Annotated in this window: 43 protein-coding genes and 1 tRNA gene (1 of these 44 running past the window's edge); 29 read left to right on the top strand and 15 right to left on the bottom strand. The window is 72.3% G+C overall.

The window, feature by feature from the left end:
* Positions 1–638, bottom strand: the 5' portion of a protein-coding gene (locus tag SMA5143A_RS26865) for a Crp/Fnr family transcriptional regulator (RefSeq protein ID WP_005476003.1). Its footprint begins 37 nt before the window's first position; the window shows 638 of its 675 coding nt (coding positions 1–638); the start codon lies at positions 636–638; its stop codon lies off the left edge, out of view.
* 275 nt (positions 639–913) lie between these two features.
* Here SMA5143A_RS26865 and nth point away from each other — a divergent pair, with 275 nt between their 5' ends.
* From nth to SMA5143A_RS26850, 3 genes are all read left to right on the top strand, one after another.
* Positions 914–1,954 (top strand): endonuclease III, encoded by a 1,041-nt coding sequence (gene nth / locus SMA5143A_RS26860; RefSeq protein WP_107465453.1) that lies wholly within the window; start codon positions 914–916, stop codon positions 1,952–1,954.
* A 178-nt stretch (positions 1,955–2,132) separates the two neighbouring features.
* Entirely contained in the window at positions 2,133–2,882 is a 750-nt protein-coding gene (locus tag SMA5143A_RS26855; protein ID WP_258193769.1) for an NUDIX hydrolase, read from the top strand.
* A 119-nt stretch (positions 2,883–3,001) separates the two neighbouring features.
* Positions 3,002–4,201: a MarP family serine protease gene (locus SMA5143A_RS26850; RefSeq protein ID WP_107465411.1), complete on the top strand. Its 1,200-nt coding sequence runs from the start codon at positions 3,002–3,004 to the stop codon at positions 4,199–4,201.
* Positions 4,202–4,241: 40 nt separating this feature from the next.
* On the opposite strand, the gene SMA5143A_RS44135 is transcribed toward SMA5143A_RS26850, so the two are convergent.
* The 6 genes from SMA5143A_RS44135 to SMA5143A_RS26820 form a co-directional block, all read right to left on the bottom strand.
* Positions 4,242–4,433, bottom strand: coding sequence for a hypothetical protein (locus tag SMA5143A_RS44135; protein WP_099966965.1), 192 nt, complete (start codon positions 4,431–4,433; stop codon positions 4,242–4,244).
* 133 nt (positions 4,434–4,566) lie between these two features.
* Entirely contained in the window at positions 4,567–5,523 is a 957-nt protein-coding gene (locus tag SMA5143A_RS26840) for an alpha/beta fold hydrolase (RefSeq protein WP_107465410.1), read from the bottom strand.
* Positions 5,520–5,999: a phage holin family protein gene (locus SMA5143A_RS26835; protein ID WP_107465409.1), complete on the bottom strand. Its 480-nt coding sequence runs from the start codon at positions 5,997–5,999 to the stop codon at positions 5,520–5,522. The genes SMA5143A_RS26840 and SMA5143A_RS26835 overlap by 4 nt, the downstream gene beginning before the upstream one ends.
* 112 nt (positions 6,000–6,111) lie before the next feature.
* Complete coding sequence (gene nhaA, locus SMA5143A_RS26830) at positions 6,112–7,515, bottom strand: Na+/H+ antiporter NhaA (RefSeq protein ID WP_107465408.1); 1,404 nt, start codon at positions 7,513–7,515, stop codon at positions 6,112–6,114.
* Between the two features lie 215 nt (positions 7,516–7,730).
* Positions 7,731–9,686: an acetate--CoA ligase gene (acs, locus tag SMA5143A_RS26825; protein WP_055521652.1), complete on the bottom strand. Its 1,956-nt coding sequence runs from the start codon at positions 9,684–9,686 to the stop codon at positions 7,731–7,733.
* A 170-nt stretch (positions 9,687–9,856) separates the two neighbouring features.
* Positions 9,857–12,229 (bottom strand): SulP family inorganic anion transporter, encoded by a 2,373-nt coding sequence (locus tag SMA5143A_RS26820; protein ID WP_107465407.1) that lies wholly within the window; start codon positions 12,227–12,229, stop codon positions 9,857–9,859.
* 292 nt (positions 12,230–12,521) lie between these two features.
* Between SMA5143A_RS26820 and SMA5143A_RS26815 the strand changes: the two genes are divergently transcribed.
* Positions 12,522–13,850, top strand: coding sequence for a hypothetical protein (locus SMA5143A_RS26815; protein ID WP_107465406.1), 1,329 nt, complete (start codon positions 12,522–12,524; stop codon positions 13,848–13,850).
* Between the two features lie 21 nt (positions 13,851–13,871).
* Here the strand turns inward: SMA5143A_RS26815 and SMA5143A_RS26810 are convergent, their stop codons facing one another.
* Positions 13,872–14,852 carry a nucleotide-binding protein gene (locus SMA5143A_RS26810; protein WP_107465452.1) on the bottom strand — a complete coding sequence of 327 codons (981 nt, stop codon included), beginning with the start codon at positions 14,850–14,852 and terminating at the stop codon, positions 13,872–13,874.
* Between the two features lie 99 nt (positions 14,853–14,951).
* Here SMA5143A_RS26810 and SMA5143A_RS26805 point away from each other — a divergent pair, with 99 nt between their 5' ends.
* Positions 14,952–15,785 (top strand): oxidoreductase, encoded by an 834-nt coding sequence (locus SMA5143A_RS26805; RefSeq protein WP_107465405.1) that lies wholly within the window; start codon positions 14,952–14,954, stop codon positions 15,783–15,785.
* Between the two features lie 344 nt (positions 15,786–16,129).
* Here the strand turns inward: SMA5143A_RS26805 and SMA5143A_RS26800 are convergent, their stop codons facing one another.
* The gene (locus SMA5143A_RS26800; RefSeq protein ID WP_107465404.1) at positions 16,130–16,966 is read right to left on the bottom strand and encodes an HAD family hydrolase; all 837 of its coding nucleotides are present in this window, start codon (positions 16,964–16,966) and stop codon (positions 16,130–16,132) included.
* A gap of 596 nt (positions 16,967–17,562) precedes the next feature.
* On the opposite strand from SMA5143A_RS26800, the gene ssd reads away from it, so the two are divergent.
* The 7 genes from ssd (at position 17,563) to SMA5143A_RS26765 (ending at position 22,704) form a co-directional block, all read left to right on the top strand.
* Complete coding sequence (gene ssd / locus SMA5143A_RS26795; protein WP_107465451.1) at positions 17,563–18,657, top strand: septum site-determining protein Ssd; 1,095 nt, start codon at positions 17,563–17,565, stop codon at positions 18,655–18,657.
* A 109-nt stretch (positions 18,658–18,766) separates the two neighbouring features.
* Positions 18,767–19,960 carry a TadA family conjugal transfer-associated ATPase gene (locus SMA5143A_RS26790; RefSeq protein ID WP_107465403.1) on the top strand — a complete coding sequence of 398 codons (1,194 nt, stop codon included), beginning with the start codon at positions 18,767–18,769 and terminating at the stop codon, positions 19,958–19,960.
* On the top strand, positions 19,944–20,798 hold the full coding sequence (locus SMA5143A_RS26785) for a type II secretion system F family protein (protein ID WP_107465402.1): 855 nt from the start codon (positions 19,944–19,946) through the stop codon (positions 20,796–20,798). The genes SMA5143A_RS26790 and SMA5143A_RS26785 overlap by 17 nt, the downstream gene beginning before the upstream one ends.
* Positions 20,795–21,589 carry a type II secretion system F family protein gene (locus SMA5143A_RS26780; protein WP_107465401.1) on the top strand — a complete coding sequence of 265 codons (795 nt, stop codon included), beginning with the start codon at positions 20,795–20,797 and terminating at the stop codon, positions 21,587–21,589. Before SMA5143A_RS26785 ends, SMA5143A_RS26780 begins: the two co-directional genes overlap by 4 nt.
* A gap of 158 nt (positions 21,590–21,747) precedes the next feature.
* Positions 21,748–21,972: a DUF4244 domain-containing protein gene (locus tag SMA5143A_RS26775; protein WP_107465400.1), complete on the top strand. Its 225-nt coding sequence runs from the start codon at positions 21,748–21,750 to the stop codon at positions 21,970–21,972.
* Complete coding sequence (locus tag SMA5143A_RS26770) at positions 21,959–22,348, top strand: TadE family type IV pilus minor pilin (protein ID WP_107465399.1); 390 nt, start codon at positions 21,959–21,961, stop codon at positions 22,346–22,348. The genes SMA5143A_RS26775 and SMA5143A_RS26770 overlap by 14 nt, the downstream gene beginning before the upstream one ends.
* A gap of 2 nt (positions 22,349–22,350) precedes the next feature.
* Positions 22,351–22,704: an Rv3654c family TadE-like protein gene (locus SMA5143A_RS26765; protein ID WP_107465398.1), complete on the top strand. Its 354-nt coding sequence runs from the start codon at positions 22,351–22,353 to the stop codon at positions 22,702–22,704.
* Between the two features lie 95 nt (positions 22,705–22,799).
* Here the strand turns inward: SMA5143A_RS26765 and SMA5143A_RS26760 are convergent, their stop codons facing one another.
* Positions 22,800–25,265, bottom strand: a complete 2,466-nt coding sequence (locus SMA5143A_RS26760; RefSeq protein WP_181362027.1) for a DEAD/DEAH box helicase — start codon at positions 25,263–25,265, stop codon at positions 22,800–22,802.
* 83 nt (positions 25,266–25,348) lie between these two features.
* Between SMA5143A_RS26760 and bldG the strand changes: the two genes are divergently transcribed.
* From bldG to SMA5143A_RS26700, 12 genes are all read left to right on the top strand, one after another.
* Complete coding sequence (bldG, locus tag SMA5143A_RS26755; RefSeq protein WP_005475923.1) at positions 25,349–25,690, top strand: anti-sigma factor antagonist BldG; 342 nt, start codon at positions 25,349–25,351, stop codon at positions 25,688–25,690.
* 110 nt (positions 25,691–25,800) lie between these two features.
* Positions 25,801–26,235 carry an ATP-binding protein gene (locus tag SMA5143A_RS26750; protein ID WP_099966977.1) on the top strand — a complete coding sequence of 145 codons (435 nt, stop codon included), beginning with the start codon at positions 25,801–25,803 and terminating at the stop codon, positions 26,233–26,235.
* Between the two features lie 303 nt (positions 26,236–26,538).
* A complete protein-coding gene (locus tag SMA5143A_RS26745) occupies positions 26,539–28,944 on the top strand; it encodes a sodium-translocating pyrophosphatase (protein ID WP_107465396.1) in 2,406 nt (801 codons plus the stop codon).
* Positions 28,945–29,168: 224 nt separating this feature from the next.
* Positions 29,169–29,756, top strand: coding sequence for a small secreted protein (locus SMA5143A_RS26740; protein WP_258193767.1), 588 nt, complete (start codon positions 29,169–29,171; stop codon positions 29,754–29,756).
* A gap of 253 nt (positions 29,757–30,009) precedes the next feature.
* Positions 30,010–31,542, top strand: coding sequence for a DUF7059 domain-containing protein (locus tag SMA5143A_RS26735; protein WP_107465394.1), 1,533 nt, complete (start codon positions 30,010–30,012; stop codon positions 31,540–31,542).
* Positions 31,543–31,816: 274 nt separating this feature from the next.
* Positions 31,817–34,204 (top strand): serine/threonine-protein kinase, encoded by a 2,388-nt coding sequence (locus SMA5143A_RS26730; protein WP_107465393.1) that lies wholly within the window; start codon positions 31,817–31,819, stop codon positions 34,202–34,204.
* A 97-nt stretch (positions 34,205–34,301) separates the two neighbouring features.
* Entirely contained in the window at positions 34,302–34,499 is a 198-nt protein-coding gene (locus SMA5143A_RS26725) for a hypothetical protein (RefSeq protein ID WP_107465392.1), read from the top strand.
* A gap of 313 nt (positions 34,500–34,812) precedes the next feature.
* On the top strand, positions 34,813–37,665 hold the full coding sequence (topA, locus tag SMA5143A_RS26720) for a type I DNA topoisomerase (RefSeq protein ID WP_107465391.1): 2,853 nt from the start codon (positions 34,813–34,815) through the stop codon (positions 37,663–37,665).
* A 289-nt stretch (positions 37,666–37,954) separates the two neighbouring features.
* Positions 37,955–41,395: a dTMP kinase gene (gene tmk, locus SMA5143A_RS26715; RefSeq protein WP_107465390.1), complete on the top strand. Its 3,441-nt coding sequence runs from the start codon at positions 37,955–37,957 to the stop codon at positions 41,393–41,395.
* Positions 41,396–41,862: 467 nt separating this feature from the next.
* On the top strand, positions 41,863–43,068 hold the full coding sequence (locus tag SMA5143A_RS26710) for a DNA polymerase III subunit delta' (protein WP_107465389.1): 1,206 nt from the start codon (positions 41,863–41,865) through the stop codon (positions 43,066–43,068).
* A gap of 196 nt (positions 43,069–43,264) precedes the next feature.
* Positions 43,265–44,851, top strand: a complete 1,587-nt coding sequence (locus SMA5143A_RS26705; protein ID WP_107465388.1) for an alpha/beta hydrolase — start codon at positions 43,265–43,267, stop codon at positions 44,849–44,851.
* Positions 44,852–45,008: 157 nt separating this feature from the next.
* Positions 45,009–45,085, top strand: a tRNA-Thr gene (locus tag SMA5143A_RS26700).
* 66 nt (positions 45,086–45,151) lie between these two features.
* Here SMA5143A_RS26700 and SMA5143A_RS26695 read toward each other — a convergent pair.
* The 3 genes from SMA5143A_RS26695 to SMA5143A_RS43135 are packed head-to-tail and all read right to left on the bottom strand — an operon-like array spanning position 45,152 to position 46,828.
* Positions 45,152–46,144, bottom strand: a complete 993-nt coding sequence (locus tag SMA5143A_RS26695; RefSeq protein WP_107465387.1) for an MBL fold metallo-hydrolase — start codon at positions 46,142–46,144, stop codon at positions 45,152–45,154.
* A 54-nt stretch (positions 46,145–46,198) separates the two neighbouring features.
* Complete coding sequence (locus SMA5143A_RS43140; RefSeq protein WP_181362026.1) at positions 46,199–46,546, bottom strand: hypothetical protein; 348 nt, start codon at positions 46,544–46,546, stop codon at positions 46,199–46,201.
* An 18-nt stretch (positions 46,547–46,564) separates the two neighbouring features.
* On the bottom strand, positions 46,565–46,828 hold the full coding sequence (locus SMA5143A_RS43135) for a hypothetical protein (protein WP_181362025.1): 264 nt from the start codon (positions 46,826–46,828) through the stop codon (positions 46,565–46,567).
* Between SMA5143A_RS43135 and SMA5143A_RS26685 the strand changes: the two genes are divergently transcribed.
* Positions 46,823–49,069 carry a WD40 repeat domain-containing protein gene (locus tag SMA5143A_RS26685; protein WP_181362024.1) on the top strand — a complete coding sequence of 749 codons (2,247 nt, stop codon included), beginning with the start codon at positions 46,823–46,825 and terminating at the stop codon, positions 49,067–49,069. The two genes, SMA5143A_RS43135 and SMA5143A_RS26685, sit on opposite strands and share 6 nt — an antisense overlap.
* Here SMA5143A_RS26685 and SMA5143A_RS26680 read toward each other — a convergent pair.
* Together SMA5143A_RS26680 and SMA5143A_RS26675 are read right to left on the bottom strand one after the other, a co-directional pair.
* Positions 49,021–49,740: a response regulator gene (locus SMA5143A_RS26680; RefSeq protein ID WP_107465384.1), complete on the bottom strand. Its 720-nt coding sequence runs from the start codon at positions 49,738–49,740 to the stop codon at positions 49,021–49,023. The two genes, SMA5143A_RS26685 and SMA5143A_RS26680, sit on opposite strands and share 49 nt — an antisense overlap.
* A complete protein-coding gene (locus SMA5143A_RS26675) occupies positions 49,737–51,122 on the bottom strand; it encodes a sensor histidine kinase (protein WP_258193766.1) in 1,386 nt (461 codons plus the stop codon). The genes SMA5143A_RS26680 and SMA5143A_RS26675 overlap by 4 nt, the downstream gene beginning before the upstream one ends.
* Positions 51,123–51,590: 468 nt before the next feature.
* Between SMA5143A_RS26675 and SMA5143A_RS26670 the strand changes: the two genes are divergently transcribed.
* The 4 genes from SMA5143A_RS26670 to SMA5143A_RS26655 all read left to right on the top strand — a co-directional run bounded on the left by SMA5143A_RS26670 (position 51,591) and on the right by SMA5143A_RS26655 (position 57,644).
* Positions 51,591–52,409 (top strand): ABC transporter ATP-binding protein, encoded by an 819-nt coding sequence (locus tag SMA5143A_RS26670; protein WP_107465383.1) that lies wholly within the window; start codon positions 51,591–51,593, stop codon positions 52,407–52,409.
* Complete coding sequence (locus SMA5143A_RS26665; RefSeq protein ID WP_107465382.1) at positions 52,406–54,868, top strand: FtsX-like permease family protein; 2,463 nt, start codon at positions 52,406–52,408, stop codon at positions 54,866–54,868. The genes SMA5143A_RS26670 and SMA5143A_RS26665 overlap by 4 nt, the downstream gene beginning before the upstream one ends.
* A 661-nt stretch (positions 54,869–55,529) precedes the next feature.
* Positions 55,530–56,939, top strand: a complete 1,410-nt coding sequence (locus SMA5143A_RS26660) for a Tat pathway signal sequence domain protein (RefSeq protein ID WP_107465381.1) — start codon at positions 55,530–55,532, stop codon at positions 56,937–56,939.
* Between the two features lie 159 nt (positions 56,940–57,098).
* Positions 57,099–57,644 (top strand): GNAT family N-acetyltransferase, encoded by a 546-nt coding sequence (locus SMA5143A_RS26655; protein WP_107465380.1) that lies wholly within the window; start codon positions 57,099–57,101, stop codon positions 57,642–57,644.
* Positions 57,645–57,671: the final 27 nt, after the last annotated feature.

Genomic DNA, 57,671 nt, shown 5'->3' with positions numbered 1-57,671 from the left:
AGGATCACCGCGCGGGCCTCCAGCCGCAGCCAGCCACGCTGCGCGAAGTCGGCGAGCGCCTTGTTGACGGTCTCGCGGGACGCCCCGACGAGCTGCGCCAGCTCCTCCTGCGTGAGGTCGTGCACCACGTGGATGCCTTCCTCGGACTGCACACCGAACCTCCGGGAGAGGTCCAGCAGCGCACGGGCGACACGGCCCGGGACGTCCGAGAACACCAGGTCGGACATCTGGTCGTTGGTCTTCCGCAGCCTCCGCGCGACGGCGCGCAGCAGCGCGGCCGCCACCTCGGGGCGCGCGTTCAGCCACGGCTGGAGGTCGCCGTGGCCGAGGCCGAGCAGCTTGACCTCGGTCAGCGCGGTGGCGGTGGCCGTCCGCGGTCCCGGGTCGAACAGCGACAGCTCGCCGATCAGTTCACCGGGTCCGAGCACGGCGAGCATGTTCTCGCGGCCGTCGGGCGACGCGCGGTGCAGCTTGACCTTGCCCTCGGTGACCACATAGAGGCGGTCCCCGGGGTCGCCCTCGTGGAAGAGAGCGTCACCGCGCGCGAGGGTCACCTCACTCATGGAGGCGCGGAGCTCCGCGGCCTGCTCGTCATCGAGCGCCGCGAAGAGCGGGGCGCGCCGCAGAACGTCGTCCACGAGTTCTCTCCTTGTCGACCTGCTCAGGGGATCTTGCTCCCCGTGGTACCAGGGGACCGTGTTCCCCGTTTAGCCGGACTTCCCAAACAGTGTGATCTGTCACAAGGATGCCGCACACATGTCCCGAGGTAAGCGTCAGGGGTCCAATTGGGGGCCGATCTTCAGGGCCCGGGGCAGATGTCGGTGCCGGGCTTTAGGCTGGCCGAGTGTCCAAATCGCCGGTGAGAGCACAGGCCAAGGGGGCTGGACGGGTGGTTGTACGTCGCGATTCCGCTGTGGGCGAACAGGGCCCCTCGGGAGCGAAGAAAACGGCAAAGAAGACGAACGCGTCGGCGTCCCGGGCGGCAGCGGAGCGCACGCCACCGGAGACGGAGCCCGCCACCGGGAGGTCTGCGTCGGCCGGCGGTAAGTCGACGCCCGCCACCCGGAAGCCGGCGCCCGCCCGGAAAGCGGCCGAGGCCGCCGCGTCCCCGAAGTCGCCCAAGCCCGCCGCATCCCCCAAGCCCGCCCAGCCTGCCAAGACAGCCAGGACCGCCAAGCCCGAGTCTCCGACCGCCCTGGTTCGCCGCGCCCGGCGGATCAACCGTGAGCTGGCCGAGGTGTACCCGTACGCCCACCCGGAACTGGACTTCGAGAACCCCTTCCAGCTGATCGTCGCCACGGTCCTGTCCGCCCAGACCACCGACCTGAGGGTCAACCAGACGACGCCGGCCCTCTTCGCGAAGTACCCCACCCCCGAGGACCTCGCCGCGGCCGACCCGGAGGAGGTCGAGGAGATCCTGCGGCCGTGCGGGTTCTTCCGGGCGAAGACGAAGTCGGTGACAGGCCTGTCGAAGGCCCTCGTGGAGAACCACAAGGGCGAGGTCCCCGGCCGCCTGGAGGACCTGGTCAAACTGCCCGGAGTCGGCCGCAAGACCGCCTTCGTCGTGCTGGGCAACGCCTTCGGCCGGCCCGGCATCACCGTCGACACGCACTTCCAGCGGCTCGTACGACGCTGGAAGTGGACCGAGGAGACCGACCCGGACAAGATCGAGGCGGCCGTCGGGTCGCTCTTCCCGAAGAGCGAGTGGACGATGCTGTCGCACCACGTGATCTTCCACGGCCGCCGTATCTGCCACGCCCGCAAGCCCGCCTGCGGCGCCTGCCCCATCGCTCCGCTCTGCCCGGCGTACGGCGAGGGCGAGACCGACCCGGAGAAGGCCAAGAAGCTGCTCAAGTACGAGAAGGGCGGCTTCCCCGGTCAGCGCCTGAAGCCCCCGCAGTCGTACCTGGACGCGGGCGGCATCCCGGCCCCGCCCCTGGGAGCCGCCGGATGACGTCCCTTCCGGAGGGCGCCGCGCCACCCCCTTCCCGCCCGGGCCCGAACCGCCCACCCGGAACGGCCGGTCTTCGCACGGGACGAGCTCCGAGCCACCCACAGGAGGGACTCTCGCCCGCAGCGGAACGATCGGTCGGCCTCCGGGCGTTGGCACGGGAAGAACGACGGGGGTGGCTATGACACGCGCGAGCCGGACGGACGGCGGTACACATACGGACACGGACCCGGGGCGTCACGCGGCGTCCGGGCACCGCGTGCCGCAGCCGCGCCTCGACAGGGCCGGCCTGCCCTCCTGGCTGGACCCGGTCGTCCGCGCCGTCGAGACCGTCCAGCCGCTCCAACTGAGCCGCTTCCTGCCACCGGAGAACGGCTCGGGCCGGCAGTCGGCGGTCCTCATCCTGTTCGGCGAGGGCGACCGCGGCCCCGAGCTGCTGCTGATGGAGCGCGCCGGTTCCCTCAGATCGCACGCCGGACAGCCGTCCTTCCCGGGCGGCGCCCTCGATCCCGAGGACGGCGACCCGCAGACCGACGGCCCGCTGCGGGCCGCGCTCCGCGAGGCCGAGGAGGAGACCGGCCTCGACCCGCGGGGCGTCCAGCTCTTCGGCGTGCTGCCGAAGCTGTACATCCCGGTGAGCGGCTTCGTCGTCACGCCCGTGCTGGGCTGGTGGCGGGAGCCGAGCCCGGTCCGCGTCGTCGATCCCAACGAGACGGCACGCGTCTTCACCGTTCCCGTGGCGGATCTCACGGATCCCGCCCATCGCGCCACCACCGTCCACCCCAGCGGCCACCGGGGTCCGGCATTTCTGGTCGAATCGGCACTCGTGTGGGGTTTCACGGCAGGTGTGATCGACCGCCTGCTGCACTACTCGGGCTGGGAGCGCCCCTGGGACCGGGGGAAGCAGGTCCCGCTCGACTGGCGCTCATGACAGGGTGTCTGCCGTGCCGCGTCTCGTGGGGAGCGTCCCGCCCCCCGGTCGCCGTGCGGCGGGCCGTACTCCGGGCCGACCTGTAGTGATCGCGAAGTGACGAGGCGAGGCTTGAAGCGGTGAACGTGCTGGACATCCTGTTGCTGGTCGCCGCCGTCTGGTTCGCGATCGTCGGCTTCCGCCAGGGCTTCGTCGTCGGCATCCTGTCGGTGATCGGTTTCCTGGGCGGCGGCCTCGTCGCCGTCTACGCCCTCCCGGTCATCTGGGACTGGATGACCGACAACTCAGAGGTCAGCACGGCGGCCGCCGTCGTCGCGGTGGTCGTCGTGATCGTCTGCGCCTCCGTCGGCCAGGCCCTCACCACCCACCTCGGCAACAAGCTGCGCCGGTACATCACATGGTCCCCGGCCCGCGCCCTGGACGCCACCGGCGGCGCCCTCGTCAACGTGGTGGCGATGCTCCTGGTCGCCTGGCTGATCGGTTCCGCGCTCGCGGGCACCACGCTGCCCACGCTCGGCAAGGAGGTCCGCAACTCCAAGGTGCTGCAGGGCGTGGCCCGGGCCCTGCCCAACCAGGCGGACACCTGGTTCGCGGACTTCTCCTCGGTCCTCGCGCAGAACGGCTTCCCGCAGGTCTTCAGCCCGTTCGCCAACGAGCAGATCACCGACGTGCAGCCCCCCGACCCCGCGCTCGCCAACAGCCCGGTCGCCCAGCGCGCCAAGCGGTCCATCGTCAAGGTGATGGGCACCGCCGAGAGTTGCGGCAAGGTCCTCGAAGGCACCGGCTTCGTCTTCGGCGACCGCCGTGTGATGACCAACGCGCACGTGGTCGGCGGAGTCGACGAACCCACCGTCCAGATAGGGGGCGAGGGCCGCAAGTACGACGCCAAGGTCGTCCTCTACGACTGGGAGCGCGACATCGCCGTCCTGGACGTGCCGGACCTGAACGCGCCGGCGCTGCGGTTCACCGCCGACGACGCCGTCAGCGGCGACGACGCGATCGTCGCCGGCTACCCGGAGAACGGCGCGTACGACGTCCGCCCCGCGCGCGTGCGCGGTCGGATCGAGGCCAACGGCCCCGACATCTACCACCGGGGCACGGTCCGCCGTGACGTCTACTCGCTGTACGCGACCGTCCGCCAGGGCAACTCCGGCGGACCGCTGCTCACCCCCGAAGGCCGGGTGTACGGCGTGGTCTTCGCGAAGTCCCTCGACGACCCCAACACCGGCTACGCGCTCACCGCGGACGAGATCAAGGAGGACATCGTCCAGGGGCGTGCGGCCAACCAGCAGGTGGACAGCGACAGCTGCGCGCTCTGAGGGCCGGCCGGACCGGAAGGTCCGGTGAGGCCCCCGCGCGTCAGGGCCGGGGGTGGCGCAGGCGGGCCGAGACCCAGCGGGCCCGGCGGCGCAGGATCAGCGGAATACCCAGCCGGGGGTCCGCGTCCGGGTCCGTGCCCGGCCCCTGCGGGGCGCCCCTCTGGTGGGAGCTCAGGCCCGCGGCCGAGCGGCGATTGCGTGCTGCGTCACTGTAGTCGTGCGTCCAGCCCATACCCCGACGTGTGCCCCCGCCCCAAGGTCAGTAACCTCCCCCGCGCCCCCCAATCGGCCTATGCGCCGGGCAAGTGGCTGTCCGTGGAACAGGTGTTCACGTTCGGCTGGTGGGGCGGGCTCGGCGGGCGGGCTCAGCGGTCGGGTTCGGGGTCCTTCAGCCAGTTGATGAGTTCCGACGAGAACGCCACCGGGTCCTCCTCGTGCGGGAAGTGCCCGAGCCCGTCGAACAGCCGCCAGCGGTAGGGCGCTTCGACGTACTCCCCGGAGCCCGCCGCGCTGCGCGTGCGCATCACCGGGTCGAGTGAACCGTGCAGATGGAGTGTCGGCACGCGCACCGGCCGCTTCATGCGCCGGTTGAACTGGATGCCGTCGGGGCGGGCGAGGGAGCGCACCATCCACCGGTACGGCTCGATCGAGCAGTGCGCCGTCGACGGGATGCAGATCGCCCGCCGGTACACCTCCACGGCCTCGTCGTCGGGCAGCCGCGGCCCCGACCACTCCCGGATCAGCCGGCCCACCAGAGCGCCGTCGTCCGCGGTCAGCTGCCGCTCGGGGATCCAGGGCCGCTGGAAGCCCCAGATGTAGGACCCGGCGGCGGTCTGCTTGACGTCCGACAGCATCGCCGAGCGCCAGCGTCTCGGGTGCGGCATCGAGGAGACCGCGAGCCGCCGCACCAGCTTGGGCCGCATCACGGCCGCCGTCCACGCCAGATAACCGCCGAGGTCGTGCCCGACCAGCGCGGCGTCGGGCTCACCGAGGGACCGGACGACGCCCGTGATGTCCAGGGCGAGGTTGGCCGGGTCGTAGCCTCGGGGCGTCCGGTCGCTGCCGCCGACGCCGCGCAGGTCCATGGCGACGGCGCGGAACCCGGCGTCGGCGAGCGCGACCAGCTGGTGCCGCCAGGTCCACCAGAACTGCGGGAAGCCGTGCAGCAGCATCACCAGCGGTCCGTCGCCGACTTCGGCGATGTGGAAGCGGGCGCCGTTGGCGGCCACGTCCCGGTGGATCACCTCTTTCGCGCCGGGCACGTCGAGTCGTACGACCGAGGCGGGCTGGCCGGAGGCGGCTGAGGTGGCGGGGTCCGTCATGAGGTCGAGCGTGCCACAGCCTCGACGCCGCCGTCGGTCCGGGCGGGCCGGCGGGCATGCGGCTTGGCGTTCTGGAGCACTCCGGCGGTCTGCTTCATGGACGCGGCGACCTTCTGCGGGCCCTGCCCCTTCTTGGCCTTCTTCGAGAAGGCGACACCGATGAGCGCCAGGACTACGGCGACCAGCACGTTCGCCGCGAACGACAGCAGGAAGCAGATCGCCAGGTTCCAGTCGCTCCAGGTGCGGATGCCGTACGCCAGTGCGAAGCTGAGCATCGGCAGGGAGAAGATCAGCACCGCGCCGGCCGCCGTGAACGCCCCGCCGCCGACCAGACCGCGCTTGACGTCCTGCCTGAGCTGGGCCTTCGCCAGCGCGATCTCGTCGTGCACCAGTGCGGACATCTCGGCCGTCGCCGAGGCGAACAGCTGGCCGACACTGCGTTCGGCACCGACCGGGCTGCCGTCGGGTGCGCTCATCGGGGTCTCCCTCATCTGCGTCCGGACGCGCCCCCGCCCCGTACGGGCCTCGGCTCGAAGGCCGCGTCGTACGGTGCCGGGGGCGCCCTGCGTTTTGTACGGTCCTGTCAGATCATGCCGGACCGTCGTCCCCGTCGCCTGCCCCGCCCGCCACTTCGGCAAGCCTGCGGTGCTCGGCGGCCTTGCGTTCGTAGATCTCGGCCATGCGCAGGTGGTACGCCGGGTCGTCCTGTTCGTAGATGTCGGGGATGCCGTCGAGGTCCTCGTCGCGGTGCTCCTCGGCCCACAGCGCCTGGTACTTCGCGTTGCGGAGCTTGACCAGGACGGTCGCCAGGAGCGCCGCGATGAGCGACCCCGTGAGCACGGCCGCCTTGACGCCGTCGGTGAGCTCCAGGTCGCCCTCGAAGGCGAGTTCGCCGATGAGCAGCGACACGGTGAAGCCGATCCCGGCGAGGGAGGAGACGGCGAAGACGTCCGGCCAGACCAGTTCCTCGGAGAGGGAGGCCCGGGTGAAACGGGCGGTCAGCCAGGTCCCGCCGAAGATCCCGAGCGCCTTGCCGATGACCAGCCCGAGCACCACACCGAGCGTCTCCGGCTGGGTGAACACCTTCCCCAGCGCCCCGCCCGACACGGTGACACCCGCGCTGAACAGGGCGAACAGCGGCACGGCCAGCCCCGCCGAGAGGGGGCGCACGAGGTGCTCGACGCGCTCGCCGGGGGAGTGCTCCTCCCCCTCGTTCCGGGTGCAACGCAGCATCAGGCCCATCGCGACCCCGGCGATGGTGGCGTGGACGCCGCTGTTGTACATCAGCCCCCAGACGACGACGGCGAGCGGAACGTACACGTACCACCCGCGCACCCCCTTCCTGAGCAGCAGCCAGAAGAGGGCGAGGCCCGCGAAGGCGCCGCCGAGCGCGGCGAAGTCGAGGCCGTCGGTGAAGAAGATCGCGATGATCAGGATCGCGAAGAGGTCGTCGACGACGGCGAGCGTGAGCAGGAACGCGCGCAGCGCGGAGGGCAGCGAGGTGCCGATGACGGCCAGCACGGCGAGCGCGAACGCGATGTCGGTGGCCGTGGGCACGGCCCAGCCGGCGAGCGACCCGCCGCCGACGACGTTGGTGAGGGTGTAGACGAGCGCCGGTACGGCCATGCCGCACAGGGCGGCGACCACGGGCAGTACGGCCGCCTTGGGGTCCCGCAGGTCACCGGCGACGAGCTCGCGCTTGAGTTCGATGCCGGCGACGAAGAAGAAGATCGCGAGGAGTCCGTCGGCGGCCCAGTGGGCGACCGAGAGGTTCAGGCCGAGGGCCTCGGGGCCGAAGTGGAAGTCGCTGACGCTCTCGTAACCGCTGTGCAGAGCGGGGACGTTCGCCCAGATCAGCGCGGTGACGGCGGCGAGGAGCAGCAGCACACCGCCGACGGTCTCCGTGCGCAGCGCGTCCGCCACATAGGTCCGCTCGGGCAGGGAGAGCCGGTCGAGGACCTTCCGGGCGGGGGTGGGGCGGGATGCGGGCACGGCGGGGACCTCCGGTCGAGGGCAGGACGGAACACTCGCCGACCAGACTTCCCGGCACACCTGGTTGTTTAGTCTACCTAAGGGCACAGCTCGGGGCACCTGGTGCGTCGATCACCGGGTGCCCCTCGGGAGGTACCTCATCGTCGGCCCTCGACGGGGCGGCGGCTACCCGGCCACCGCCCCGTACGCCGCTTCAGCCCTCGATGAAGGCGATCTCAGTCCTCGCTGGGCGCCGCCGGCAGCTTGGTCTGGATGAGGTCCATGACCGTGGAGTCCGTCAGCGTGGTGACGTCACCGAGCTGACGGTTCTCCGCCACGTCACGCAGCAGGCGCCGCATGATCTTGCCGGAGCGGGTCTTCGGCAGCTCCGCCACCGGCAGGATCCGCTTGGGCTTGGCGATCGGGCCGAGCGTCGCGCCGACGTGGTCGCGCAGTTCGCCGACCAGGGTCTCGGTCTCGGCCGCCGTGCCGCGCAGGATGACGAAGGCGACGATGGCCTGCCCGGTGGTCTCGTCGGCGGCGCCGACCACGGCCGCCTCCGCGACGGACGGGTGCGAGACGAGCGCGGACTCCACCTCGGTGGTGGAGATGTTGTGGCCGGAGACCAGCATGACGTCGTCGACGCGGCCGAGGAGCCAGATGTCCCCGTCGTCGTCCTTCTTCGCCCCGTCGCCGGCGAAGTACTTGCCCTCGAACCGTGACCAGTACGTGTCGAGGAACCGCTGGTCGTCGCCCCAGATGGTGCGCAGCATCGACGGCCACGGCTCGGTGAGCACCAGATAGCCGCCACCGCCGTTGGGCACCTCGTTCGCCTCGTCGTCGACGACGGTCGCGGCGATGCCCGGCAGCGGCCGCTGCGCGGAGCCCGGCTTGGTCTCGGTGACGCCCGGCAGCGGGGAGATCATCATCGCGCCGGTCTCGGTCTGCCACCAGGTGTCCACGATGGGCGTCCGGTCCGCACCGATGTGCTTGCGGTACCAGATCCACGCCTCGGGGTTGATCGGCTCGCCCACCGAGCCCAGCACGCGCAGGCTGCCGAGGTCGAACTTCGCGGGGATGTCGTCGCCCCACTTCATGAACGTACGGATGGCCGTGGGCGCCGTGTACAGGATGGTCACGCCGTACTTCTGCACGATCTCCCAGAAGCGCCCCTGGTGCGGGGTGTCGGGCGTGCCCTCGTACATGACCTGGCTCGCGCCGTTCGCCAGCGGTCCGTAGACGATGTACGAGTGGCCGGTGACCCAGCCGACGTCGGCCGTGCACCAGTACACGTCCGTCTCCGGCTTGAGGTCGAAGACGGCGTGGTGCGTGTACGCCGTCTGGGTGAGGTAGCCGCCGGAGGTGTGCAGGATGCCCTTCGGCTTACCGGTGGTGCCCGACGTGTACAGGATGAACAGCGGGTGCTCGGCCCCGAACGCCTGCGGGGTGTGCTCGGCGGACTGCCGGTCGACGATGTCGTGCCACCACACGTCGCGGCCGTCGGTCCAGGCGACGTCCTGGCCGGTGCGGCGGACGACGAGGACGTGCTCGATGGTGCCCGCCTTGGCGACCGCGTCGTCCACGGCCGGCTTGAGCGCGGAGGGCTTGCCGCGCCGGTAGCCGCCGTCGGAGGTGATGACGACCTTGGCGTCGGCGTCCTGGATACGGGTCGCGAGGGCGTCCGCGGAAAAGCCGCCGAAGACGACGGAGTGCGCGGCGCCGATGCGGGCGCACGCGAGCATCGCCACGGCGGTCTCGGGGATCATCGGCATGTAGACGGCGACCCGGTCACCGGCCTGGACGCCCAGCTCCAGCAGGGCGTTCGCCGCCTTGCTCACCTCGTCCTTGAGCTCGGCGTAGGTGATGGCCCGGCTGTCCCCGGGCTCGCCCTCGAAGTGGATGGCGACCCGGTCGCCGTGGCCGGCCTCGACATGGCGGTCGACGCAGTTGTACGCGACGTTGAGCTCGCCGTCCTTGAACCACTTGGCGAACGGCGGGTTCGACCAGTCCAGGGTCTCGGTCGGCTCCTTGGCCCAGGTCAGCCGCCGGGCCTGAGCCGCCCAGAAACCGAGCCTGTCAGCCTTGGCCTGTTCGTACGCCTCTGCCGTGACGTTGGCGTTCGCCGCCAGGTCACCGGGCGGCGCGAAGCGTCGCTCCTCCTTCAAGAGGTTGGCCAGGCTTTCGTTGCTCACGACATCTCCCTCGCGGTGCTTTGCCGGGGCGACCGTTGTGTCCCAGGCCACAGCTCATCAGACCCGGACCCCCGATGACAAGGGCCTTCCCCGGATTGGTTTAGACCTGTGAGTGGGTGGCCCCACGTACATGGGGCCACCCGTTGTCACGGACCGGCGGGAGAAACGGTTCAGACGCGCGTGTCGTGCAGAACTGTCCCCTTCGACCCCGCCTCTCCCGTCGTTCCGGCCACTCGGTCGAAGACTCCGCTGTCCGGCGCGTCCTCCGTGAGCAGGTAGGCCTGGGCCTCGCCCACGTGGAAGTACATCCCGTGCAGTTCGAGCGTGCCCTCGCGCAGGGCGCGCTCGACGCAGTCGTGCGCCCGTAGATGCGTCAACTGCTGGATGACGTTGGTCAGGCACAGCTGCTCGACCGCGTCGGCCGGCTCGCGTCCGGCGATACGCGCCCAGGGCCGGTTCTTGTCGGTGGCGCGCTCCAGGCTGGGCAGGCCGTGCCGCAGCCATCGTCTGAGGGGGGTCTGGGAGCCGCGGGGATCGGTGGTGAGCAGGGCCTGCATCGCACCGCAGCCGGAGTGCCCGCAGACGGTGATGGACCGCACCTTCAGCACCTCCACCGCGTACTCGATGGCCGCCGCCACCGAGTCGTCGGCGCTCTCCTCACCAGGCATGGGCACCAGATTGCCGACATTGCGTACGACGAAGAGGTCGCCGGGGCCGCTGGACGTGATCATCGAGGTGACGAGCCGGGAGTCGGCGCAGGTGAGGAAGAGCTGCGAGGGCTGCTGGCCCTCCCGCGCGAGCCGCGCCAGCTCGCGGCGCACCAGAGGTGCGGTGTTGGTCTGGAACGCGCTGATCCCGCGGGCCAGTTGATGGCTGCTCGGCCCTTCGGCCGGCTCCTCGGCCGGGCTGCCGGCGGGGGTGGGTGCCGGGGCCGCGCACTGGTGGTTGCGCCACGCCGTCCAGGGCCGACAGCGGCAGCCGGCCGCGGAGGTGCCCGCGGGTTCGGCGATCCGGGTCCCGGAGCGTCCGGTGATCTCCACGGAGCCCCCGCGCGCGCGGTGGGCGTGCTGCCAGTCCTGGAGGGACTCGTACGCCGCGTGGTCCATGAACGACCCGTCCAGCTCCACCACCGTCTCGGCACCCTGCGGGACCTGGTGGAGGGCCCGGCTGAGCCGGGGCACGGCGAGGAACGTCAACTGCCCCCGGACATGGACGTGGTGGGCCCCGTCCTTCTCCTCGTGGGTGATGCGGGTGCGGGTGAGGCGGTGCAGGGCGACGCCGACGGCCACGGCGATGCCGAGCGCGACGCCTTCCAGCACCCCGAGGAGGACGACCCCGAGGGTCGTGGCCGCGTAGACGAGCACCTCTCGGTGGCGGGTCACCGTGCGGATGTGGTGCAGGGACACCATCTGGAGCCCGACGGCCATCACCAGCGCGGCGAGCGACGCGAGGGGGATCAACTCCAGGGCGGGGACCAGGAACAGCGCGGCCGCCACCACCCAGACGCCGTGCAGCATCGTGGAGTTCCGGCTGACGGCGCCGGCGCGGACGTTGGCCGTGCTGCGGACGGCGACGCCGGCGATGGGCAGGCCCCCGAGGGCTCCGGAGATGACGTTGGCCGCGCCCTGACCGCGCAGCTCGCGGTCGAGGTCCGAGCGCCGTACGTCGGTCCGGCCCGCCGCCAGCTTGTCCATGGCGACGGCACCGAGCAGCGACTGCACGCTGCACACCAGGGTCGTGGTGAGGACGGCGGCGACCAGACCGAGCACGGGGCCTTCGGGCAGCCCGGCGAGGGCATGGCTGCGCCAGGCGGGCAACTCGACCTTGGGCAGGCTGAGCCCGGCGAGCACGGCGGCCGCCGTGGCGCCCGCGACGGCGACGAGGGCGGCGGGGACGCTGCGCAGCCGCCGGCCGACGGGGCCGGGGAGCCGGGGCCAGGCGAAGAGCAGGGCGAGGGTGAGCGCGCTCATGGAGACGGCGGCGGGATGCAGGTGCGCCAACTGGGCGGGCAGTGCGCCGACGTTGTCGAGGACGGCGCTCTGCGGCGTGCCGCCGAGCACGATGTGCAACTGGGCGACGGCGATGGTGACACCGATGCCGGCGAGCATGCCGTGCACGATCGCGGGGCTCACGGCGAGCGCCGAGCGGGCCACGCGCAGCTGCGCCAGGCCGAGTTGGGAGAGCCCGGCGAGCACGGTGACGGCGCAGGTGGTGCGCCAGCCGTACTGGTGGATGAGGTCGGCGGTGACAACGGTCAGACCGGCGGCCGGACCGCTGACCTGGAGTGGTGAGCCGCCGAGGCGTCCGGCGACGAGGCCCCCGACGGCGGCGGCGACGAGGCCGGCCTGGAGGGGCGCGCCGGTGGCCAGGGCGATGCCCAGGGACAGGGGGAGGGCGATCAGGAAGACCGCGATGGACGCGGACACATCGGCGCCCGCGACGCGGAACCGGCGGGGTCGCTCGGGCGGGCTGTGCGGTTGGTGCTCGGACTCCGCCCGATGCGGGCTGGAGTCGGGGGCGTGGGTGGGGACGCAGGCGGACATGTTTCCCGTCTCCTCCGGGGCTGCGCGGTCGCGGAACAGGTGGTCCCCCCGCTTGGGCGGGGGGCGGGTCGCGGCCGTGGGTCACGGCGTACAGCGGCGGGATTTCTCAACGCTCAGTAAATGAATCGTAATGCAGAGTAAAGGTCATGCAAGGACATTCGCGGCAAATGGGTGATCAGATCACTCAGGAGAATGAATCATGCATTTCATCGGCTTGTCATATTAATTTGATCGGCACTCTGTGTGATCTTGGCCCCTCTGCCCCTGAGCAAAGGAAGAAGGTGGGCGGAAGATGGCCGTCATCCAGAGGATCGCCGTCGGTGTGACACTCGCCGCGACCTGCGCCGCGGCGCTCGCCGGCTGTGGCTCCGGCGACACGGGCGCCGCCGGTTCGGCCGGCGCCAACAGCACGGGGAAGGAAGGCATGCAGGGCGCGCGCGGCGGCAAGGAGGCGGCGCCCCGAGTGGAGGGGGGCGCTCCTGCCCCGCCCAAGGCCCCGGTGCGGCTCATCGGCGACGGGTCCACCGCGTACACCGGCACGCAGCCGCATCTGCGCAGGCCCGAACGGTTGAAGCCGGGTCAGAAGCCCCCGCAGTTCGTGGTCTTCTCCTGGGACGGCGCCGGCGAGGACAGCCAGCGCCTCTTCTCACACTTCCGCGAGGTGGCCCGCGCCAACAACGCCACCATGACGTACTTCCTGAGCGGCGTGTACATGCTCCCGGAGGAGAAGCGGGATCTCTACCGTCCGCCGCAGCACTCGCCGGGCCGCTCCGACATCGGCTTCAACGATGTCCGCGGGATCAAGGACACCGTGGAGCAGCTGCGCGGAGCCTGGCTGGAGGGCAACGAGATCGGCACCCACTTCAACGGCCACTTCTGCGGCAAGGGTGGCGGGGTCGGCGAATGGTCGGTCGAGGACTGGAAGAGCGAGATCGCCCAGGCCAAGTCGTTCGTGAAGGCATGGAAGACCAACACGGGCACGGGCAAGGCCGAACCGCTGCCCTTCGACTACGACAGGGAGCTGATCGGCGCCCGCACCCCCTGCCTGGAGGGCCAGACCAACTTCATGCGGGCCGCCCGCGAACTGGGTTTCCGCTACGACACCAGCGGCGTGAGGGACCAGGTCTGGCCCGAGAAGAAGGACGGACTGTGGGACCTGTCCATGCAATTGGTCCCGATGCCCGGCCGCGCCTTCGAAACGCTCACCATGGACTACAACTTCTATGTCAACCAGTCCGGTGCCCGTGCGGGCTCCACGGACAAGCGGCAGTACTGGGGCGACCAGTTCCGGGACGGGCTGCTCGCGGGCTTCGAACGCGCCTACGCGGGCAACCGCGCGCCCCTGATCATCGGCAACCACTTCGAGTCCTGGAACGGCGGTGTCTACATGCGGGCCGTCGAGGAGACCATCAAGACCGTCTGCGGCAAGCCGGACGTGCGCTGTGTCTCGTTCCGGCAGCTCGTCGACTGGCTCGACGCCCAGGACCCGGAGGTCCTGGACAAGCTGCGCACCCTCGGTGTCGGCCGGTCCCCGAAGGAGGGCTGGGACGCCTTCCTGGCGAGTGGACCGGCGCCGGCCCCCAAGGGCGCCCCGGGTGCCCGGGCGGGCCGGTCGAAGTAGCGGACGGCGGCGGGTCGCGGGTCAGACCGCGGCCGCGAGCTGCTCGCCGAGGACGAAGTCGGGGTCGATCTGCGACGCCAGGTCGGCCCCGGTCCGCTCATTGCCCCAGCCGCTCGCGTTCTTCAGGTGGAAGTGCACCATCTGACGGGTGTAGCGCTCCCAGTCGCGCAGCTCGTACGTGGCGTCCGCCGCCTCGTGCAGCGCGTGCAGCGCGCGGCGGTTGGATTCCTCCAGGTGCTCGAAGCGGGGCGGGCGGCCCTTCTCCAGGGCGCGCACCCAGTCCGAGTGGCCGACGGTGACCAGCAGGTCGTCCCCGATCTCGGCGCGGAGGAAGTCGAGGTCGTCGTCGCCCCGCAGCTTGTTGCCGATGACCTTCAGGGCGACGCCGTAGTCACTGGCGTACTCCTTGTACTGGCGGTAGACGGAGACCCCCCTCCGGGTCGGCTCGGCGACGAGGAACGTCATGTCGAAGCGGGTGAACATGCCGGACGCGAAGGAGTCGGAACCGGCCGTCATGTCGACCACCACGTACTCGTCGCGGCCGTCCACCAGGTGGTTCAGGAACAGCTCCACCGCTCCCGTCTTGGAGTGGTAGCAGGCCACCCCGAGGTCGGAGTCGGTGAAGGGGCCGGTGACCATCAAACGGACGGCCCCGCCGTCGAGTTCCACCGGCCGGGCGCAGGCGTCGTAGATCGGGTTGGGGTCGCAGATCCGCACCAGCCGGGAGCCCTCGCCGGGCGGCGTCGTCTTGATCATCGTCTCGGCGGAGGTGATCCGCGGGTTGGAGCCGCGGAGATGGTTCTTGATCAGCGAGAGCCGCTCGCCCATGGCCGGGAGCTCCGCGGCCTCCGAGTCGTCCAGCCCCAGGGCGGCCCCGAGATGCTGGTTGATGTCCGCGTCGATGGCCACGACCGGGGCACCGGAGGCGGCGAGATGGCGGATGAACAGGGAGGACAGCGTGGTCTTGCCACTCCCGCCCTTCCCGACGAAAGCAATTTTCATGTTCACCAACGGTAGTCGGATGATCGCCAACGGTGTATCGACCGGAAGGAAGACCACTCCTTCGAGGGGTCGGCGGCCAAGGCGCGTAGGGTCGTACTCATGAGTACGACAGGTGCGACCGCCGATCCGCTCGCGGCCCTCGCCGAGCTTCCCGGCGTGGCCGAGTCCGTGGAGTCCGTACGCAAGGCCGTGGACCGGGTCTACGGTCACCGAGTCATGCGGCGGCGCAGCAACGCGGTCACCTCCGAGGCCGCCTTGCGCGGCGCGCGCGGCTCGGCCGCGCTGTCCGGCGCCGACTGGGCGCTCGAAGAGGTGCGACGGCGCAGTGACTTCAGCGGGCAGGGGGGCGACGGCGAGGCGCGCACCGTGGGTGCCGCGCTGCGGCTGACCGCCGAGGCCGGCCAACTGCTGTCCATCTGGCGGCAGTCGCCCCTGCGGGTGCTGGCCCGGCTGCATCTGGTGGCGGCCGGCGAGGACCACGTGCGCGTGGGGCGTCCCCGCCAGGACGGCGAACCCGTCGACGAGCCCCTGGTGGAACTGCCGTTGCCGAGCGCGGCGGAGGTCTCCGGGCGTCTCGACGGCCTCGCCGAGCTGATCATCCGGGGCAGTGCGGCTCCCGCCCTGGTCACTGCGGCAGTCGTGCACGGTGAGCTGGTCGCCGTGCGGCCCTTCGGCTTCCACAACGGCCTCGTCGCGCTTGCGGCCGAGCGGATCGTCCTGGTCGGCAGCGGCCTCGACCCCAAGTCGGTCTGCCCGGCGGAGGTCGGTCACGCGGAACTCGGCCGCGCCGCCTATCGCGCCGCCCTGGACGGCTATGTCTCCGGAACCCCCGAGGGAATGGCCGCCTGGATCGCCCACTGCGGCAGGGCGATCGAACTGGGTGCGCGGGAGTCGACGGCGGTGTGTGAGGCACTGCAGCGCGGAGCGGCGTAGAAACCGCCAAAAAAGGTTGCGGCGGTACGAGAATTCGTACCGCCGCTGGCATGTCCACCGGGTTACCAAGCGTCCTCGATATGTGCCCATCAGGTCGGGAACTTGTGCCCGTCACCTGGTGCGGCTGGCCCGTAATCGACGGGTCGACGTCGCGTGGGTGCCCAGTGTTCATGCTAGGTCCGTGGGGCCAAAATGAGTTATTAAAGGTGATCCTCTCGGACGTCCTTTGGTCTCGCGGGCCTTGAATCCTTTCTACTCCAGGACCGGAGCAAGCGGAACCCCTTGCTGTGGTTCTTTACTTTTGCCTTCAAAGAGGGTGAATCGGCCCTGGTCGTCCGGCGTGGTCAGGCGGTCGCCACCCGGCGCCGACTCGCGTACCAGACGAGCCCCGCGGTGGCCGCCGCCGCACCTATGGCCGCCGCCGCGAGCAGGGCGGGCCGGGGCCGGACGGCGAACCGCTGCTTCAGCCGCACCGGGCGGTGGAAGTCCAGAATCGGCCACCCGCGCGCGAGGGCCTCCCGGCGGAGTGTCCGGTCCGGGTTGACCGCGTGCGGGTGCCCCACGGCCTCCAGCATCGGCAGGTCCGTCGCCGAGTCGCTGTACGCGTAGCAGTGCGCCAGGTCGTACTCCTCCGACTCGGCCAGCTCCCGGACCGCCTCGGCCTTGGTCGGGCCGTACGCGTAGTACTCCACCTCGCCGGTGAAGCAACCGTCGTCGCCGACGACCATCCGGGTCGCCACCACGCGGTCCGCGCCGAGCAGCTCGCCGATCGGCTCGACGACCTCGGCGCCGGACGTGGAGACGATCACCACGTCCCGCCCGGCGGTGTGGTGCTCCTCGATGAGGGAGGCGGCCTCGTCGTAGATGATCGGGTCGATCAGATCGTGAAGGGTCTCGGCGACTATGTCCTTCACTTGTTGGACGTTCCAGCCCCGGCACAGCGCGGAGAGGTACTTCCGCATCCGCTCCATCTGGTCGTGGTCGGCGCCGCCCGCGAGGAACACGAACTGGGTGTATGCGGTCCGCAGGGCGGCCCTGCGGTTGATCAGGCCGCCTTGGTAGAACGACTTGCTGAACGTGAGCGTGCTCGACTTCGCAATGACCGTCTTGTCCAGGTCAAAGAAGGCCGCTGTGCGGGGCAAGGAGTGGTTTTCCACGGGCTGAGCATATGCGCCCGCCATTCGGGCTAGTGTGGGGCGCGTGGGTTTGCCTGAGAAGGCTCTCGGGTACACCATGGAAGTCACGGATCGTTCGCGACCGTGCTAACCCGGCCCGACTCCTCCCCCCCCGAGTCGGCCGTGGGGACGACCCCCGCTCTCCCCCCCGGCGGGGGTCGTCGCATGTCCGGATACTTTTTCCCTTCTCTTCTCCCGCCCGCGAGGCCGCCCTGTGCTCTCGTGGGCATTTCTCTGCCTCCCCATAGGATTCGTCACTTTGTGTAGCTGTCGTGCTGCACTGCGGGGATCGTGCGGGCCTCGCCCGTTCGGGTGACGGCGATATTCACAACGGTCGGGTCGTCCACAGTTTTCGACCAAGATCCACACGATTTCCGGGATCGCTGCACCGTGATTCCAGCGCGTCCGACGGCGGCGAGTTCCTGGCCGGTTCGGTTTCTCGGGCGTCGTCGGCCGGATTTCGCCGACCGCCCATTCGGCGGCCGACGGCCGGCACTTCACACAGGACTTGAACACGGGCGTCCGGGACACGGGCGGGGCCGACGAGCGCAGAGGCGCAGCCCCGCACACCGCCCCGGACGCGGCGAAGGGGGATGGAGATCATGGCGGGAGCCATCACCGACGACCGGCGGTCGGCCGGCGACGGGCGGCAGGGCAGGCCGTTGATCGTCACCGAGGACGTGGACCTCCTGGACGACCTGCTGCGCCTGTGCGCGGCCGCCGGCGCCAGACCGGAGGTCCACCACGGCATGCCGCAGGGCCGGGGCCGCTGGGAGGCGGCACCGCTCGTCCTCGTCGGCGACGACGCGGCGCGGCGCCTGCGTGGGGCCGTCCGCCGCCGCGGGGTCGTGCTCATCGGGAAGGACCAGGACGACTCCGGGGTCTGGCAGCGTGCCGTGCAGATCGGCGCCGACCACGTGCTGATGCTGCCCGACGGCGAGCAATGGCTCGTCGACCGCATCGCCGACGTCGCCGAAGGGGTCGGAAGGCCCGCGCTCACCGTCGGTGTGATCGGAGGGCGCGGCGGTGCCGGGGCGTCCACCCTGGCCTGCGCGCTCGCCGTGACCTCGGCGCGGCAGGGCAGGCGCACCCTCCTCGTGGACGCCGATCCACTGGGCGGCGGGCTCGACGTGCTCCTCGGCGGGGAGAACGCCGAAGGGCTGCGCTGGCCCGCGTTCGCCGCCTCGCGCGGCAGGGTCGGCGGCGGCGCCCTGGAGGAGTCCCTTCCCGAGCTGCACTCCCTACGGGTCCTCAGCTGGGACCGGGGCGACGCCGTCGCCATCCCGCCCCAGGCCGTGCGCGCGGTCCTCGCCGCCGGACGGCGCCGCGGCGGGGCGGTCGTCGTCGACCTGCCGCGCCGCATCGACGAAGGCGTCGCCGAGGCTCTCGCCCAGATCGACGTCGGCCTGCTGGTGGTCCCCGCAGAGTTGCGTGCCGTCGCGGCCGCCTCCCGGGTCGCCTCCGCCTTCGGCATGGTCCTGCGTGACCTGCGCGTGGCGGTCCGGGGCCCGTACGCGCCGGGCCTCGACGACCAGGACATCGCCCGCCTCCTCGGCCTGCCACTCGCCGGCGAGGTCCCCGCCGAGCCGGACCTCCACGACGCCGCGAAGCCACCGGGAGGCATCGCCCGCGGCCCTCTGGCCCGCTTCTGCGAGGGCTTCTGGGAGCGGGTGGCCGTGGGGAGCGAGGCGGCGTGAACGAGGGAGTGGCGGGCGCCGGGCGCGCGGTGTGGTGCGCGGGACGGCGGTGGGAGGCACCTGGCCCGCGCATCGGACGCGGGGCGACGTGGAGCGGAGGTGAGGGCGGGTGAGCGCGGTGCTCGATGACGGGCTTCTGGACGGTGTGCGGCAGTGGCTCGTCGAGAGCGGGGCCGAGCCGACACCGGCCCGTGTGGCGCAGGCACTGCGGGAGCGCGGCCGGGTGCTCGGTGACGCCGAGGTGCTCGGGGCGGCCGAGCGGTTGCGGTCGGAGCTGGTCGGGAGCGGACCGCTGGAGCCGCTGCTCGCCGACCCGTCGGTCACCGACGTGCTGGTGTCGGCACCCGACCGGGTGTGGGTGGACCGCGGGGGCGGCCTGGAACTGACCGGAATCTCTTTCCAGGACGCGGCCGCCGTACGGCGGCTCGCCCAACGCCTGGCGGCCGTCGCCGGACGCCGGCTCGACGACGCCCGGCCGTGGGTCGACGCACGGCTCCCCGACGGCACCCGTCTCCACGCGGTACTGCCACCGGTGGCGGTGGGCTCCACCTGCCTGTCCCTGCGGGTCGTCCGGCCGCGGGCCTTCACGCTCGACGAACTGGCGGCGGCGGGCACGGTGCCGCCGGGCGGCGACCGGGTGCTGCGGGCACTGATCCGCGCCCGGCTGTCGTACGTCATCAGCGGCGGCACGGGCACCGGCAAGACGACCCTGCTGAGCGCGCTCCTCGGCCTGGTCGACCCGGGCGAGCGGATCGTGCTCGCCGAGGACTCGGCGGAGCTGCGGCCCGACCATCCGCACGTGGTGCGGCTGGAGGGCAGACCGGCCAACCAGGAGGGCGTCGGCCTCGTCGAGCTCCAGGACCTGGTGCGGCAGGCGCTGCGGATGCGTCCCGACCGGCTGGTGGTCGGCGAGGTCCGCGGCCCTGAGGTGGTGAGCCTGCTGGCCGCCCTGAACACGGGCCACGAGGGCGGCTGCGGCACCCTCCACGCCAACGCCGCCGGGCAGGTACCGGCGCGGCTGGAGGCGCTCGGGACGGCCGCCGGGCTCGACCGGGCAGCACTGCACAGCCAACTGGCGGCCGCGCTGTCGGTGGTCCTGCACCTGGTGCGGGACCGGGACGGGCGGCGCCGCATCGCCGAGGTCCATGTGCTGGAGCGCGACGCGTCGGGGCTGGTCGTGACGGTGCCCGCGCTGCGGTGGGGCGCGGAGACGTTCGTGCACGAGCGGGGCTGGGAGCGGCTGCGGGGCCTGCTCCGGGGCGAACTACGGGAAGGGAGCGGTTCCTATGACGGGGGCCGATGAGGCGTCGGCCGGCGTGGCCCTGGTGTGTGCCGGGGCGGCGGCCTTAATGGTGGGCGGCGGCCGGGACAGCGTCGCTCGACGGGCCCGCTCCCTGCTGGCCGGGGGCGGCGTGATCGGACCGCCCCCCTGGCAGAGGGTGGTCGGCCGGGCGCGGCGGCTCGGGGTCGAGTGGTGGGCGCCGGTGGCGGGGCTGCTCCTCGCGGTGCTGGGGGCCTCCGTGCTGCCGGTCCTCGCCGGGGCGGCCGGGGTGCCGCTGCTGCGACGGGTGCGGCGGGCGGCGGAGGAGCGCCGGGCCCGCGAGCGGCGCGGGGAAGCCGTGGTCGCGCTGTGCGCGGCGCTCGCCGGGGAGGTGCGGGCCGGACGGCAGCCGGGGGAGGCGTTGCTGCGGGCCGCACGGGACTCGGGCGGGCTCGGCGAGGCGCAGGCGGTGGTGCTGGCGGCGGCCCGGTTCGGCGGGGACGTGCCGGGCGCGCTCGCCGACGCGGCGCGGCAACCGGGCGCCGACGGACTCCTGGGGCTCGCCGCGTGCTGGCGGGTGGCCGTCGACCGGGGCGCGGGCCTCGCCGCCGGGCTCGACCGCCTGGAGGGCGCCCTGCGCGCCGAGCGGGACCAGCGGGCGGACCTGCGCGCCCAGTTGGCCGGCTCCCGCTCGACGGCGGTGATGCTCGCCGGGCTCCCGGTGCTGGGCCTGCTGCTCGGCACCGCCCTCGGCGCCGACCCGCTGCACGTGGTGCTGCACAGCGCGGCCGGGCTGGGCTGTCTGGTGGTCGGCGCGGTGCTGGAGGGCGCGGGCCTGTGGTGGGCGCTGCGGATCGTACGGGGAGCGGAGGCGGCATGAACGAGGAAGTCGTCCACAGGCTGGGGGTCGCCCTGGGCGTCCTCGTGGGTCTGTGGTGGCCGGCCCGGTGGCTGGTCGCCGCCCGGCGCCGACGGCGCCTGTTCGTCCGGCTGGACGCGGTCCTGGCCGTGGCCGCCGCTCCGCCCCGACGGCCCCTCGCCCTGCGGGGCGCGGTACGGCGCTGGCTGCCCGTAGCCGGCGGGGTGTGCGCCGGGTGGGTGCTGATCGGCGGCCTTCCGGGGCTCGCGCTGGGGCTCGCTGCCGGTGCGGGGGTCTGGCAGTGGCTACGGCGGACCCGGAAGGCGGACGGCCCGTCGGCGGAGGCGTTCGACGCGGCGGAGGCCGCCCGGCAACTGCCCCTCGCCGCCGATCTGCTGGCCGCCTGCATCGCGGCCGGGGCGAGCCCCGTGGTGGCTGCCCAGGCCGTTGGTGAGGCCCTGGGCGGGCCGGTGGGGGAGCGACTGGCCAGAGGGGCTGCGGAGGCCCGCCTCGGGGGCGAACCGGCGGACGCGTGGCGCGCGTTGGCCGCGCTCCCTGGGGCCGGTCCGCTGGCCCGACTCCTGGAGCGGGCCGACCAGACCGGCGTACCGGCCGCCGCCCCGGTCGCCCGACTCGCCGCGGAGGCCCGCGCCGACTGGGGCCGCGCCGCGACGGAACGGGCCCGCCGAGCCGCCGTGATGGTCACCGCCCCGGTCGGCCTGTGCTTCCTGCCCGCGTTCATCGCGGTGGGAGTGCTGCCGGTGGTGATCGGCCTGGCGGACGGGTTGTTGGAGGGAGGGGGTGGGGGGTGAGGGCTGGGAGGAGATGAGTGGGGCGGTGACATCGGCGAGCGATCGACCGGCGAACGATGACCGGCGATCAACGACCAGTGGTCCACGAACGAGTTACGACGAACCGAACGAGCAACGGAACCGAACGAGCAACGGAACAGAACCTCACGGGGGTTGAGATGTACAAGGCAGTGCGGGACGCGGTGCGGGGCCGGCTGGTGGGCGCCCTGATGCTTCGGGTGCGAGCGGCACGGAGGGACGCCGGAATGGTGACGTCCGAGTACGCCGTCGGAATCATCGCGGCGGTGGCCTTCGCCGCCGTGCTCTACAAGGTGGTGACCAGCGGACAGGTCCAGGCGGAGCTGCAGGAGATCGTCGGGCGGGCCCTCAGTGGCGGGGAGTGAGCCACGGCGGCGCGGCAGGGCCCTGGGCGGCGACCAGGGGTTCGTGACGGCCGAGGCGGCCATGGCCCTGCCCGTGCTGGTGCTGTTCGCGATGGCCCTCGTGTGGGCCCTGCTCGCGGCCTGCGCCCAGATCCAGTGCTTGGACGCGGCGCGGGTCGGGGCCCGTGCCGCCGCCCGCCAGGACCCGCCGGGCGCGGTCGCGGCCGTGGCACGGCGCGTGGCGCCCGACGGGGCGCGGGTCAGCGTCGGCCGGGACGGCGATTACGTACGCGTCGTCGTCTCGGCCCGCTCCCCGGGCCCTGGCGGCCTGGGCCTTGACCTGAGCCACACGGCCGTGGCCCTGGCGGAGGAGACGGTGGGGGTGGAGAGCGGGTGAGAATGCCGCCGAACGTCCGCTCGGACCGGGGTTCCGCGACCGTCTGGGTCGTCGGTGTGCTGGTCGTGCTGTGTGCCGTCTTCGGCGCTGTGCTCGCGATGGGGCAGGCGGTGGTGATCCGGCACCGTGCGGCCGGCGCGGCCGATCTCGCGGCACTGGCCGCCGCCGACCACTGGATGAAGGGCGGTGAGGGCGCTTGCGCGACGGCCGAGAGGGTGGCACGGGCGCAAGGGAGCCGCATCGTGAGCTGCGAGGTGGAGGGGGAGATCGCGGACGTCACGGCGGCGGCGGGCACCGGCCTGCTGACCGCCGAGGCCAGGGCGAGAGCGGGGCCGCCGATGTCGGCCCCCGGCTAGGGGCCCGTCCAGAGGCCGCCGAGGGCGCGGGGAAGCGCGGACCACAGCGGCGACGCCGCCCTACGCCACTTAGCCCCTATGTCGCCTCAGCCCTCCTACGTCGCCCCGCCCTCGCCCGGAGCCCCCCGCAGCAGTTCCGTGAGGAGGCGTACCGCTCCCCGCTTGTGCAAGGGGTCGTTGCCGTTGCCGCACTTGGGGGACTGGATGCAGGACGGGCACCCGGCGTCGCATTCGCACGCGGCGATGGCCTGGCGGGTGGCGTCGAGCCAGGACGCGGCCGTGTGGAAGGCGCGTTCGGCGAAGCCCGCGCCGCCCGGGTGGCCGTCGTAGACGAAGACCGTCGGCAGCAGGGTGTCGGGGTGGAGCGGCACGGAGACGCCGCCGATGTCCCAGCGGTCGCACGTGGCGAAGAGGGGCAGCATGCCGATCGACGCGTGCTCGGCGGCGTGCAGGGCACCGCCGAGGATCTCGGGATTGATGCGGGCCGCGTCGAGCTGGTCCTCGGTGACCGTCCACCAGACGGCACGGGTACGCAGCGTACGAGGAGGGAGATCGAGCTTGGACTCGCCGAGGACCTCGCCGGTGATGAGCCGGCGGCGCAGGAAGGAGACGACCTGGTTGGTGACCTCGACGGAGCCGTAGCAGAGCCGGCCGTCGCCCCAGGGGATCTCGGTGTCCGTCTCCAGGACGGAGATGGAGGTCGTGTCGCGGGCGACCGTCGAGTAGGGAGGCTCGGCCTGTTCGACGAGGGCGACGGAGTCGTCCAGGTCCAGTTCGCGCACCAGGTACGTACGGCCCTGGTGCAGATGGACGGCGCCCTCGTGGACGGTGGTGTGGGCGGCGCCCGCGTCGACCGTGCCGAGGAGGCGGCCGGTGGCGGCCTCGACGACCTGGACGGGGCGGCCGCCCTGGCCCCGGATGTCGGCGAGGTCGGCGGCCCGTTCCCGGCGGGTCCAGTGCCAGGCCTTGGTGCGGCGGCGCAGCAGCTGGGCGGCCTCCAGCTGCGGCAGCAGTTCCTCGCAGGCGGGGCCGAACAGCGCGAAGTCCTCCTCGGTCAGTGGCAGCTCGGCGGCGGCCGCGCAGAGGTGGGGGGCGAGGACATAGGGGTTGTCGGGGTCGAGGACGGTCGACTCCACCGGTTGGTCGAACAGGGCCTCGGGATGGTGGACCAGGAACGTGTCCAGCGGGTCGTCGCGGGCCACGAGGACGGCGAGGGCGCCCTGGCCGGAGCGTCCGGCGCGGCCCGCCTGCTGCCACAGGGAGGCGCGGGTGCCCGGGTAGCCGGCGATGAGGACGGCGTCGAGGCCGGAGATGTCGACGCCGAGTTCGAGGGCGGTGGTGGCGGCGAGGCCGAGGAGCTCGCCGGAGTGGAGGGCGCGTTCCAGGGCGCGGCGCTCCTCGGGGAGGTAGCCGCCGCGGTAGGCGGCCACGCGCCGGGCCAGGGAGCGGTCGACCTCGGCGAGGCGTTCCTGAGTGATCACGGAGATCAGCTCCGCGCCACGCCGGGAGCGTACGAAGGCCACCGAGCGGATGCCCTGGACGGTGAGGTCGGTCAGCAGGTCGGCCGTCTCGGCGGTCGCGGTACGCCGTACGGGGGCGCCCTTCTCGCCCTGGAACTCGGTGAGTGGGGGCTCCCAGAGGGCGAACACCAGTTCACCACGGGGCGAGGCGTCGTCGGCGACCTCGGTCACCCGGACGCCGGTGAGGCGGCCGGCGGCGACGGAGGGCTCGGCGGCGGTGGCGGAGGCCAGCAGGAAGACGGGTTCGGCGCCGTAGCGGGCGCACAGACGGCGCAGGCGGCGCAGCACCTGGGCCACATGGGAGCCGAAGACACCGCGGTAGGTGTGGCACTCGTCGATCACGACGTACTTGAGGGCGCGCAGGAAGGAGGACCAGCGGGGGTGGGAGGGAAGGATGCCCAGATGGAGCATGTCGGGGTTGGTGAGGACGTAGTTGGCGTACTGGCGGATCCACTCGCGTTCCTCGACGGGGGTGTCGCCGTCGTACACGGCCGGGCGTACGGCATTGCCCAGAGGATGTGAAAGTTCCTTCACCGACCGGCACTGGTCCGCCGCGAGTGCCTTGGTGGGGGCCAGATAGAGCGTGGTGGCCCCACGGCCGTTGGGGGCCTCGGAGCCCTCCAGCAGCCGCGAGAGGACCGGCACGAGGTAGGCCAGGGACTTGCCGGAGGCGGTGCCGGTGGCGACGACCACCGACTCGCCGTCGAGGGCGTGCTCGGCGACCCTTGCCTGGTGGGCCCAGGGATGCACGATTCCGGCGCGCTGGACGGCGGCGATGACCTCGGCACGGATCCGGTCCGGCCAGACGGCATGGCGACCCGCACGTGGGGGCACATGCTCCGTATGAGTGATGCGCGAAGCCCGGCTCGGGCCCGAGGCGAGCCGGTCCAGGACCTCGCCCGGCGAGGGGCTGGGTGCGGTGTCCGTCGAGGATCGATCGGATCGGTGATTCTTGGCCATCGGCACCGAGTGTGTCACCGGCGTGACGGACAATGGAGCCAAGGCGTCGTGCACGCCTGCCGGTAAGTGATTGAATGCCATCGCGGCTGGCGAACCGTCCCGGGGGCTTTCAAGCCGAGGTGTCCCGAGGGGCGAACGCTCGATAGCAAGGTGCTGGAGGATCCGTGGACCTGTCCCTGTCGACCCGTACCGTCGGCGATCGTACGGTCGTCGAGGTCGGTGGCGAAATCGACGTTTATACCGCGCCCAAGCTGCGTGAGCAGCTGGTCGAGCTGGTCAACGACGGGAGTTTCCACCTCGTCGTCGACATGGAGGGCGTCGACTTCCTCGACTCCACCGGGCTCGGCGTGCTGGTGGGCGGCCTGAAGCGAGTACGGGCCCACGAGGGCTCGCTGCGCCTGGTCTGCAACCAGGAGCGCATTTTGAAGATCTTCCGCATCACCGGTCTGACCAAGGTGTTCCCCATTCACACCTCGGTCGACGAAGCGGTTGCGGCCACCGACTGATGACGCCCGTCCGGGCCCGTGCCCGGAAGCGTCACAGCCAAGTCAAGTGAGGGGACCGGGCCCGAGGGCCCGGCCCTTCGACCGCACGCCCGTAGTTCCGAGGGGGATGCATGGCCACCGTTGAACTCCGCTTCAGCGCGCTGCCCGAGCACGTCCGTACCGCCCGACTGGTGGCGGCCGCGGTGGCGCGCAGGGCCGGAGTGGACGAGGCCGTCCTCGACGAGGTCAGGTTGGCCGTCGGCGAGGCGTGCACCCGTGCCGTGGGGCTGCACCGCAGCAGCGGCGTCTCGGCGCCGGTGCATGTGTCGCTGATCGAGGAGGAGAAGCAGTTCTCCATCGAGGTCGGCGACGAGGCGCCGCACACCGTTCCCGGCGACAAGGCGTCGGGTGCGGCGGGCGAGGCGGAGGTGGACAGCGAGGAGGACGACATGGGTCTCGCGGTCATCAGCGGCCTCGTCGACGACATGGAGGTCAGCACCGGGGAGAACGGCGGACTGATCCGTATGAGCTGGCCGACCACGCCGCCCAACGCGGTGCTGACCTGACTCCTCGCAACTTCAAGCATTACCCCGAAGGGCCCTGCTGAGCAGGGCCCTTTCCTTTTCTTCTGATCAACGTTCATCGGGACACCGGAATTCGTGAAGTAATTCACGATCAATGGCACGATAATTTGATCAAGCGTCAATGTCTTTGAGGCGTTACTTCTTTCGAGTAATGTGGCCGGGTGCGGATCATTTGCTGATGGGCATGCGAAGGCTAATTCCGTTTCCCGTGCACTGTTTTGATCAGGGTCCGCTCCCTAGAATCCGTCCACATCTTGAGCTCAGCCCAAGCGTCAAGGAGGACGAATGGCGGGGCTTTCTACCCCTCAGCGGTTTGACCACCCCACGAACTTCGCAGCCGCAGTGCTGACCGACGACAACCGGATCATCGTCATGGTGATCGGAGTCGTGGCGCTGGCCGCGCTCGTCGTCGCCGGAGTCCTGGTGCGCCAGGTGCTCGCGGCGGGCGAGGGCACCGACAGCATGAAGAAGATCGCGGCTGCCGTACAGGAAGGCGCGAACGCCTATCTGGCCCGGCAGTTGCGCACACTCGGCGTTTTCGCCGTCGTCGTGTTCTTCCTGCTCCTGCTGCTGCCCGCGGACGACTGGAATCAGCGCGCCGGCCGATCGGTGTTCTTCTTGATCGGCGCGGCGTTCTCGGCGGCCACGGGTTATATCGGCATGTGGCTCGCCGTGCGCAGCAATGTGCGCGTCGCGGCGGCGGCCCGGGAGGCGACACCGGCGGAAGGTGAACCGGAAAAGGATCTCACCACGGTTTCGCACAAGGCGATGAAGATCGCATTTCGCACGGGCGGCGTCGTCGGCATGTTCACGGTGGGGCTCGGTCTGCTGGGCGCCTCCTGTGTGGTGCTGGTGTACGCGGCCGACGCGCCGAAGGTGCTGGAAGGTTTCGGCCTGGGCGCCGCCCTCATCGCCATGTTCATGAGGGTCGGCGGCGGCATCTTCACCAAGGCCGCCGACGTCGGCGCCGACCTGGTCGGCAAGGTCGAGCAGGGCATTCCGGAGGACGACCCGCGCAATGCCGCGACCATCGCCGACAACGTGGGCGACAACGTCGGCGACTGCGCGGGCATGGCGGCCGACCTCTTCGAGTCGTACGCGGTGACGCTCGTCGCCGCGCTGATCCTCGGCAAGGCGGCCTTCGGCGACTCCGGGCTCGCCTTCCCGCTGATCGTCCCCGCGATCGGCGTCCTCACCGCGATGGTCGGCATCTTCGCGGTGGCGCCACGCCGGACCGACCGCAGCGGTATGTCCGCGATCAACCGCGGCTTCTTCATCTCCGCGGTGATCTCGCTGGCCCTGGTCGCGCTCGCCGTCTACGCCTATCTGCCGTCGACATACGCCGGCCTGGACGGTGTCGGCGACCAGGCGATCCTCGACAAGGGCGGCGACCCGCGGATCCTCGCGCTCGTCGCGGTGGCCATCGGCATCGTGCTGGCCGCGCTGATCCAGCAGCTGACCGGCTACTTCACCGAGACCACCCGGCGTCCCGTGCGGGACATCGGCAAGACCTCGCTCACCGGCCCGGCCACCGTCGTCCTCGCCGGTATCTCCGTCGGTCTGGAATCGGCCGTCTACACCGCCCTGCTGATCGGCCTCGGCGTGTACGGGGCGTTCCTGCTCGGCGGCACGTCGATCATGCTCGCGCTGTTCGCGGTGGCACTGGCCGGCACCGGTCTGCTCACCACGGTCGGCGTCATCGTCGCCATGGACACCTTCGGGCCCGTCTCCGACAACGCGCAGGGCATCGCCGAGATGTCCGGCGACGTCGAGGGCGCGGGCGCCCAGGTGCTCACCGACCTGGACGCCGTCGGCAACACCACCAAGGCCATCACCAAGGGCATCGCCATCGCCACGGCCGTGCTCGCGGCGGCGGCGCTGTTCGGCTCGTACCGGGACGCGATCGTCACCGCGGCGAACGACGTGGGCGAGAAGGTCTCCGGCGCCGACGCGCCCATGAACCTGATGATGGACATCTCGCAGCCCAACAACCTCGTCGGGCTGATCGCGGGCGCCGCGGTCGTCTTCCTCTTCTCGGGGCTGGCGATCAACGCGGTCTCGCGGTCCGCGGGCGCGGTGGTCTACGAGGTCCGGCGGCAGTTCCGGGAGAAGCCCGGGATCATGGACTACAGCGAGAAGCCGGAGTACGGCAGGGTCGTCGACATCTGCACCAAGGACGCCCTCAGGGAACTCGCCACGCCCGGACTGCTTGCCGTCATGGCGCCCATCGCGATCGGGTTCACGCTCGGGGTCGGCGCGCTGGGCGCGTATCTCGCGGGCGCGATCGGCACCGGGACGCTGATGGCGGTGTTCCTCGCCAACTCCGGTGGCGCGTGGGACAACGCCAAGAAGCTCGTCGAGGACGGACACCACGGCGGCAAGGGCAGCGAGGCCCACGCCGCCACCGTGATCGGCGACACCGTCGGCGACCCCTTCAAGGACACCGCGGGCCCGGCGATCAACCCGCTGCTGAAGGTGATGAACCTGGTCGCGCTGCTCATCGCTCCCGCCGTCGTCCAGTTCAGCTACGGCGACGACAAGAGCGTCGGGCTGCGGGTCACCATCGCCGTCCTCTCGATCGCCGTGATCGTGGGCGCGGTGTACGTCTCCAAGCGGCGCGGGATCGCCGTGGGTGACGAAGGCAACTCCGAGCGGCTGGCCAAGTCGGCGGACCCCGCGGTGGTTTCGTAGACGGCCATACGAAGGGTGGGGCGAGACCCCAGCTCAAAGGGCGGGCGGACGGCGCGTGTTGACGTGCCGCCCGCCCGCTCCGCTGTGTGCGGCGCCGGCCCGTGAGCCTTCTCTCTCTTGGTGCAATTGGTTACAAAATGATAGATAGAGGGGGCTCGGCACGCAGGTGGCTCCCGTCCTCCGTGTATGTTCCGGGGCCGAGAGCCACGGAAGGGACCAATCCGGTGAACAAGAAGCTCGCGGCCGCACTGTCCGGCGGTGCGGTACTGGCACTGGCACTGTCCGGGTGCAGCAGCGACGACGAGACGAACGACAAGCTGAACTCCTGGGCCAAGCAGGTCTGCGACGACGTACAGCCGCAGATCAAGAAGATCGCGGCGGCCAACGCCTCGATCCAGAAGGAGACCTCGGACGACAGCGCGCCGGCCGACGTCCAGAAGGCCGACTCCCAGGGCTTCCAGGACATCTCCGACGCGTACAAGGCCATGGCGACGGCCATCCAACAGGCCGGTGCGCCGAACGTCGACGACGGCGACAAGAAGCAGAAGGCCGCGGTCGCGGAGCTGAACCAGCTGTCCACCGCGTACGCCGAGCTGAAGAAGAAGTCCGACGCGCTGAACACGAAGGACCAGGCGAAGTTCGCCGACGGGCTGGAAGGCGTCGCCACGGAGCTGGAGAAGCTCAGCAAGACCGGCAGCAACGCCCTGAAGGAGCTGGAGAAGGGCGAGGTGGGCCAGGCGATGGCCGAGCAGCCGAGCTGCAAGTCCGCGACCTCGTCCGTCTCGGTGTCGGCGGGGGCCACCCAGAGCTGACGCCACCGACGCCCGGGCGACTCCGGCACGGGGACACGGACGCCCGGGCGGTACGACCGGCCGCGGCCCGCACGGCTGACGGCGGCACGCCCCGGTCGACCGTCCGCAGGCCGACGGCGGCGCGCCCGGCCATGGATCCGGACGGCTGACGGCGGCGCGCCCGGTCATGGATCCGGACGGCTGACGGCGGCGCGACCGGCCGTGGTCCGCACGGCCGAGGGCCGGGCGGTCCGGCGCGGCTACGCTGACGTCTGTGAGTGACTCCAAGCTGCCCTCCTTGCCGTCCGTTGACCGTTCCGATGTCGCCGCTCGGTTGCGCGCGGCGCTGATCGGCGCCGACTTCACCGCCGACGGGCTGCTCGAACTGCTCGGCGCCTCCGCGTACGCGGCCCTCGCCCGGAGCGAAGTGGTCCCCGCGTTGCGGGCCACGCGCGGCGAGTCGGCGCTGGAGGCGCTCGTCCGGCTGTTCCTGCTGCAGCAGCCGGTGGCACGCGCGCGCGTGGAGGAGGCGCTGCCCGTCGACGTGTGTGTCGAGAGTGGATGGCTGGTTCCCGTCGGTGGTTCCTCCGAGGAGATCGCCGCCACCGTCGACGTACGGCCGTACGGCGGACCCGCCGGCGAGGACTGGTTCATCGTGTCCGACCTGGGGTGCGCGGTCGGCGGGGCCGGGGGCATCGGCAGCAAGGACGAGGGTGTGGTCCTGGGTGTGGGCGGCGCGTCCACGACCCTCGCCGGCATCACCGTGCGGACGCCGGTCGGCTCCGCGCTCGACCTCGGGGCCGGCTCCGGCATCCAGGCGCTGCACGCAGCCCAGCACGCCACCCGTGTGACGGCGACCGACCTGAACCCGCGCGCGCTCCACATCACGGCGCTCACGCTGGCGCTCTCCGGCGCACCGGCGGCCGATCTGAGGCAGGGCTCGCTCTTCGAGCCGCTCGCGGACGACGAGACGTACGACCTCATCGTGTCCAACCCGCCGTTCGTGATCTCGCCGGGCGCCCGACTCACCTACCGCGACGGCGGCATGGGCGGCGACGACCTCTGCCGCACTCTCGTGCAGCGGGCCGGGGAGCGGCTCAACGAGGGCGGGTTCGCGCAGTTCCTCGCCAACTGGCAGCACGTGGCGGGGGAGGACTGGCAGGAGCGGCTCAGGTCGTGGGTGCCGCGCGGCTGTGACGCGTGGATCGTGCAGCGGGAGGTCCAGGACGTCACGCAGTACGCGGAGCTGTGGCTGCGGGACGCGGGCGACCACCGCGGTGACGCGGCCGAGTACCAGGCCCGGTACGACGCGTGGCTGGACGAGTTCGAGGCCCGCAAGGTCAAGGGCGTCGGGTTCGGCTGGATCACGCTGCGCAAGTCGGCCGCGGCCGACGACGAGCCCTCGATCACCGTCGAGGAATGGCCGCATCCGGTCGAACAGCCGCTCGGCGAGACGGTGCGGGCCCACTTCGCGCGCGTCGACTACCTGCGGGCCGCCGACGACGCCGCGCTCCTCGGCGCGCACTTCCGCCTTGCCTCCGAGGTCGTCCAGGAGCAGGTCGGACTGCCCGGTGCCGAGGACCCCGAGCACGTGGTGCTGCGGCAGAACCGCGGGATGCGCCGGGCCACGAAGGTGGACACGGTCGGCGCCGGATTCGCCGGTGTGTGCGACGGCTCGCTCAGCGCGGGGCGGATTCTGGACGCCATTGCCCAGCTCGTGGGCGAGGACCCGGTGGCCCTGCGCGACCGGACGCCGGTCCAGATCCGGCTCCTCGTCGAGCAGGGCTTCCTCGAACCGGCCCCCTGAGGCGACCACTCCGTCGAACCGGCCCTTTGGGGCGAGGGCTTCCTCGAACCGGCCCCTCCGAGGCTGCCCGGCGGCCTGCCGAGGGCATGTTCGGGTGCCCTGTTCGAGTAACGGATGGGGCGCCTCCGTACCCCTGGGTCGCATGCGTCCGCTCTGGCTGGATTGATCCGTAAAAGGTCTCCTGTCAGTGGTGCGTGCGAAGCTATTTTCAAGAGACGGATTCGACGTGTCCTCGGGGGAGGCACGCGCTGTCTCTGGGGATCGGGGGATCGCGATGGCGGGGGATACGCCGGAGCAGGGCCAGGGAAGGATCATCAACGGCCGCTATCGCCTGCTGCGCACACTGGGCGCGGGCGGCATGGGCCGGGTCTGGCTCGCGTACGACCAGGAGTTGGCCTGCGAGGTCTCCATGAAGGAGATCTCCCTGCCCGACGTCCCGGTGGACGCGAGCGAGCCCGCGCAGCGCATCGCCCGGGCCCGCAGCGAGGCCCGGCACGCCGCGCGTCTGCGCGGCCACCCCCATGTGGCGACGGTCCACGACGTCGTGCTGCACGAGGGCCTGCCGTGGATCGTCATGGAGTACGTGCCGGACGCCGTCGACCTCCAGGCCGTCGTCCGGCAGCGGGGGCCCCTCGCGCCCGAGCAGGTCGCCCGGATCGGGCTCGCCGTCCTCGACGCGCTCACCGCGGGGCACCGGATCGGCATCCTCCACCGCGATGTGAAACCGGCCAACATCCTGCTGGCCGCCGACGCCTCCGGCGACCCCTACGCGCGCGTGCTGCTCACCGACTACGGCATCGCGCTCCAGCCGGAGTCCCGCGAGCCCCGGCTCACCGCCACCGCCGGCATCCTCGGCACGCCCGGCTATCTGGCGCCCGAGCGGGCGCGCGGCGAGCCGCCGACGCCCGCCGCCGACCTGTTCTCCCTCGGCGCCACGCTGTACGCGGCCGTCGAGGGCCGCGGCCCCTTCGACCGGCACGGCGAGTACGCGACCCTCACCGCCCTGCTGGGCGAGGAGCCCGCACCGCCCGCCCGCGCCGGTGAACTGGCGCCCGTGCTGCACGGGTTGCTCATCAAGGACCCGGTGCGGCGGCTGTCGCCGGAGGCCGTGGCCCGCGGTCTGGAGCGGGTCACGCCCGCGGGCGGTCCGTCGTCGCCGGCCGGCTGGGGAACCACCCCGTCGTCGGCCCCGGAGACCTTCGGCCCCGCCCCCGCCGCCGGTGGACCGGGCGGACACGCGGCCGCCGGCGCACCACACGGCTACGCGGTCGGCGCCCCGCCCGGCCACGTGGCCGCCGCACAGGGCGGCAACACCCCGAACACACCCGGCGCTCCCCACACGCCGTACGCCCCCCACACGCCGGGCGCCCCGTACACGCCCCACACCCCCGGTGCCGCGCCGCACACGCCCGGCGCCCCGCCGACACCGAACACGCCGCACACCCCGGCGGGCGGCCCGAACACCCCGGCCGGACCGTCGCCGTACGACCCCTGGCAGCAGGCGCAGCCCCGCGGCCCGTACGACGGCCGTACCCCGTACGCGGGCGGCCGACCCACGCCCTACGGCAATGTGGCGGGCAGTCAGGGTCCCGCCCAGGGCGGCTACCCCGGCAACCCGGCCACGCCCTACACGCCCTACGGAAGCGCGGCGGGTGGTCAGGCCCCGTCGTACGGCGGCCCCGTGGGCCATCAGGCGCCGCCGTACGCGGCCAACCGGTCCACGCCCTACGGCGGCGGCCCCACCCCTGCGGGCCACGCGGGGTACCCGACGGTCACCGCCGTCGCCCCGCAGCCCGGCCCGCCCCGGCGCAAGCTGCCCCCGGCCGCGCTCGTCGCGCTCGTCGTGGCGGTGCTGCTGGTGGCGGGCGGCGGCACCTGGGCCGTGGTCAATGTGCTGAACGGCCCCCCGGACGACCCGCCCCGCACGGTGATCGCCAAGTACCCCTACGGCGAGAAGACCGCCCTCACCCAGCCCCTCCAAGTAGGGGACTGCGTCAAGGCGGTCTGGACGGGGGCGGCCTTCAAGTCGCCGCCCGACCTCGGCGTGGTCGACTGCAACAAGGACTGGCCGGACGGCCAGGTCGTGGCCATCGAGACGGCCTCCGACCACGACGACGCCCGGGACCACGGCCCGCAGCGCTGCGCCAACCAGGCCGACTCGATGGCCGAGGCCCTCCCCGACGCCGGCGTCTACGCGCTCGTGCCCACGAAGGAGGGCTTCACCGCGGCCAAGGGCGGTACGGCATGTCTCGTACTCGGCAAGCACGTCCCGATCGGCGGGGAGGTGGGCCGGCTCCGTGACACGGGCATGAAACTGTGGCCCACGCAGATGGCCGTCGGCGACTGCTGGGACTACACCACCAGGGACGACAAGGGGTACGACGCGCCGCTGACCGACTGTGCCCAAGCGCACACCGACCAGGTCGTCGGATCGGTGCAGGCCCCGGACAGCATGACCTTCCAGGGCGCCCTCGACGAGGGGGGAAAGCTCTGCACCAACAGGTTCGAGACGACTTGGGCGCCCGGCTCCGACCTGATCGTGTCGGGCTGGGTCTCCGACGAGGACGAGTGGAAGAAGGGCTTCAACAAGGTGGTGTGCACGGTGCGCAACGCCGACATCTCCAGGACGACCGGGAAGATACCCACGCCCGGCTCGGTCTGAGGCCCCGGACGCCTCGCGTTCACCTCGGGTTCGTGTGTCCGCTTCCCGTGCGTGCCAGCCTCCCCTCCCTGGGTGTCGAGGGGTGGGAGAGCGGGACATGGAGAGCGAATCGGCGATCTTCGCGGGAGTGGTGTTCGCCCTGTTCGGGGGCGGACTGCTGCTGTGGACCACCGTCCGGCTGCGGCAGGGACTGCCGGTCGCGCACGGGGTGCGCCCTGTGATGTCGGCAACGCTCGCCGGCGTCGCCGCGGTCGCCGCCCTCCTGCTCGGCGCGTGGTGCTTCGCGCAGATCTGAGGGTGCTCCGGACGCCGGAGCAGGAAGCGGGCAGGGTGACCACGGGGTGACCCTCCGCATCGGTCCGGAAGGGCCGGTGAACACGCCGGGCGGCAGGAATGGCGGTAGTCGGGTTACCGTTCGAGTGGCCGTTGCGGGCTTTTCCCGTTTGACACGGGGGCGGGATGTACCGTCACACTCCGCAGCGTCAGCATGACCCCATCCCCGGGCTCATGGCCGCGCCTCCTGCGAGGCACCGGCCTCCGGGGTGCCCGACCCCGGACACAAGGCGACCCCGGGGAGATCCCAGCGTCGACCGGAGAGAAGAGCGAAGTTGTCCCCGACCAGCGAGACCGCGAAGGGCGGCCGCCGACTCGTCATCGTCGAGTCGCCTGCCAAGGCGAAGACGATCAAGGGCTATCTCGGCCCCGGCTACATCGTCGAGGCGAGCGTCGGGCACATCCGCGACCTTCCCAACGGCGCCGCGGAGGTGCCGGAGAAGTACACCGGCGAGGTCCGTCGCCTCGGCGTGGACGTCGAACATGACTTCGCGCCCATCTATGTGGTCAACGCGGACAAGAAGGCGCAGGTCAAGAAGCTCAAGGACCTGCTGAAGGACTCCGACGAGCTCTACCTCGCCACCGATGAGGACCGGGAGGGCGAGGCCATCGCCTGGCACCTCCAGGAGGTCCTCAAGCCCAAGGTCCCGGTCAAGCGGATGGTCTTCCACGAGATCACCAAGGCCGCGATCCAGGCCGCCGTCGCCAACCCGCGCCAGCTCAACCAGAGGCTCGTCGACGCCCAGGAGACCCGCCGCATCCTCGACCGCCTCTACGGCTACGAGGTCTCGCCGGTCCTGTGGAAGAAGGTCATGCCCCGGCTGTCCGCGGGCCGTGTCCAGTCCGTGGCGACACGGCTCGTCGTGGAGCGGGAGCGCGAGCGGATCGCGTTCCGCTCGGCCGAGTACTGGGACCTGACCGGCACTTTCTCCACCGGCCGTGCCGGCGACCCGTCCGACCCGTCGTCCCTGGTCGCCCGCCTGCAGTCCGTCGACGGCCGCCGGGTCGCCCAGGGCCGCGACTTCGACTCGCTGGGGCAGCTCAAGGGCGCGAACGTCCTGCACCTCGACGAGGCGAACGCCCGCGCGCTGGCCGCCGCCCTGGAGAACACCCGCTTCTCCGTCCGCTCCGTCGAGTCCAAGCCGTACCGCCGCTCGCCGTACGCCCCGTTCCGTACGACGACGCTCCAGCAGGAGGCCTCGCGCAAGCTCGGCTTCGGGGCCAAGGCGACCATGCAGGTGGCGCAGAAGCTGTACGAGAACGGCTTCATCACCTACATGCGTACGGACTCCACGACGCTCAGCGACACCGCCGTGGCCGCCGCCCGCGCCCAGGTCACCCAGCTGTACGGCGCCGACTACCTGCCGGCGCAGCCCCGGACGTACGCCGGGAAGGTCAAGAACGCGCAGGAGGCGCACGAGGCGATCCGACCCTCGGGTGATCGTTTCCGTACGCCCGCGGAGACCGGTCTGACCGGCGACCAGTTCAAGCTGTACGAGCTGATCTGGAAGCGGACCGTCGCCTCCCAGATGAAGGACGCGACCGGCAACTCCGTCACCGTCAAGATCGGCGGCACCGCCTCCGACGGCCGGGACGCCGAGTTCAGCGCCTCCGGCAAGACGATCACCTTCCACGGCTTCCTCAAGGCCTACGTCGAGGGCGCCGACGACCCGAACGCCGAGCTGGACGACCGCGAGCGCCGACTGCCGCAGGTCACCGAGGGCGACGCGCTGGCCGCCGAGGAGATCACGGTCGACGGGCACGCCACCAAGCCGCCCGCCCGCTACACCGAGGCCAGCCTGGTCAAGGAGCTCGAGGAGCGCGAGATCGGCCGCCCGTCGACCTACGCGTCGATCATCGGCACGATCCTCGACCGCGGCTACGTCTTCAAGAAGGGCACGGCCCTCGTGCCGTCCTTCCTGTCCTTCGCCGTGGTCAACCTCCTGGAGAAGCACTTCGGTCGACTCGTCGACTACGACTTCACCGCGAAGATGGAGGACGACCTCGACCGCATCGCCCGTGGCGAGGCCCAGTCCGTGCCGTGGCTGAAGCGGTTCTACTTCGGCGAGAGCACCGGGGACATCGGCGCGGCCGCCGAGGCCGGCAACGGCGACGGCGACCACCTCGGCGGACTGAAGGAACTGGTCACCGACCTGGGCGCCATCGACGCGCGCGAGGTGTCCTCGTTCCCCGTCGGCAACGACATCGTGCTCCGTGTCGGACGCTACGGCCCCTACATCGAGCGCGGCGAGAAGGACAGCGAGGGGCACCAGCGGGCCGACATCCCCGAGGACCTGGCGCCCGACGAGCTGAACGTCGAACTGGCGGAGGAACTGCTGGCGAAGCCCAGCGGTGACTTCGAGCTGGGTGCCGACCCGGCCACCGGCCACCAGATCGTCGCCAAGGACGGCCGTTACGGGCCCTACGTCACGGAGATCCTCCCCGAGGGCACCCCGAAGACGGGCAAGAACGCGGTCAAGCCGCGGACGGCCTCCCTGTTCAAGACGATGTCCCTGGACACCGTCACGCTCGACGACGCCCTGAAGCTGATGTCGCTGCCGCGTGTCGTCGGCGCGGACGCGGAGGGCCAGGAGATCACCGCGCAGAACGGGCGGTACGGGCCGTACCTGAAGAAGGGCACGGACTCGCGCTCCCTCCAGTCCGAGGACCAGCTGTTCACGATCACGCTGGAAGAGGCGCTGGAGATCTACTCCCAGCCCAAGCAGCGGGGGCGGGCCGCCGCCAAGCCGCCGCTGAAGGAGCTGGGCGCGGACCCCGTCAGCGGCAAGCCGGTCGTGGTGAAGGACGGCCGCTTCGGGCCGTACGTCACCGACGGCGAGACCAACGCGACGCTGCGGTCCGGCGACAGCGTGGAGACGATCACGCCCGAGCGCGGGTTCGAGCTGCTCGCGGAGAAGCGGGCGAAGGGGCCGGCCAAGAAGACGGCGAAGAAGGCGCCCGCGAAGAAGGCGACCACGGCGAAGACGGCCGCCGCGAAGAAGGCGGCGCCGGCGAAGAAGACGGCCGCGAAGAAGACCGCCACCGCGAAGAAGGCGGCGCCGGCGAAGAAGGCCACGCCTGCGAAGACGGCGGCTGCGAAGAAGACCGCGGCGTCGTCCGAGGGCTGAGAGGCGTCGAGCGGCGTCGGGCGTCCGGTTGAAAGCCGTCGGGCGCCCGGCGGTTCGTGAGCGCCGAGCGCCCAAGGGCTCGGGAGTTCGGGCACGGTGCGCGGGTGCGGGAGCGTCGTGGCTGGTCGCGCAGTTCCCCGCGCCCCTTTGGCGGCGGTGGCGCCGAGCGGTGGCTGAAATCTTCACCTCGGCTTCGCTGAACCCGCGCTTTTTACACGAGTTGGTGGCGACGTGTGCGTGCGTTCGGGCGTCGGTCCGGGGTGTCGGTGGGTGCCGATAGGCTGAAAGCATGATGCGAGGCGAGCAGCCGACTGCCCTGACTCCGGCCCCCGACGACGCCCTGGCAGCCGACTCCAGGGAGCGTGCGGTACGGGCGCTCTTGCGCCGACCTCAGCTGAAACGGCTGTGGAGCGCACAGCTCGTGGGCGGCGTGGGCGATGTCCTCGCCCTGTTCGTCCTGGTCCTCCTGGTCTTCCAGACGGCGATCGCCGAGGAGGCGTTCGGGGGCGGGTACCGGGGCGTCGCCCTGACCGTCGCCGTCGTCTTCGGCACGCGGGTCCTCGCGACCCTGCTCTTCGGTGCCGTACTCCTCGGCCCCCTCACCTCGCTGACCTCGCAGGACGGCCCGCTCGACCGCCGCTGGACCATGGTCGGCGCGGACGGGCTGCGTGTCCTGCTGCTGATCGTCGCGCCCCTGTGGATCGACTGGACATCCGACAACGCGCTCGCGGTGCTCCTGGTGACCGTCTTCGTGACCGGTGTCGCCGAGCGGTTCTGGACGGTCTGCCGGGAGAGCGCGGCGCCCGCGCTGCTGCCCGCGCCGCCGCTGGAGGGCGCGACCGTACGCCCGCTGCCGGACCACATGGACGCACTGCGACGCCTGTCCCTGCGCACCGGATTCGTGGCGGTGCCCCTCGCGGCCGCCACCCTCGTCGTCGTGGCGCTGCTCAACAACCTGCTGGGCGCCGGCCTCGACTGGTTCGGCCAGCACCAGGCGGCGCTCGCCTCGTACGTCGCCGCCGGACTCTTCGCCGCCTCGCTGTCGGTGGTGACCTTCCTCGAACTGCCCAAGACGCGCACCCCCCGCGCGCGGTCCCCGCTGGAGGGGCTGCGCCGGCCCAGGACCGGCACGGGCGTCGACAAGGGCCGCACGGGCGCCATCCCGATCCTGGTGCCCGCGTGCGCGGCGGTCGCCGGCGCGGTCGCCGCCGCGGTCGCCGTCGCCGTGCTGCACGCCAAGGACCTGGGCGGCGGCCCCGTGCTCTACGGCCTGCTGGTCGTCGCGCTGACCGGCGGCGTGGGCCTCGGCATCCGCCGGGCGCCCTCCCTGCTGCCGGCGCTGTCCCGCCGTCGGCTCCTCGCCCTGGCCATCGCCTTCACCGGTGTCGCACTGCTCGCCGGCGGACTCGTGCCGGACGTCACCAGCGTCGTCCTGATCTTCGGGCTGGCGGGCGTCGCCGCGGGCATCGCCGCCAACACCGGGCACACGCTCCTCGACCAGGAGGCCGAGGAGTTCCGGCGGGCCCGGACCACCGAGCACCTCCACGCGGTCGTCCGCGTCTTCGTCGCGCTCGCCGCCGTCGTCGCCCCGCTGGTCGCCGCCGCCATCGGCCCGCACCGGCTGGAGAACGGCAAGTTCGTGTTCGCGCACGGCGGCGCCGCGTTCACCCTGATGCTGGTCGGGGCGCTGCTGCTGCCGGTCGCCGCGCTCGTCCTCGCCAAGGTCGACGACCGGTCCGGAGTGCCGCTGCGGCACGACCTGCGGGACGCGCTGCTCGGCGGCGACGACCCCGACCAGGCACCGGCCGGGACCGGGTTCTTCATCGCCCTGGAGGGCGGCGACGGCGCCGGCAAGTCCACCCAGGTCGAGGCGCTCGCCGAGTGGATCCGCGCCAAGGGGCACGAGGTCGTCGTGACCCGCGAGCCCGGCGCCACCCCCGTGGGCAAGCGGCTGCGGTCGATCCTCCTCGACGTGTCCAGCGCCGGACTGTCCCACCGCGCCGAGGCCCTGCTGTACGCGGCGGACCGCGCGGAACACGTGGACACCGTGGTGCGGCCCGCGCTGGAGCGGGGCGCCGTCGTCATCTCCGACCGGTACATCGACTCCTCCGTCGCGTACCAGGGAGCCGGCCGGGACCTCTCGCCGACCGAGATCGCCCGGATCTCGCGGTGGGCCACGAACGGACTCGTACCGCATCTGACGGTGCTTCTGGACGTCTCGCCCGAAGCGGCCAGGGAGCGGTTCACCGAGGCGCCGGACCGGCTGGAGTCCGAGCCGGCCGAGTTCCACGAGCGCGTACGGGCCGGATTCCTTACGCTCGCCGCCGCCGACGCCGGACGGTACCTGGTCGTCGACGGCGGGCAGGACGCGGAAGCCGTCACCACCGTCATCCGGCACCGCCTCGACGTGATGCTCCCGCTGTCCGAGGCCGAGGTGAAGGCGCAGGAGGAGGCGCGGCGCAAGGCCGAGGAGGAGGCCCGCAAGAAGGCCGAGGAAGAGGCCGCCCGCAAGGCCGAGGAAGAGCGGCTCGAGCGGGAGCGCCAGGAGGAGCTCGCCCGGCTGCGCGCCGAGGAGGAGGAGCGCAAGCGGCGCGAGCTGGAGGAGGCGCAGCGGCGCGAGGCCGAACGGCAGGCCGAGGAGGCCCGGCGACGGGCAGAGGAAGCGCAGCGCCGCGCCGAGGAGGAGCAGGCACGGCTCCTCGCGGAGGAGAAGGCCCGCGCCGAGGAGGAGGAACGCCGCCGGGTCGAGGAGGAGCGGCGACGTCGGCAGGCCGCTGAGGAGCAGCGACTGCGCGCGGAGGCGGAGGCGCTCCGCCTGGAGAAGCAGCGCAAGGCCGAGGAAGCGCTGTTGCGCGCCGAGGAGGCGCGACGGATCGCCGCGGAGCGGGCCGCCGCCGCGGAGGCCGAGCGGGTCGCGGAGGCCGCGCGGGCGGCAGCGGCTGCCGCGGAGGCGGAGCGGGTCGCTGCGGCGGAGCGTGCCGCGGCGGTTGCCCGGGCGGCTGAGACGGCGGCTGCGGCTGCGGCTGCGGCTGCGGCGCCTCGGGATGCCGGGCTTTCCCTGGGGGCTGACGGCGAGGGGGAGCGTGGCGGTCGGGCCGCGGGGGGCGAACGGGGCGACGGGACCGAGCTGCGTGACGGGGCCGAGGGGCGTGACGGGGCTGGGCGTGACGGGGCTGGGCGGGGCGGTTCGGGTGACGTCACCGTGCCCACGCCTGTGGTGACGCCCACGAACGCGTCCGGGGGGCCGTGGGACGAGACGGCGGTGCTGCCGCCGGTTCGGCCCGGGGGAGCGACGGATTCCGAGACCACGGCGAAGTTGCCTCGGCCGCCTGAGCCGTCGGAGGAAGGGGCCGGGTCAGGGGCCGCGTCGTCGGGTTCCGCGTTCGGGGCGGGGGCGGGGGCGCGGGCTGAGGACGAGACCGCGGTGCTGCCGCCGGTGCCTCCGGGGGCGGCTGACGAGACCGCTGTGCTGCCGCCGGTGCGTGAGGATCGGGTGCCGCCGGGGTTCTTCCGGGACGAGCGGCCCGCGCCGGATGGGGCCGGGGAGCGGACGCGGGAGCTGCCGCAGGTCGACGAGGAGGGGACTCCTCGGCGTCGGCAGAGGTCCGACTGGGCCGAGGAGACGCCGCTCGACGATCTGCCGACGCTGGCGGACGAGCTGTTGGGGCCGCACGACTCGGACGATCCGGACGAGGGGCGGGGTCGTGGCTGGGGGCGGCGGCGGGGCTGAGCCTGTCCGGTGACCCGGCTGCGTCCCCTTGTATCGGCTGGAGCCTGGCGTCGGGGCGCTTGTGGTGCGTCAGGGGCGCTTGTGGTGCGTTGGGGGCGCGTGCGGTTCGCTGGGGGGGGGCGGGGCCGTGCCGGTGTGTCAGCCCGTCGCTTGGTGCCCTACTGCTCGGGGGTTCGAGGGGAGCTGTTCTCTGGGCTTCTCTATGCGACGGGCTTGACACACCGGCACGGCCCCTCCCGTGCGTGGGCGGGCGCGCGGGGGTTCGGGGCACGCGTCCGCGGGCGTCGCCTCTGGGCGCGCGGGGTGCGGCGAAGGGGTGCGTGCCCGCGGCCGTTCCCTCTGGTGCGCGACGGAAGGGTGTGCGGCCGCGGTCGGCCCTCTCCGTTGGTTCGGGGTGTCAGTGGGGTCGCGCAGAATGGGGTCGACGGGGTTCGGGTTCGGTGCTGGGGACGGAGGGCGGTGGGGGCATGACCGTGTGGGACGACCTGGTGGGGCAGGAGCGGCTGAGTGGGCAGCTGGACGCGGCCGCCCGGGACGCGGATGCCATCGTCACGGCGGCGGAGACCGGGGGGCCGCCTCCCGAGGCCTCGAAGATGACGCACGCCTGGCTGTTCACAGGGCCCCCGGGAGCGGGCCGGAACACGGCGGCGCGGGCGTTCGCGGCGGCGTTGCAGTGCGTGAGCCCGGACCGGGCGCTCGGGGGGAGCCCGGGGTGCGGGTTCTGCGACGGGTGCCATACGGCGCTGGTGGGGACGCACGCCGATGTGACGACCGTCGCGGCCGTGGGCACGCAGATCCTCGCCGAGGACATGCGGGACACGGTCCGCAAGTCGTTCACGTCGCCCGCGAACGGGCGGTGGCAGGTCATCCTCGTCGAGGACGCCGAGCGGTTGAACGAGAAGTCGGCGAACGCGGTGCTCAAGGCCGTGGAGGAGCCGGCCCCCCGGACGGTCTGGCTGCTGTGCGCCCCCTCGCTGGAGGACGTGCTGCCGACCATTCGCTCGCGATGCCGGCACGTCGGGTTGCTCACCCCGTCGGTGGACGCCGTGGCGGACATGCTCGTACGGCGTGAGGGCATCGAGCCGGAGGCGGCCGCGGTCGCCGCCCGGGCCACCCAGGGGCACATCGAACGGGCGCGGCGACTGGCGACCGATCCTCGGGCGCGGGAGCGGAGAGCCGCCGTACTGAAGCTGCCGTTGCGGATCGAGGACATCGGAGGATGCTTCAAGGCCGCGCAGGAGCTGGTGGACGCGGCCTCCGAGGAGTCCAAGCAGCTGGCGGAAGAGGTCGACACCAAGGAGACCGAGGAGCTGAAGGCGGCGCTCGGGGCCGTGCAGGGCGGGCGGATGCCGCGCGGCACGGCGGGCGTGATGAAGGACCTGGAGGACAAGCAGAAGCGGCGCCGCACCCGGGCCCAGCGGGACAGCCTGGATCTGGCGCTGACCGAGCTCACCGGCTTCTACCGGGACGTGCTGGCCCTGCAACTGGGGTCGCGGGTCGCCCTCGCCAACATCGAGGTCCAGGACGTGCTGGAGCGGATGGCCCGCAACGGGACGCCGGAGGCGACGCTGCGGCGGATCGACGCGATCGCGGCCTGCCGGGAGGCGCTGGACCGCAACGTCGCCCCGCTGCTGGCGGTCGAGGCCATGACCATGGCTCTGCGGTCCAGCTGACGGGGTGAGGCACGCGCTCGGTGGCGCGGGTGAGTGGGGGCGGACGCGTTCGGGTCAGCGGTGGCGGGGCGTTCGGGTGAGTGCGAGTTCGGCGTTCGGGTGAGTGCGGGCGGGCGTCCGGGTGACCGTGTCACTCGTACGGGGAGCATTCGTCGCCATTCGTGGTCATTCGGGTGCCTTTGGTTACGCTCGCGAGATGCGAACCAGGCGTACTTCCCGGCCGAATCGGTCCTCGCGTATCGGTGGCGCGTTGCTCGCCGCCGCCGCGCTGCTCGTGTCGGCCTGTTCCTCCGGCAGCGCGAGCCGGGCGGCCACGGCGGACGACGGGGCGCCCGCGCTCGGCCCCCTGCCCCGCGCGACGCCCACCGCGCTCGCGCCGTACTACGTGCAGAAGCTGCGCTGGCGCGACTGCGAGGTGCCCGGCTTCCAGTGCGCCACGCTGAAGGCGCCCCTGGACTACGCGAACCCGGGCGAGGGCGACGTCAAGCTGGCGGTCTCGCGCAAGAAGGCCACCGGCCCGGGGGAACGGCTCGGTTCGCTGCTGGTCAACCCGGGCGGCCCGGGCGGCTCCGCCATCGGCTACCTCCAGGGCTACGCGGGCATCGCCTACCCGGCGCAGATCCGCGCGCGGTACGACATGGTCGCCGTCGACCCGCGGGGCGTGGCGGGCAGCGAGGGGGTAGAGTGCCTCACCGGCCGCGAGATGGACGCGTACACGCAGACGGACCCCACCCCGGACGACGGGGCGGAGAAGAAGGCGCTGGTAGCCGGGTACAAGCGGTTCGCGGAAGGGTGCGCCGCGCGGGCGCCGAAGCTGCTGCGCCATGTGTCCACGGTCGAGGCGGCCCGTGACATGGACGTCCTGCGGGCGGTGCTCGGGGACAGGAAGCTGACGTACGTCGGCGCCTCGTACGGGACGTTCCTCGGCGCGACCTACGCGGGGCTGTTCCCGGAGCGGGCCGGTCGGCTGGTGCTGGACGGGGCGCTGGACCCGTCGCTGAGCGCGGCCCGGCTGAACCGGGAACAGACGGCGGGCTTCGAGACGGCGTTCCAGGCGTTCGCGGAGGACTGCGCACACAAGGAGAACTGTCCGCTGGGGCGCACGTCGGCGCAGGTCGGCCACAACCTGGGTGCCTTCTTCGAGCGCCTGGACGCGCGGCCCCTGCCGACCGGTGAGGCGGGCGGACGGAAGTTGGGCGAATCCCTGGCGACGACCGGGGTGATCGCGGCGATGTACGACGAGGGGGCGTGGCCGCGGCTCCGGCAGGCCCTCACACAGGCCGTCCGGGACCGGAACGGCGCCGGACTGCTGGCACTCTCCGACGGCTACTTCGAGCGGCAGGCCGACGGCAACTACTCCAACCTGATGTACGCCAACGCGGCCGTGAACTGTCTCGATCTCCCCGCCGCCTTCGCCACGCCGGAGGAGGTGGAGCGGGCGCTGCCCGCGTTCGAGAAGGCGTCCCCGGTGTTCGGCCGGGCCCTCGCCTGGGCCTCGCTGGCCTGTGCGTACTGGGCGGTGAAGCCGACGGGGGGACCGCACCGGATCGAGGCGAAGGGCGCCGCACCGATCGTGGTGGTCGGCACCACCCGCGACCCCGCCACGCCGTACCGCTGGGCCCAGGCCCTGGCCTCCCAGCTCTCTTCGGCCCGCCTCCTCACGTACGACGGCGACGGGCACACGGCGTACGGGCGGGGCAGCGACTGCATCGACTCGGCGATCAACACGTATCTGCTGCGCGGCACGCCTCCCACGGAGGGAAAGCGCTGCTCACCGTCCTGACGGGGGCCTCGGCCCGCGGAGGGAGGGCGAGGCGTGCGGCCCCGCCCCAGGCACCGCGCCGCGGGGCCGCGGGGGTGCTCCGGACCCTGGTTCGGAGCACCTCAGAAACTGTGTAGACTTACCGACGTTGCTGATCGCACCATAGTGCGGACGGCGCGCCGCCTTAGCTCAGATGGCCAGAGCAACGCACTCGTAATGCGTAGGTCTCGGGTTCGAATCCCGAAGGCGGCTCCACTTGAAACCCCAGGTCAGGATTCTGATCTGGGGTTTTTGCTGTGTGGGTGCTGCCGGAGCCCCGGGTCAGGTGTGTTGTTGGTGTTGTTCTGGTAGGTGGCTTTCCGGGTGGGCCCAGACGACGACGTTGTCCGGGTGGGGGATCGCTCCCGTGGTGAGTTCGTGGTGGAAGAAGTCGATGATCTCTCGGTCGGAGTGGCGCAGGCTGAAGTGCGTCAGGACGAAGACGGTGTCCGGGTGGGACTCGATCACCGGGCGGAGTTCGCTCCAGACGGTGTGGCCGACCTGCCGGGCCCGGGGGAGCTGGGCGTCGTCCAGGTAGGTGCACTCGGTGATGATGACCGGGTAGTCGAACAGCCACGGGTTGCGGGTGAAGACGCTCGGGTGTGTGTCTCCGAGGAAGGCGAAGAGGGGGCGGGTCACTTCCTCGTAGATCGCTGCGTCGCCGTCGTCCTTTCGTTTCTGTGCGATGAGCCGGCCGAATTCCCTTCCCTGGCCGGCCGCCAGCATCGACGTCTTCAGGTCTTCGTACTCCGGCTTCAGGATCTTTTTCTTCTCCGCGAAGCAGTAGCCCACACAGGGCACCTTGTGCAGGCACTCGACTACCCGGACCGTGTGGTTCCTGCGATCGCCCCACGCGAACTCGTCACCCGACCGCACACCGTGCAGGCGGTACTCCGGGGCGCGGGACGGATCGAACGTCGGCCCGTGGTTCAGTTCGGTCGCGGCGCGCAGGTAGGCCTCCGCGTACGGTTCCGCTTCGGCCGGTAGGTAGATGTCCACGCCCCCGTCCCTGGCGGCCAGGTAGTCGAGGTCCTTGGAATGGTCGAGGTGGGTGTGCGTCAGGAACACCGACTCCACCTGACGGCCTTCCGCCAGGCCCGCGTCGAGGCTGCAGCGGAGTTCGGGGATGTGGAAGAACGTCTTGTCGTTCGCCCGTGAGTATCCGGTGAGGGTCAGTTCGGTGCCGGGTATCTTCCACGTCTTCCACTGGCGGAACGGGTGCCCCTTCCCGAGTCGTCGCGGGTGAGGGATGGGTGAGGTGGGTCGGTCGTTCATTCTGGCCTCAGGTGAGAGCGGAGCGGTGGAGTGGGCGGATGATCCTACGGAACGTCAGGCGTACTGGCGACAGGCGTTTTTGGGGGTCGGGAGATGAGGTGGTCCGTGGACAGGGACGTACTTGCCGCGCTGGCTCGTGTCGTTGGGGACGGCTTCGCCGCCGGGGCTTCGCCCGGCCTTCACGGGCAGGGGGAAGCGGGGGCGGCTTCCGGTCTGGTCGATGCTCTGCTCGATCTGGTTCGCCAGGACGCAGACGGGCGCCGCGACTGGTCTCTTGCCCCCTCTCTGCTGCGGGAACATCTGGCCGGCCTCGCGGACTCCGCCGGGCGGCTGGAAGAACTGACCCTCGACGCCCGGTTCCTGGTCTTCGCCGATCCGGATCGGCTTGCCCGCGTACTCCACCGGGTCGACCGGTCCCGTTCACCCCTGCTGCGCGCCTACTGGAGGGCCCTTGACCGGCTGCGCGCGGCGGCGGCGCCGGGCGACCGGGCCGCCGTACTCCAGGCGATGGTTCAGTGCGAGGAACCTGAGGCGCTCGTCCCAGTCGAGGGGGAGGACGCGCTCGGTCTTGCTGAGGCGGCGGGTTGGGTGCCCGTCTGGGGTGGTGAGGACGGGCGTTCCGCCTTTCACCGGCGGCTGGCCGGGCACAGTGAGGATCCCGCGCAGGCGCAAGTGCAGGTGCATGCGCTGACGTTCGGGGTGGTGAGGGAGCGGTCCGTTCTTGCCAGTGGCGGGCGTGACGGGGGTGTGCGGCTCTGGGATCCGCGCTCCGGTGCGTTGCTGTCCACGCTCACCGCGCACAGCGGTGCGGTGCCCACCGTGCTGGAGTTCGGGGTCGTCGGTGGGCGTTCGGTCCTGGTGAGTGGTGCTGCGGACGGCGCCGTGCGGGTCTGGGATCCCGGTACGGGGGAGTTGGTGTCCTCCCTCTCCGTTCCTGCCGGATACGCGCGGGCTGCCGCCTTCGTGACGCTCGACGACGGGCGGGACGTGCTCGCCCTCGCCTCCGGGTGCGACGCCGACGATGCCGGTGACGCCGGTCACTTGGGCCGCGTGGATCTGTGGGAGCCGCTCACCGGTCATCATCTTGCTCGGTTGTTCGAGTCGGATGAGCTGGTCCTCGGGCTTGTCGCCACGGCTGTCGGCGGACGTGCCGCCGTGGCCGGCGTGTGCGGCGACGGGGTGCTGGTGTGGGGCGTCGGGAACGGGCAGGTCGCCGTCGGGTCCGTCGAGCCCCTCGCTCAGTGGTCCGGTGCGTACGACGGTTTCCGGCTTCCGCCGTTCGTCGCGCCCCTCGCCAGGGGCGTCTGGCACGGGCGCGAGGTGCTCGTCCTGGTGGTCGAGGAGGGCGGCGTCGGGTGGGACTCCCGTGAGTGGCAGCAGACCGTCCTCCTGTGGGATCCGGCGCGAGGGCCCGCCGGGCGGGTGGTCGCGCGGTTCCCGCTGAGCGAGTCGGAGTCGGTCCTCGCCGTGGGGAGCCTGGCGAACCGGGGGAGCCGGGGCAGCGGGGGGAGTGGGTGGAGTGGGTGGAGCGGGGGGAGCGGGGGGAGTGGAGAGAACCGAGGGGGCCGGGGGAACGGGGGCGAGGGGGCGCAGGTCGTGCTCGCCACTGTTGTCCGTCGGGGCCGTGGTGCCGGAGGCGAAGGCGAAGGCGTCCAGGTTCGGGTCAGGGTGCTGGGGGGTGGAGGGGGCGGCGTGCTGCCTGTGCATACCGGGGCCTTTCTGACCGGTGCCTTCGGCGCGGTCGACGGTGGGACTCTGCTCGCCACCGCCAACACCGGGTACCTCGACCGTACGGAGCAGGACGATCACGGCATCGTGCTGTCGGACGTTCCCGCCCCGTTCCGGGGGTCGGGGGAACCCGTCGCCGGTGGGCTGGCGCTCGGCGTGGACGGGTGGCCGAGGCCCGTTCTGGCCGTCGGGGGCGATTGCCAGGTCGCGCTCATGGATCCCGTGACCGGGCGGGCGGCCGGTCGTACAGCCATTCCTCGCTGTGACGACTATCAGCACGGGGAGAGCCGTGGTGTGGCTGTCGCCTCGGGAGTGGTGGACGGTGTGCCGCTGGTCGCCGTCGCCGGGATCGGCCACGGTGTGTCCCTGTGCGATCCGGAGACCGGGGCGGTCGTGCGGGAACTCCGCAGGTCTCCGCACAGTTGGTCGCGGTTCGTGGCTCTCGGGGACACCGGGCGGCGGGTGCTCCTGCCCGGTCGGCGTGCCGCCGACGCCAGACGCGTGTTCCTCCTCGCCGAGGCCGACACCAGTGGGCCGGTGACCGTGTGGGACGCCGGGACCGGTGAGGTCCTCGGCAGCGTGGACGCCCCTGGGCGGCTGAGCGCCCTGGCGTTCGGGACGGTGGGTGGGCGGAACGTTCTCGCTACCGGTCACCGGGGGTGGGTGCAGTTGTGGGATCCGGTGCGGGGGAAGCGACTCGAACGCTTTGAGGGGGGTGACGCCGGTCTGGCCCTCGGCTCCGTCGCCGGGCGGGACGTCTTCGCCACGGGACTGGGACGCGAGGTCCGGATCGGTGACGTCGGCGACGGGCGGCCCGTGGCGGTCGTCGAGAACCCGGGGGCCACGGTGACCTGCCTCGACCTGGCCACCGTCCGGGGCCGTCCGCTGCTGGTCACCGGGGACAGCGCCGGCACCGTACGGATGTGGGACGCGGTCACGGGGCGGTACCTCACCACCCTCGCCACGTTCGCCCGCCTCGTCCACGAGGTCGCCGTCGGGGTGATCGACGACGAGGCGTACGTCTTCGCCCAGTCCCGGGCGGGGCGCGTGATCGCCTGTCGGCTTCACGGCGGCGATCTGTCGGTGCCGTGGCCGGCTCGCGACGAGGACTCCCGGCGGCTCGGGCAGGGACCCGCGGGTCCCGCCGGTCAGGGCGCGGCAGCCGTGGAGCCCGGTGTGATCAGGCCCGACTCGTAGGCGACGACCACGGCCTGGGCGCGGTCGCGGAGGTTCAGTTTGGCGAGGATGCGGGCCACGTGGGTTTTCACGGTGGCCTCGCTCAGGTGGAAGTGCGTGGCGAGTTCGGCGTTGCTGAGGCCCGTGGCCAGGGCACGGAGGATCTGGCGTTCCCGGGGGGTGAGAGGCGTCAGGTCGCGGTGGAGGGCCGGGGTGTCCGGGGTGGGGGACAGGAAGCGTTCGATGAGGCGGCGCGTGATCGTCGGGGCCAGGAGCGCGTCGCCGGTGCGGGCCAGGCGGACGGCGGCCACCAGGTGTTCCGGTGTGACGTCCTTGAGGAGGAAGCCGCTGGCACCCGCCGCGAGGGCGGCGTACACGTAACGGTCCAGGTCGAACGTGGTCAGCATGACGACGCGGGGCGGCGTCGGGAGATCGGCCGCGAGGATCTCGCGGGTCGCCTCCAGACCGTCCTTGCCGGGCATGCGGATGTCCATCAGGACCAGGTCCGGGTGGGTGCGGTGGACCGCGTCCACCGCCTCGTCGCCGTCGGCCGCCTGCGCCACCACGTCCATGCCGTCCGCCGTCAGGATCATGCTGAAGCCGGTGCGGACCAGGGCTTGGTCGTCCGCGATCACCACGCGGGGCGGCGGGGAGCTCGGGGTCGGCGGCAAGCCGGGTGGAGGCGGGGTCATGGCTTCTTCTCCGTGCCGTTCAGGGGGATCACCGCTTCTACGCGGTAGCCGCCCGTGGGGCGTGGGCCCGAGCTGAGGGTGCCCCCGTAGACCGTGAGGCGTTCACGGAGGCCCAGCAGGCCCCGGCCGGTGCCCTCCGCGGCCTCGGGGGCAAGGGTGCCGCCCGTGTCCGTCACCTCCACCCGGACCGCGGTGGGGGTCTGCTCGACGGTGACCGCGACGCGGGCGCCCGCCGCGTGCTTCACCGCGTTGGTCAGGGCCTCCTGCACCACCCGGTACGCGGCGAGGTCCGCGCCGGGCGGCAGGGGGGACGCGGGTGCCGGACGTGACGGTGCCGGGGTGAGGGTGAGGTCCACGGGGACGCCGGTCCCGCGTACGCGGTCCACGAGGGCGGGCACGTCGGCCAGGCCAGGTTGCGGGGAGAGGGCGGGCTCCGTGGGCGTCGACGCGGGGGACGATCCGTCCGGTGCTTCCGTCGTCATCGTCAACAGGTGCATGACGTGCCGTAGTTCGGACATCGCTGTGCGGCCGCTCGCCTCCACGGCGAGCAGCGCTTCTCGGGCGCGGTCCGGCGCGGCGTCCATCACCTTGCGGGCCGCACCCGCCTGGATCACCATCACGCTCACATTGTGGGTGACGACGTCGTGCAACTCGGCGGCGATACGGGAACGTTCACGGTCGACGGCCAGCCGCGTCGCGGTCTCCTGCTCGTCCCTCAGGGCGTGTACGCGCTGCTTCCAGGTGTGGATCGCGTTGGCGCCCAGGCCCACACCGAGCAGGGCGACGAACGGGATCACGCTGGGAGTGAGGTACGGGAAGTTCTCCTCGGGATACGCCGCGATCAGGGCGGCGCCCGCCACGAGGCTCGCGATCGCGCCCGAGCGGTGCGGGCTGTGGACGGCCGCGCTGTACGCGGCGATCACGCAGGACAGGAACGTGTACACGGTTGTGTCGCCGGCCCCCAGGCGCTGGTTGAACAGCAGCGCCGTACCGGTCACCGCCCAGAACGCCGCCAGAGGCCAGCGGCGTCGCACGGCCAGGGGCAGTGCGGTGAGGGCGGCGAGGACCACGTGCCAGGCGTGGACGGGGACGAGGTTCGACTCCGGGGGTGCCCCGGGAAGGGGCGGTACGACCGGCGGCGCCGGTACGGCTCCCGGGAGCGGTGTCTCCAGCGGGGCGGGCGGCAGCAGGAGCGCGCCCGTCCCCTGGCGCAGCGCCGTCACCACCGTGCACACGGCGAGGAGGAGCGCCAGCGTCGCGTCGGCCGTCCACATCCAGCGGGAGGGGCGGGGGAGCGGGACCGGCGTGAGGACGGGGGAGAGGAAAGCCGGCGGGGTGAGGCGCGAGAGGTGGCGCGAGAGGCGGCGCGAGAGGCTGCGCAAGGGGGACGGCAGCCGGGCCGCACGGAGTCCTGACCGCCGCGGCGCGTGAGGGTTCCGTTCGCCGTCCGGGTTCGGTTCGCCGTTCGGGTTTGGTCCGTCGCCCGGGTTCGGTTCGCCGTGCGGGTTCGGTCCGTTGTCCGGGTTCTGCTCGGTGTCGGCCGGCTTCGTCCGCCGCCTTCGGTTCGTCAGTCCCGTGCGCATCGCATCGCCCGTGTCGTCGTCGCCCCGCCGCCCATGCGCACAGTCTGGCAAGCGGGTCCGGGCGTCACATCGTTCTCCGTGCGGACGGGGCCTGCATCCTCCGCGTACATCTCAGGGATGACGCCCCCCACGGCTCCGTCGCAGGCGGCAGGCGAGGTCATCGCCGTGGGGGACGACCGGGCGCCCCGCGCTTCCTAGCGTCGTGGGCGTCATCAACCACCTTCCTGGGGAGGCCCCGTGGCATCGACCACGACCGCGCGTACGGCCATGAACGGGGCCGAAGCCGCGCCCGTCATCGACATCCGTGGGGTGAGCCGGGTGTACGGCGGCGAAGGGCCGCCCGCGCTCTCCGATGTCACCTTGAGCGTGCGGGCCGGTGAGGCCGTGAGCGTCATCGGACCCTCGGGGAGCGGCAAGTCGACCCTTCTCCATCTGATCGCCGGGCTGGACCGGCCCGGTTCGGGAAGCGTCACCGTCGACGGGGTCCGGGTCGACGCGCTGAGCGAGGCGGGTTCCGCGCGTTACCGGAGGGCCAAGGTCGGCATGGTCTTCCAGTTCTTCAACCTGCTGGACGACCTGACCGTCGGCGACAACGTGCTGCTGCCCGCCCAGTTGGCGGGGATGCCCGGCGGCGAGGCACGGCGACGGGCCGCGAGCCTGCTGGAGTATCTGCGGATCGACCGGCACACCCACGCGTATCCCGGACGGCTCTCCGGTGGTGAGCGGCAACGCGTCGCCGTCGCACGGGCCCTGATGAACCGTCCGGCGCTGCTGCTCGCCGACGAGCCCACCGGCGCGCTGGACACGGCGTCCGGCGACGACGTGCGGCGACTGCTCACCGACCTCCACGCCGACGGGCAGACGATCGTGCTCGTCACCCATGACCTGGGTCTCGCCCGTTCCTGCGCACAGCGGACGATCGAACTGGTGGACGGCCGGATCGTCCGTGATGAGGCCGCCGACGGAGCGGGTGGCAGCGCCGGTGCCGGTGCCGGTGCCGGTCGCGCTGGGGACGACTGGGGCGGTGGACCGCAGGGTGGTCCCGATCGGCGTCCGGGCGGGGGCGTGGCGGGGGTGGGACGGTGAGCGCGCTCGGGAGGGTGGTGCGCGCCGGAGTGGGGCGGCGGCGGGTGCAGACCGTGGTGATGGTGCTGACGACGCTGATGGCCGTCACCGCCTCGGTCCTCGCGGCCGGGCTGCTGGTCGCCGCACGGGCCCCCTTCGAACGGGCATTCGCCGAGCAACGTGGGGCGCATCTGGTCGGGCGGTTCGACGGTGCGCGGGCCTCGGCCGCCGAGGTGAGGGCCACCGCCGAAGCCGAGGGGGTTGCGGCCTCCGCGGGGCCCTTCCTGAGTCTCTCCGTACGGCCGCGTACCGCCTCGCGGTCGGCGTTCGTGCCCGCCGGGGTCGATCTTCCGCCGTTGACCCTCGTCGGCCGGGCCGACGCCGCGGGGCCGGTCGACCGGATCGAGCTCGTCGAGGGCGCGTGGCCCTCGCGGGCGGGTCAGATCGCGGTGGACGAGGGCGAGGTGCCCGTACGGCCGGGTGCGCGCCTCACGTTCCCGGACGCGCCGGGCAGTCCGACGCTGACGGTCGTGGGCGTCGCGCGATCCGTCACGGGCACCGCGGACGCGTGGGTCACCCCGGACCAGGCGAAGGCGCTGGCGGGGGCCACCGATGCGGCCGGGGCTGCACCCCGGTCCTCGTCCTCGTCCCCGTCCTCGTCCTCCTACTCGTACGAGATGTACTACCGCTTCCGCGACGCCCGTACCGCCGCCGATGTGGCCGCCGGGCGGGCCGCGGTCGCCGGTGCCGTGCCGGAGGGGGTGATGACCGGGGCGCGGTCGTATCTCACCGTGCAGCAGGAGCAGACGGCGAACGCGATGGCGTTCGTGCCGTTCCTGGTGGCCTTCGGCGGGCTCGGGCTGTTCCTCTCGGTGCTCGTCATCGGGATCGTGGTCGGCGGGGCGGTGGGGGCCGCGACCCGTCGGATCGGGGTGCTCAAGGCACTCGGGTTCACTCCGGGACAGGTCGTACGGGCCTACGTGGCGCAGGCGTTCGTGCCGGCGGCCGTCGGATGCGTCCTGGGGGTGGGGCTGGGCAACGCGCTGGCCGTGCCGGTGCTCGCGGAGGCGGGCGACGTGGTCGGGGCTCCCACGACGACGGTCCCGCTGTGGATCGACGTGGTGGTGCCGGTGGGTGCGCTCGTCCTGGTCGCGGGTGCCGCGCTCGTCCCCGCGCTGCGGGCGGGACGGCTGCGAACGGTCGAGGCGATCACCGTGGGGCGTACGGCCGGCGAGACCGGGCGGGGAGCCGGACGGCTCGGGCGGTTCGCGTCGCGGCTCGCCCCGCGGGTGCCGTTGCCGAGGGCGGTCGGGCTGGGGCTGGCGTACCCCTTCGCGCGGCCAGGGCGGTCGCTGGTCGTCGCGGCCGCGGTCGGTTTCGGGGCGGTGTCCGTCACCTTCGCGGTGGGGCTGGCGCTGACGCTGGGTGCGGTGCAGGAGGGGCGCCTGCTGAACTCGGCCGCCGACGTGGTCGTCGAGGCCGGCGGTGGGCAGGGGCCGCCCGGCGCGGACGTCGTCCGGGCCGGAGGCGAGGAGCAAGGAGAACGGGCCGATCCGCGGGCCGTGGCGGACGCGCTGAGGGCACAGGAGGGCACCGCCCGGTTCTACGGCACCGCCCAGGCCCAGGTGGCGGCGTCCGGGGTCACCGGGGCGACGACCGTCGTGGCGTACGAGGGCGACTCGGCGTGGGGCGCCCCGCAGATCGTCTCGGGGCGCTGGCTCGACGGAGCGGGCGAGGCGGTCGTCACCGAGCGGTTCCTCGACGCGGCCGGGATCGCGGTCGGGGACACGGTCACGCTCACGGACGAAGGGCGGCGGACAACCGTACGGATCGTCGGGGCGGCGTTCTTCACCGAGGGCGGAAGCATGGCGCTGCTCACCTCGACCACCACGCTCGCCGACCTCGGGCTCGGCGCCGACGCCTGGCCCGGACAGTTCCACGTACGGACGGAACCCGGCACCGATCCGGCGCGGTACCTCGACTCGTTGAACGGCGCGCTGAAGGCCGCCGGTGTGGGCGCCGTCGCCCGGACCGGCACCCCCGGCACCTCCGGCGTGATCGTGGCCATGGACGCGCTGATCGGGATGCTCACGCTGATGCTGGTCGTGGTCGCGGGGCTCGGCGTGCTCAACACCGTCGTCCTCGACACCCGCGACCGGGTCCGTGACCTCGGTGTCCTCAAGGCGCTCGGGATGACGCCCCGACAGACCGTCGCGATGGTCGTCACCTCGGTCGCGGGGGTCGGGCTGCTCGCCGGAGTCGTGGCGGTGCCGGTCGGTGTCGCCCTGCACCGTGCCGTCACCCCCCTCATGGGCGACGCGATCGGCATGTCTGTACCGGCCGCCGACATCGCCGTCTACGACCCACCGGTCCTGGTGCTCCTCGCGCTGGGCGGGCTGGTCCTCGCGGTGGCGGGCGCGCTGCTCCCGGCCGGCTGGGCGGCACGGGCGGGGACGGCGACGGCGCTGCGGACGGAGTGAGGGGTGCCCTGGCGGCGGACCGTGGCGAACGGCGACGGCGCGAACCGGCCGCGGTCCGGGCTCCGGACTGCCGCCGGGCGGGCGCTCCCTGCCTCCGCCGTCCACGGCGAGAGCCGCGCACGGCGCGAGCCGCGCACGCGGCGGCACGTCCTGGTGGCGGAGGGCCTCCGGGCCCCCACCCCTCAGGGGGACTTGCCGCGGCGGTGGCTCGGCATGGAGGGGGCTCGCCGAGGGGCTGCGCCGGGGTTCGTCTCGGGGGCGTGGAGAGGTAAGGGGAACTGGGGTGCGGTCAGAGGGGCGCTGACCCCGGAGGGCGGGTCCGCCGGGGCCGCGCGCCGGGGTCCCGGGCGGTGGCGCGCAGTGGCGGGGCAGCGGGGGCGGTCCCGGGGCGGATTCGGGGCGACAGCGGATTCGGGGCGGGTTGCCCGTGTGGCGTGGCGCGCCGCCCGCATCGATCCGGTGGAGGCGCTCCGCCGCTGACCGCGCCGCCCGCATCGATCCGGTGGAGGCGCTCCGCCGCTGACCGCCGGGCCTCCCAACCGGCGTGCGTGCCGCAGCCGTTGACCCGGATCACGAGCGCCAGCACAATGAGCGGCGCGTGCTTTGAGAGCGCTCTCAAACGTCAGGTGCCGCCTGATGTCCCGTACCCCGAGGGAGAACCATGACCGGCAGACCAGGTCCGACACCCAGCCGTCGCGCGCTGCTCGGCTTCGGCGTGGCGGCGCTCACCGCGACCGGCCTCTCCGGCACGGCCCACGCGGCGCCCGGGGCCCCCGCCAGGCAGGAGCCCGGCACCACCAAGGCCCCCGGCGCGTCGGCCCGGCGGCGTGCGCAGTCCTTCCTCGCCGCCGCCATGGACGCCTACCCGGACCACGGCACCGTCCGGCTGACGCAGAGCTACACCGACCAGGCGAACCTGTTCAGCACGGCGTTCACGTACGACAACGCCCTCGCGATCCTCGCCCACCTGGCGGTGCGCACGCGGGACGGCGAGACCCGGGCCGTCGCCCTCGGGGACGCGCTGATCTACGCCCAGGCGCACGACCCGGCCTACGACGACGGTCGGTTGCGGCAGGCGTACAACGTCGGGCCGTACGTCTTCTTCGACGGCGTCCCGCAGCCGCACGGCTTCGTACGGCCGGACGGCACCGCGAACGTCGGCACGCAGTTCGGCTTCACCGGCACGGCCGTCGGGGACATGGCGTGGGCCGGTATCGCGCTGAGCGCGCTGGCCCGGCGGACACGGGCCCGCCGGTTCCTCGCGGCGGCGGTGCGGATCGGGGAGTGGATCGAGCGCACCGGCCGTACGGACGAGTCCCTCGGCGGCTACAAGTTCGGTGTGAACGGGGCGAACGAGAAGCTGCCGTTCACGTCGACCGAGCACAACACGGACCTGGTCTGCCTGTTCGGGCGGCTCGCCCGGCTCACCGGTGACCGGGTGTGGTGGGAACGCGCGGCGCGGGCGGAGGCGTTCGTGCGGCGGATGTGGGAGCCGACGGGCGGCTTCTTCTACACGGGCACCAACGACGGGGTCACCGTCAACAAGTCCCCGATCCCCGAGGACACCCAGACCTGGACCCACCTCGCGCTCGACTCGCGCCGCTTCGCGCGGTCCCTGGACTGGGCGGCCGGTGAACTGGCCGTGCTGGACCACTCCGGGCGCCGCAACAGCACGGTGCCCGCCGGGCAGTCGTTCGAGGGGGTCACGTTCAGCTCGGCGAGCCTCGTCGCCGACGAGGACAAGCCGATCGCCGAGTTCCAGCCGAAGCCGGACCGCAACGGCGTGTGGTTCGAGGGGACCGCCCATCTGGCGCTCGCGTTCCGTGACCGGGGGGCGCGCGGCGACGAGTACCGGGCCCGGCGCCTGCTCGACTCCCTCGAACGCGCCCAGGACCACCTGGGCACCGCCCAGACCGTCGGCGGCCGTACCCTCCCGGAACGCTCCGGCATCGTCTCCGCGAGCAGCCCCCTCGACACGGGTTTCGGCTTCGGCTACTACCCGTACCGGCACACCGGTGCGACGGCCTGGTACCTGATGGCGACGGTACGGGCGAACCCGCTACGCGCGTGAACGGGCCCCGGAGCGGGTGACGTTGCGGCAGCGGCCCCTAGGCAGGCCCGAGGGATGGGGGCGGGGGGTGGGAGGGAGGCTGACACGAGGCGCGCCGCGTTCTCACGGAGTCCGCTTATTGGTTTGCCGCCGGTCGGCGCGGTCGGATAGGAAACTCGCATGCTGAAGGGGACCAAGGTCGGGCTCAGGGCCCGGTACGAGGACGACATCCCGGTCCTGCGGACCGAGCTCTACGACGACGTGGCCAACGCCGCGCGTGCCGAGGCCGGGCCGTGGCGGCCGATCACACCCGACTCGAAGGACCCCCGGCTGTTCGTGGACGGCAAGAACGACGGACTCGTCCAGTTCTCCGTGGTGGAACTGGAGAGTGACACCCTGGTCGGCACCGCGACGCTCTGGGGCATCGACAACCACAACCGGTGCGCCCACATCGGGCTCGGGCTGCTGCCGTCCTGCCGCGGCAAGGGCTACGGAACCGACGTCGTCGCCGTGCTGTGCCACTACGGGTTCGTCGTGCGCGGCCTGCACCGGCTCCAGATCGAGACGCTGTCCGACAACACCGCGATGCTCCGCTCCGCCGAGCGCAACGGCTTCGCCCGCGAGGGCGTCCTGCGTTCCTCGGCCTGGGTGATGGGCGAGTTCGTCGACGAGGTGCTCCTCGGCCTCCTCGCCGAGGACTGGAAGCGGGACGACGCCAAGAACTAGGGCGTGTTGCGAAAGTCCCGTCTGCCC

Origin of the sequence: Streptomyces sp. MA5143a (genome assembly GCF_900290235.1) — a bacterium.
GTDB lineage: Bacteria > Actinomycetota > Actinomycetes > Streptomycetales > Streptomycetaceae > Streptomyces.
This window is presented reverse-complemented; position numbering and strand designations above follow the sequence as displayed.

What these genes read in the sequence shown, in the direction of transcription:
- SMA5143A_RS26805 (WP_107465405.1), top strand. Translation starts at nt 14,952, where the DNA reads ATGAGTACGACAGGTGCGACCGCCGATCCGCTCGCGGCCCTCGCCGAG.
- tmk (WP_107465390.1), top strand. Translation starts at nt 37,955, where the DNA reads ATGATGCGAGGCGAGCAGCCGACTGCCCTGACTCCGGCCCCCGACGAC.
- SMA5143A_RS26680 (WP_107465384.1), bottom strand. Translation starts at nt 49,740, where the DNA reads ATGACCCCGCCTCCACCCGGCTTGCCGCCGACCCCGAGCTCCCCGCCG.
- SMA5143A_RS26695 (WP_107465387.1), bottom strand. Translation starts at nt 46,144, where the DNA reads ATGAACGACCGACCCACCTCACCCATCCCTCACCCGCGACGACTCGGG.
- SMA5143A_RS26775 (WP_107465400.1), top strand. Translation starts at nt 21,748, where the DNA reads ATGTACAAGGCAGTGCGGGACGCGGTGCGGGGCCGGCTGGTGGGCGCC.
- SMA5143A_RS26855 (WP_258193769.1), top strand. Translation starts at nt 2,133, where the DNA reads ATGACACGCGCGAGCCGGACGGACGGCGGTACACATACGGACACGGAC.
- SMA5143A_RS43135 (WP_181362025.1), bottom strand. Translation starts at nt 46,828, where the DNA reads ATGCACCTGCACTTGCGCCTGCGCGGGATCCTCACTGTGCCCGGCCAG.
- SMA5143A_RS26785 (WP_107465402.1), top strand. Translation starts at nt 19,944, where the DNA reads ATGACGGGGGCCGATGAGGCGTCGGCCGGCGTGGCCCTGGTGTGTGCC.
- SMA5143A_RS26725 (WP_107465392.1), top strand. Translation starts at nt 34,302, where the DNA reads ATGGAGAGCGAATCGGCGATCTTCGCGGGAGTGGTGTTCGCCCTGTTC.
- SMA5143A_RS26835 (WP_107465409.1), bottom strand. Translation starts at nt 5,999, where the DNA reads ATGAGCGCACCCGACGGCAGCCCGGTCGGTGCCGAACGCAGTGTCGGC.
- SMA5143A_RS26710 (WP_107465389.1), top strand. Translation starts at nt 41,863, where the DNA reads ATGACCGTGTGGGACGACCTGGTGGGGCAGGAGCGGCTGAGTGGGCAG.
- SMA5143A_RS26760 (WP_181362027.1), bottom strand. Translation starts at nt 25,265, where the DNA reads ATGGCATTCAATCACTTACCGGCAGGCGTGCACGACGCCTTGGCTCCA.
- SMA5143A_RS26730 (WP_107465393.1), top strand. Translation starts at nt 31,817, where the DNA reads ATGGCGGGGGATACGCCGGAGCAGGGCCAGGGAAGGATCATCAACGGC.
- SMA5143A_RS26765 (WP_107465398.1), top strand. Translation starts at nt 22,351, where the DNA reads ATGCCGCCGAACGTCCGCTCGGACCGGGGTTCCGCGACCGTCTGGGTC.
- SMA5143A_RS44135 (WP_099966965.1), bottom strand. Translation starts at nt 4,433, where the DNA reads ATGGGCTGGACGCACGACTACAGTGACGCAGCACGCAATCGCCGCTCG.
- SMA5143A_RS26660 (WP_107465381.1), top strand. Translation starts at nt 55,530, where the DNA reads ATGACCGGCAGACCAGGTCCGACACCCAGCCGTCGCGCGCTGCTCGGC.
- SMA5143A_RS26780 (WP_107465401.1), top strand. Translation starts at nt 20,795, where the DNA reads ATGAACGAGGAAGTCGTCCACAGGCTGGGGGTCGCCCTGGGCGTCCTC.
- SMA5143A_RS26750 (WP_099966977.1), top strand. Translation starts at nt 25,801, where the DNA reads ATGGCCACCGTTGAACTCCGCTTCAGCGCGCTGCCCGAGCACGTCCGT.
- SMA5143A_RS26670 (WP_107465383.1), top strand. Translation starts at nt 51,591, where the DNA reads ATGAACGGGGCCGAAGCCGCGCCCGTCATCGACATCCGTGGGGTGAGC.
- SMA5143A_RS26800 (WP_107465404.1), bottom strand. Translation starts at nt 16,966, where the DNA reads ATGGCGGGCGCATATGCTCAGCCCGTGGAAAACCACTCCTTGCCCCGC.
- SMA5143A_RS26820 (WP_107465407.1), bottom strand. Translation starts at nt 12,229, where the DNA reads ATGTCCGCCTGCGTCCCCACCCACGCCCCCGACTCCAGCCCGCATCGG.
- SMA5143A_RS26840 (WP_107465410.1), bottom strand. Translation starts at nt 5,523, where the DNA reads ATGACGGACCCCGCCACCTCAGCCGCCTCCGGCCAGCCCGCCTCGGTC.
- SMA5143A_RS26815 (WP_107465406.1), top strand. Translation starts at nt 12,522, where the DNA reads ATGGCCGTCATCCAGAGGATCGCCGTCGGTGTGACACTCGCCGCGACC.
- ssd (WP_107465451.1), top strand. Translation starts at nt 17,563, where the DNA reads ATGGCGGGAGCCATCACCGACGACCGGCGGTCGGCCGGCGACGGGCGG.
- SMA5143A_RS26655 (WP_107465380.1), top strand. Translation starts at nt 57,099, where the DNA reads ATGCTGAAGGGGACCAAGGTCGGGCTCAGGGCCCGGTACGAGGACGAC.
- SMA5143A_RS26810 (WP_107465452.1), bottom strand. Translation starts at nt 14,852, where the DNA reads ATGAAAATTGCTTTCGTCGGGAAGGGCGGGAGTGGCAAGACCACGCTG.
- SMA5143A_RS26745 (WP_107465396.1), top strand. Translation starts at nt 26,539, where the DNA reads ATGGCGGGGCTTTCTACCCCTCAGCGGTTTGACCACCCCACGAACTTC.
- SMA5143A_RS26705 (WP_107465388.1), top strand. Translation starts at nt 43,265, where the DNA reads ATGCGAACCAGGCGTACTTCCCGGCCGAATCGGTCCTCGCGTATCGGT.